Annotated in this window: 52 protein-coding genes (1 of these 52 only partly in view); 40 read left to right on the top strand and 12 right to left on the bottom strand. The window is 73.4% G+C overall.

Annotated elements, in window-relative coordinates; all coding sequences use genetic code 11:
- Nucleotides 1–213 precede the first annotated feature (213 nt).
- On the top strand, nt 214–789 hold the full coding sequence (locus ACIQUR_RS20630; RefSeq protein ID WP_403666037.1) for a hypothetical protein: 576 nt from the start codon (nt 214–216) through the stop codon (nt 787–789).
- Between the two features lie 4 nt (nt 790–793).
- Here the strand turns inward: ACIQUR_RS20630 and ACIQUR_RS20625 are convergent, their stop codons facing one another.
- Nucleotides 794–1,114: a ferredoxin gene (locus ACIQUR_RS20625; protein ID WP_399947787.1), complete on the bottom strand. Its 321-nt coding sequence runs from the start codon at nt 1,112–1,114 to the stop codon at nt 794–796.
- 253 nt (nt 1,115–1,367) lie between these two features.
- Here ACIQUR_RS20625 and arc point away from each other — a divergent pair, with 253 nt between their 5' ends.
- From arc to prcA, 6 genes are all read left to right on the top strand, one after another.
- Entirely contained in the window at nt 1,368–3,134 is a 1,767-nt protein-coding gene (gene arc / locus ACIQUR_RS20620) for a proteasome ATPase (RefSeq protein WP_403666034.1), read from the top strand.
- A 256-nt stretch (nt 3,135–3,390) separates the two neighbouring features.
- Nucleotides 3,391–4,902 carry a depupylase/deamidase Dop gene (gene dop / locus ACIQUR_RS20615; RefSeq protein WP_403666032.1) on the top strand — a complete coding sequence of 504 codons (1,512 nt, stop codon included), beginning with the start codon at nt 3,391–3,393 and terminating at the stop codon, nt 4,900–4,902.
- 157 nt (nt 4,903–5,059) lie between these two features.
- The gene (locus ACIQUR_RS20610) at nt 5,060–5,272 is read left to right on the top strand and encodes a ubiquitin-like protein Pup (RefSeq protein WP_226727284.1); all 213 of its coding nucleotides are present in this window, start codon (nt 5,060–5,062) and stop codon (nt 5,270–5,272) included.
- Nucleotides 5,262–5,585 (top strand): endonuclease domain-containing protein, encoded by a 324-nt coding sequence (locus ACIQUR_RS20605; protein WP_403666030.1) that lies wholly within the window; start codon nt 5,262–5,264, stop codon nt 5,583–5,585. Before ACIQUR_RS20610 ends, ACIQUR_RS20605 begins: the two co-directional genes overlap by 11 nt.
- On the top strand, nt 5,537–6,376 hold the full coding sequence (gene prcB, locus ACIQUR_RS20600) for a proteasome subunit beta (RefSeq protein WP_403666028.1): 840 nt from the start codon (nt 5,537–5,539) through the stop codon (nt 6,374–6,376). The genes ACIQUR_RS20605 and prcB overlap by 49 nt, the downstream gene beginning before the upstream one ends.
- A gap of 47 nt (nt 6,377–6,423) precedes the next feature.
- Nucleotides 6,424–7,185, top strand: coding sequence for a proteasome subunit alpha (gene prcA, locus ACIQUR_RS20595; protein ID WP_403666026.1), 762 nt, complete (start codon nt 6,424–6,426; stop codon nt 7,183–7,185).
- Nucleotides 7,186–7,311: 126 nt separating this feature from the next.
- On the opposite strand, the gene ACIQUR_RS20590 is transcribed toward prcA, so the two are convergent.
- On the bottom strand, nt 7,312–8,316 hold the full coding sequence (locus ACIQUR_RS20590) for a LacI family DNA-binding transcriptional regulator (RefSeq protein ID WP_403666024.1): 1,005 nt from the start codon (nt 8,314–8,316) through the stop codon (nt 7,312–7,314).
- Nucleotides 8,317–8,442: 126 nt separating this feature from the next.
- Here ACIQUR_RS20590 and ACIQUR_RS20585 point away from each other — a divergent pair, with 126 nt between their 5' ends.
- The 12 genes from ACIQUR_RS20585 to ACIQUR_RS20530 all read left to right on the top strand — a co-directional run bounded on the left by ACIQUR_RS20585 (nt 8,443) and on the right by ACIQUR_RS20530 (nt 20,672).
- A complete protein-coding gene (locus ACIQUR_RS20585; protein ID WP_403666022.1) occupies nt 8,443–9,705 on the top strand; it encodes an MFS transporter in 1,263 nt (420 codons plus the stop codon).
- Nucleotides 9,706–9,774: 69 nt separating this feature from the next.
- Complete coding sequence (gene pafA, locus ACIQUR_RS20580; protein WP_399947771.1) at nt 9,775–11,136, top strand: Pup--protein ligase; 1,362 nt, start codon at nt 9,775–9,777, stop codon at nt 11,134–11,136.
- A gap of 113 nt (nt 11,137–11,249) precedes the next feature.
- Nucleotides 11,250–12,200 (top strand): FKBP-type peptidyl-prolyl cis-trans isomerase, encoded by a 951-nt coding sequence (locus ACIQUR_RS20575; RefSeq protein WP_403666020.1) that lies wholly within the window; start codon nt 11,250–11,252, stop codon nt 12,198–12,200.
- 63 nt (nt 12,201–12,263) lie between these two features.
- Nucleotides 12,264–12,635: an FKBP-type peptidyl-prolyl cis-trans isomerase gene (locus ACIQUR_RS20570; protein WP_399947767.1), complete on the top strand. Its 372-nt coding sequence runs from the start codon at nt 12,264–12,266 to the stop codon at nt 12,633–12,635.
- 122 nt (nt 12,636–12,757) lie between these two features.
- Nucleotides 12,758–13,714 (top strand): helix-turn-helix transcriptional regulator, encoded by a 957-nt coding sequence (locus ACIQUR_RS20565; protein WP_399947765.1) that lies wholly within the window; start codon nt 12,758–12,760, stop codon nt 13,712–13,714.
- Nucleotides 13,715–13,730: 16 nt separating this feature from the next.
- Nucleotides 13,731–14,696: a helix-turn-helix transcriptional regulator gene (locus ACIQUR_RS20560; RefSeq protein WP_403666018.1), complete on the top strand. Its 966-nt coding sequence runs from the start codon at nt 13,731–13,733 to the stop codon at nt 14,694–14,696.
- Between the two features lie 229 nt (nt 14,697–14,925).
- Nucleotides 14,926–15,183: a hypothetical protein gene (locus tag ACIQUR_RS20555; protein WP_403666016.1), complete on the top strand. Its 258-nt coding sequence runs from the start codon at nt 14,926–14,928 to the stop codon at nt 15,181–15,183.
- Nucleotides 15,184–15,223: 40 nt separating this feature from the next.
- Nucleotides 15,224–15,421 (top strand): hypothetical protein, encoded by a 198-nt coding sequence (locus ACIQUR_RS20550; protein WP_399947759.1) that lies wholly within the window; start codon nt 15,224–15,226, stop codon nt 15,419–15,421.
- A 170-nt stretch (nt 15,422–15,591) separates the two neighbouring features.
- Complete coding sequence (gene tatA / locus ACIQUR_RS20545; RefSeq protein WP_403666014.1) at nt 15,592–15,876, top strand: Sec-independent protein translocase subunit TatA; 285 nt, start codon at nt 15,592–15,594, stop codon at nt 15,874–15,876.
- Nucleotides 15,877–15,926: 50 nt separating this feature from the next.
- Nucleotides 15,927–16,883 (top strand): twin-arginine translocase subunit TatC, encoded by a 957-nt coding sequence (gene tatC / locus ACIQUR_RS20540; protein WP_403666012.1) that lies wholly within the window; start codon nt 15,927–15,929, stop codon nt 16,881–16,883.
- Nucleotides 16,884–17,067: 184 nt separating this feature from the next.
- Nucleotides 17,068–19,896, top strand: a complete 2,829-nt coding sequence (locus ACIQUR_RS20535; RefSeq protein ID WP_403666010.1) for a DEAD/DEAH box helicase — start codon at nt 17,068–17,070, stop codon at nt 19,894–19,896.
- An 89-nt stretch (nt 19,897–19,985) separates the two neighbouring features.
- Nucleotides 19,986–20,672 carry a TetR/AcrR family transcriptional regulator gene (locus ACIQUR_RS20530; protein WP_403666008.1) on the top strand — a complete coding sequence of 229 codons (687 nt, stop codon included), beginning with the start codon at nt 19,986–19,988 and terminating at the stop codon, nt 20,670–20,672.
- Here the strand turns inward: ACIQUR_RS20530 and ACIQUR_RS20525 are convergent.
- The 4 genes from ACIQUR_RS20525 to ACIQUR_RS20510 all read right to left on the bottom strand — a co-directional run bounded on the left by ACIQUR_RS20525 (nt 20,615) and on the right by ACIQUR_RS20510 (nt 25,099).
- A complete protein-coding gene (locus tag ACIQUR_RS20525) occupies nt 20,615–21,574 on the bottom strand; it encodes an RluA family pseudouridine synthase (RefSeq protein ID WP_403666006.1) in 960 nt (319 codons plus the stop codon). The genes ACIQUR_RS20530 and ACIQUR_RS20525 overlap by 58 nt on opposite strands.
- A gap of 66 nt (nt 21,575–21,640) precedes the next feature.
- A complete protein-coding gene (locus tag ACIQUR_RS20520) occupies nt 21,641–23,167 on the bottom strand; it encodes a serine hydrolase (RefSeq protein ID WP_403666004.1) in 1,527 nt (508 codons plus the stop codon).
- Between the two features lie 112 nt (nt 23,168–23,279).
- Complete coding sequence (locus ACIQUR_RS20515; RefSeq protein ID WP_403666002.1) at nt 23,280–24,086, bottom strand: siderophore-interacting protein; 807 nt, start codon at nt 24,084–24,086, stop codon at nt 23,280–23,282.
- Between the two features lie 92 nt (nt 24,087–24,178).
- A complete protein-coding gene (locus ACIQUR_RS20510; RefSeq protein WP_403666000.1) occupies nt 24,179–25,099 on the bottom strand; it encodes a 5'-3' exonuclease H3TH domain-containing protein in 921 nt (306 codons plus the stop codon).
- A 165-nt stretch (nt 25,100–25,264) separates the two neighbouring features.
- On the opposite strand from ACIQUR_RS20510, the gene ACIQUR_RS20505 reads away from it, so the two are divergent.
- Nucleotides 25,265–25,852, top strand: a complete 588-nt coding sequence (locus ACIQUR_RS20505; protein ID WP_399947858.1) for a helix-turn-helix domain-containing protein — start codon at nt 25,265–25,267, stop codon at nt 25,850–25,852.
- A 70-nt stretch (nt 25,853–25,922) separates the two neighbouring features.
- Entirely contained in the window at nt 25,923–26,639 is a 717-nt protein-coding gene (locus ACIQUR_RS20500; RefSeq protein ID WP_403665998.1) for a helical backbone metal receptor, read from the top strand.
- Here ACIQUR_RS20500 and ACIQUR_RS20495 read toward each other — a convergent pair.
- Complete coding sequence (locus ACIQUR_RS20495) at nt 26,608–27,738, bottom strand: TDT family transporter (protein WP_403665996.1); 1,131 nt, start codon at nt 27,736–27,738, stop codon at nt 26,608–26,610. The genes ACIQUR_RS20500 and ACIQUR_RS20495 overlap by 32 nt on opposite strands.
- A 122-nt stretch (nt 27,739–27,860) precedes the next feature.
- Here ACIQUR_RS20495 and ACIQUR_RS20490 point away from each other — a divergent pair, with 122 nt between their 5' ends.
- Complete coding sequence (locus tag ACIQUR_RS20490) at nt 27,861–28,778, top strand: LysR family transcriptional regulator (protein ID WP_403665994.1); 918 nt, start codon at nt 27,861–27,863, stop codon at nt 28,776–28,778.
- Nucleotides 28,779–30,112: 1,334 nt separating this feature from the next.
- Here ACIQUR_RS20490 and ACIQUR_RS20485 read toward each other — a convergent pair.
- The 3 genes from ACIQUR_RS20485 to ACIQUR_RS20475 form a co-directional block, all read right to left on the bottom strand.
- Nucleotides 30,113–30,817: a gamma-glutamyl-gamma-aminobutyrate hydrolase family protein gene (locus tag ACIQUR_RS20485; RefSeq protein WP_403665992.1), complete on the bottom strand. Its 705-nt coding sequence runs from the start codon at nt 30,815–30,817 to the stop codon at nt 30,113–30,115.
- 45 nt (nt 30,818–30,862) lie between these two features.
- The gene (gene eat / locus ACIQUR_RS20480) at nt 30,863–32,347 is read right to left on the bottom strand and encodes an ethanolamine permease (RefSeq protein ID WP_403665990.1); all 1,485 of its coding nucleotides are present in this window, start codon (nt 32,345–32,347) and stop codon (nt 30,863–30,865) included.
- A 262-nt stretch (nt 32,348–32,609) separates the two neighbouring features.
- A complete protein-coding gene (locus ACIQUR_RS20475) occupies nt 32,610–33,347 on the bottom strand; it encodes a FadR/GntR family transcriptional regulator (protein WP_403665988.1) in 738 nt (245 codons plus the stop codon).
- 77 nt (nt 33,348–33,424) lie between these two features.
- Between ACIQUR_RS20475 and ACIQUR_RS20470 the strand changes: the two genes are divergently transcribed.
- The 5 genes from ACIQUR_RS20470 (at nt 33,425) to ACIQUR_RS20450 (ending at nt 40,185) form a co-directional block, all read left to right on the top strand.
- Nucleotides 33,425–34,789: a glutamine synthetase family protein gene (locus ACIQUR_RS20470; protein WP_403665986.1), complete on the top strand. Its 1,365-nt coding sequence runs from the start codon at nt 33,425–33,427 to the stop codon at nt 34,787–34,789.
- Between the two features lie 8 nt (nt 34,790–34,797).
- On the top strand, nt 34,798–36,165 hold the full coding sequence (locus ACIQUR_RS20465; RefSeq protein ID WP_403665984.1) for an aldehyde dehydrogenase family protein: 1,368 nt from the start codon (nt 34,798–34,800) through the stop codon (nt 36,163–36,165).
- Nucleotides 36,166–36,170: 5 nt separating this feature from the next.
- Nucleotides 36,171–36,965 carry a 3-oxoacyl-ACP reductase gene (locus ACIQUR_RS20460; protein WP_403665982.1) on the top strand — a complete coding sequence of 265 codons (795 nt, stop codon included), beginning with the start codon at nt 36,171–36,173 and terminating at the stop codon, nt 36,963–36,965.
- A 119-nt stretch (nt 36,966–37,084) separates the two neighbouring features.
- Nucleotides 37,085–38,395 (top strand): haloacid dehalogenase-like hydrolase, encoded by a 1,311-nt coding sequence (locus tag ACIQUR_RS20455; protein ID WP_403665980.1) that lies wholly within the window; start codon nt 37,085–37,087, stop codon nt 38,393–38,395.
- A gap of 266 nt (nt 38,396–38,661) precedes the next feature.
- On the top strand, nt 38,662–40,185 hold the full coding sequence (locus tag ACIQUR_RS20450; RefSeq protein ID WP_403665978.1) for a glycosyltransferase family 39 protein: 1,524 nt from the start codon (nt 38,662–38,664) through the stop codon (nt 40,183–40,185).
- A 59-nt stretch (nt 40,186–40,244) separates the two neighbouring features.
- Here the strand turns inward: ACIQUR_RS20450 and ACIQUR_RS20445 are convergent, their stop codons facing one another.
- Nucleotides 40,245–41,447, bottom strand: coding sequence for an amino acid deaminase/aldolase (locus tag ACIQUR_RS20445; protein ID WP_403666271.1), 1,203 nt, complete (start codon nt 41,445–41,447; stop codon nt 40,245–40,247).
- A 123-nt stretch (nt 41,448–41,570) separates the two neighbouring features.
- Between ACIQUR_RS20445 and ACIQUR_RS20440 the strand changes: the two genes are divergently transcribed.
- From ACIQUR_RS20440 to ACIQUR_RS20430, 3 genes are all read left to right on the top strand, one after another.
- Nucleotides 41,571–42,416: a hypothetical protein gene (locus ACIQUR_RS20440; protein ID WP_403665976.1), complete on the top strand. Its 846-nt coding sequence runs from the start codon at nt 41,571–41,573 to the stop codon at nt 42,414–42,416.
- A 458-nt stretch (nt 42,417–42,874) separates the two neighbouring features.
- Nucleotides 42,875–44,035 carry a type VII secretion-associated serine protease mycosin gene (mycP, locus tag ACIQUR_RS20435; protein WP_403665974.1) on the top strand — a complete coding sequence of 387 codons (1,161 nt, stop codon included), beginning with the start codon at nt 42,875–42,877 and terminating at the stop codon, nt 44,033–44,035.
- Nucleotides 44,036–44,057: 22 nt separating this feature from the next.
- Nucleotides 44,058–44,801 (top strand): SseB family protein, encoded by a 744-nt coding sequence (locus tag ACIQUR_RS20430; protein WP_403665972.1) that lies wholly within the window; start codon nt 44,058–44,060, stop codon nt 44,799–44,801.
- A gap of 123 nt (nt 44,802–44,924) precedes the next feature.
- Here ACIQUR_RS20430 and ACIQUR_RS20425 read toward each other — a convergent pair whose 3' ends face one another.
- A complete protein-coding gene (locus tag ACIQUR_RS20425) occupies nt 44,925–45,311 on the bottom strand; it encodes a DUF1844 domain-containing protein (protein WP_403665970.1) in 387 nt (128 codons plus the stop codon).
- 425 nt (nt 45,312–45,736) lie between these two features.
- Between ACIQUR_RS20425 and infC the strand changes: the two genes are divergently transcribed.
- The 10 genes from infC to ACIQUR_RS20375 form a co-directional block, all read left to right on the top strand.
- Entirely contained in the window at nt 45,737–46,399 is a 663-nt protein-coding gene (gene infC / locus ACIQUR_RS20420; RefSeq protein WP_403665968.1) for a translation initiation factor IF-3, read from the top strand.
- A 103-nt stretch (nt 46,400–46,502) separates the two neighbouring features.
- Complete coding sequence (gene rpmI, locus ACIQUR_RS20415; protein ID WP_030192941.1) at nt 46,503–46,697, top strand: 50S ribosomal protein L35; 195 nt, start codon at nt 46,503–46,505, stop codon at nt 46,695–46,697.
- A gap of 105 nt (nt 46,698–46,802) precedes the next feature.
- Entirely contained in the window at nt 46,803–47,189 is a 387-nt protein-coding gene (gene rplT / locus ACIQUR_RS20410) for a 50S ribosomal protein L20 (protein ID WP_043227974.1), read from the top strand.
- Nucleotides 47,190–47,357: 168 nt separating this feature from the next.
- Nucleotides 47,358–48,215: a TrmH family RNA methyltransferase gene (locus ACIQUR_RS20405; protein ID WP_403665967.1), complete on the top strand. Its 858-nt coding sequence runs from the start codon at nt 47,358–47,360 to the stop codon at nt 48,213–48,215.
- A 55-nt stretch (nt 48,216–48,270) separates the two neighbouring features.
- On the top strand, nt 48,271–49,455 hold the full coding sequence (locus tag ACIQUR_RS20400; RefSeq protein WP_403665965.1) for an ATP-binding protein: 1,185 nt from the start codon (nt 48,271–48,273) through the stop codon (nt 49,453–49,455).
- Between the two features lie 149 nt (nt 49,456–49,604).
- Nucleotides 49,605–50,732 carry a phenylalanine--tRNA ligase subunit alpha gene (gene pheS / locus ACIQUR_RS20395; protein ID WP_403665963.1) on the top strand — a complete coding sequence of 376 codons (1,128 nt, stop codon included), beginning with the start codon at nt 49,605–49,607 and terminating at the stop codon, nt 50,730–50,732.
- A complete protein-coding gene (pheT, locus tag ACIQUR_RS20390) occupies nt 50,732–53,260 on the top strand; it encodes a phenylalanine--tRNA ligase subunit beta (RefSeq protein ID WP_403665961.1) in 2,529 nt (842 codons plus the stop codon). Before pheS ends, pheT begins: the two co-directional genes overlap by 1 nt.
- 266 nt (nt 53,261–53,526) lie before the next feature.
- Complete coding sequence (locus ACIQUR_RS20385) at nt 53,527–54,627, top strand: PP2C family protein-serine/threonine phosphatase (RefSeq protein WP_403665959.1); 1,101 nt, start codon at nt 53,527–53,529, stop codon at nt 54,625–54,627.
- A gap of 281 nt (nt 54,628–54,908) precedes the next feature.
- On the top strand, nt 54,909–56,243 hold the full coding sequence (locus ACIQUR_RS20380) for a transcriptional regulator (RefSeq protein ID WP_403665957.1): 1,335 nt from the start codon (nt 54,909–54,911) through the stop codon (nt 56,241–56,243).
- 85 nt (nt 56,244–56,328) lie between these two features.
- On the top strand, nt 56,329–56,530 hold the 5' portion of the coding sequence (locus ACIQUR_RS20375) for an NUDIX domain-containing protein (protein ID WP_403665955.1). It continues 329 nt past the right edge of the window; only the first 202 of its 531 coding nucleotides appear in the window; the start codon lies at nt 56,329–56,331; its stop codon lies beyond the right edge, outside the window.

Below are 56,530 nucleotides of genomic sequence, written 5' to 3'. Positions count from 1 at the left end.
GGTCCGAGGGGGTCCCCCGTACGGGGCCGCCCCCCCCCCCGCCCCCCCCAAACCCCCCCCCCCGCCGGCGCTGCCCCCCCCCCCCCGGGGGCCACCGCCCCCACGGCGCCTTTTCGTTGCCCGTGGACCCGCCCGTTCCGCCCCGGTGTGACGTGTGGCACGATGCTGGCTCCCCCTCAGCACGGCCAGCGAACCGCACAGGAGACACCCCGCGTGCAGAACCCCGTACTCCCGGAACTGGCGCACTCCCGCACCCGGCCGGTCCACTGGCTCGCCACCGCGGCCGCCATGGCCGCCGTCGTCGCCACCGCCGGACTGCTCCAGCCCGACCGCGCCGCCGGCACCCCGAAGGCCGCACTGGGGCCCGCGGCGGCCGCGCCGGACCCCGCGGGCACCGACTTCCCCCTCGACTGCCACGGCGCCCCCGAGAGGGTCACCGCCCGCGCCCAGGGGGACCTCGACGGCGACGGCCGCCCCGAGACCGTGGCCGCCGTACGCTGCGACGCCGGCTCCGGCACGCCGCCGCACGGCATCTACGTCCTGACCCGCGACACCACCCCGGCGGCCCGCCCCCGGGTCGTCGCCACACTCCTCGCACCCGCCCGGCGGCGCAGCGTGACCGCGCTCGCGGTCACCGCGGGCACCGTGCGCGCCGAGCTGCTCGGCTACTCCTCCCCGGAGGTTCCCCGCTGCTGCCCCGACGTACACCGCCGGACCGAATGGCGCTGGGCGGGAGGCAAGTTCCTGGAGGAGGAGCGCACGGTACCGGCCACGCCGGACGGTGTGTGATCCGTCACTCCGCGTCGGGGCCGTAGACCTCGACGCCGTCCGAAACCCGGCGCACGTGGATGCAGTCGCCGGGGCACTCCTTGGCGGAGTCCACCACGTCCCGGAGCAGCGGCAGCGGCACCGGCGTGGTCGCCCCGGCCTCCTGCAGCAGCTCGTCGTCGGCGCTCTTCACGTACGCCAGGCCGTCGATGTCCAGCTCGAAGACCTCGGGCGCGTACTGCGCGCAGATCCCGTCCCCGGTGCACAGGTCCTGATCGATCCAGACCTCCAGGGGCTCCTGGCTCTCGCCGGCCGCCCCCGTGGGCACCTCGTGCTGCACGGTCATATCTCCCGCTCTTCCCTGCGCGCTCTGATCCAACCTGACGCAAGTCGCGCCAGCCCTGACGGGTGTTGAACAGTTCGACCTTACAACCGGCCGCTTTCAGATGTTGATGGGTGGGTATTTCCTTGGCGTGAGGGAGTACGCAAGGGTGAAGATCGGACACACCCCTACCGTCTTTGTGATCTAGGGGTTTCAATCACCACCAGCCCAGGTAGGGTCAGGAAGCGTCCAGCTCCCCTTGGAGGAGGTGAGGACCGTGGCAGCCCACGACGACGACATCAACCGCGGCATCCGGCCGGGGCGGGGGTCCGACGACCCCGCCGGCCAGGTCGCCTATCTCGAGCAGGAAATCGCCGTCCTGCGCCGCAAGCTCGCCGACTCTCCGCGACACACGAGGATTCTCGAAGAGCGGATCGTCGAGCTGCAGACGAATCTGGCGGGCGTTTCCGCTCAGAATGAGCGGCTCGCCAATACGCTCCGTGAGGCCCGCGACCAGATCGTCGCGCTCAAGGAGGAAGTCGACCGGCTCGCACAGCCGCCGGCCGGTTTCGGTGTCTTCCTGCAGGCCAATGAGGACGGCACCGTCGACATCTTCACCGGAGGCCGGAAACTCCGCGTGAACGTCAGCCCCAGTGTCGAGCCCGAAGACCTCAGGCGCGGCCAGGAGGTCATGCTCAACGAAGCGCTCAACGTGGTCGAGGCCATGGAATTCGAGCGGGCCGGGGACATCGTCACCCTCAAGGAAGTCCTCGAGGACGGCGAGCGCGCCCTGGTGGTCGGGCACACCGACGAGGAGCGGGTGGTCAGGCTCGCCGAGCCGCTGCTCGACGCCGTCCTCCGCCCCGGGGACGCCCTCCTGCTCGAAGCCCGCTCCGGCTACGTCTACGAGGTCGTGCCCAAGAGCGAGGTCGAGGAACTCGTCCTCGAAGAGGTCCCGGACATCGACTACGACAAGATCGGCGGTCTGGGCAACCAGATCGAGCTGATCCGCGACGCCGTCGAGCTCCCCTACCTCTACCCCGACCTCTTCAAGGAGCACGAACTGCGGCCGCCCAAGGGCGTCCTGCTGTACGGGCCCCCCGGCTGCGGCAAGACGCTCATCGCCAAGGCCGTCGCCAACTCCCTTGCCAAGAAGGTCGCCGAGGTCTCCGGCCAGCCCGCCGGGAAGTCCTACTTCCTGAACATCAAGGGCCCCGAACTCCTCAACAAGTACGTCGGCGAGACCGAGCGGCACATCCGCCTGGTCTTCCAGCGGGCCCGCGAGAAGGCCAGCGAAGGCACCCCCGTCATCGTCTTCTTCGACGAGATGGAATCGCTCTTCCGCACCCGCGGATCCGGCGTCAGCTCGGACGTGGAGAACACCATCGTCCCCCAGCTGCTCGCCGAGATCGACGGCGTCGAAGGCCTGGAGAACGTCATCGTCATCGGCGCCTCCAACCGCGAGGACATGATCGACCCGGCCATCCTGCGCCCCGGCCGGCTCGACGTGAAGATCAAGATCGAGCGTCCGGACGCCGAAGCGGCCAAGGACATCTTCGCCAAGTACCTCAAGGCCTCCCTGCCCCTGCACGCGGACGACCTGTCCGAGCACCAGGGATCGCCCCAGGTCGCGGTCGCCAGCATGATCCAGACCGTCGTCGAGCAGATGTACGCCGAGTCCGAGGAGAACCGCTTCCTCGAAGTCACGTACGCGAACGGCGACAAGGAAGTCCTGTACTTCAAGGACTTCAACTCCGGAGCCATGATCCAGAACATCGTGGACCGGGCGAAGAAGATGGCGATCAAGAACTTCCTCGACCACAACCAGAAGGGCCTCCGGGTCTCCCACCTCCTCCAGGCGTGCGTGGACGAGTTCAAGGAGAACGAGGACCTGCCCAACACCACCAACCCGGACGACTGGGCCCGCATCTCCGGAAAGAAGGGCGAGCGGATCGTCTTCATCCGCACCCTCGTCACCGGAAAGCAGGGCGCGGACACCGGACGCTCCATCGACACGGTGGCGAACACCGGTCAGTACCTCTGAAAATCAGGGCGGCTGCGGGTGCCCTCCACGGGGGCACCCGCAGCCGACTGCATTCCCGCCCGGGAAGCCCCCACAGCGACCCGAAACGGACCACCGGCAATGACTGAAATGATCTCCCCACCAGCGCGGAGCCGCTCTAGGCTCTTCCGTACCGCCGGGCGCGCAGTGCGGGGACGGGCACCGCACACGCACCGGAGCACCAGCGGTACTTGAGCGCCGCTCCCGGAGGGGAGCGCCGCCGGGCAAGGAGGGCCGCATGACCGTACGGCGAGTAATGGGGATCGAGACGGAGTACGGGATCTCCGTCCCCGGCCACCCGAACGCCAATGCCATGCTCACCTCGTCCCAGATCGTCAACGCCTACGCGGCGGCGATGCACCGGGCGCGACGCGCCCGCTGGGACTTCGAGGAGGAGAACCCGCTGCGGGACGCCCGCGGCTTCGACCTCGCCCGCGAGGCCGCCGACAGCAGCCAGCTCACCGACGAGGACATCGGCCTCGCCAACGTCATCCTCACCAACGGAGCACGGCTCTACGTCGACCACGCCCACCCCGAGTACAGCTCGCCGGAGATCACCAACCCCCGCGACGCCGTCCTCTGGGACAAGGCCGGCGAACGCATCATGGCCGAGGCCGCCGAACGCGCCGCCCAGCTCCCCGGCGCCCAGCCGATCCACCTCTACAAGAACAACACCGACAACAAGGGCGCCTCCTACGGCACGCACGAGAACTACCTGATGAAGCGGGAGACCCCCTTCTCGGACATCGTGCGCCACCTCACGCCCTTCTTCGTCAGCCGCCAGGTCGTCACCGGCGCCGGACGCGTCGGCATCGGCCAGGACGGCCGCGAGCACGGCTTCCAGATCAGCCAGCGCGCGGACTACTTCGAGGTCGAGGTGGGCCTGGAGACCACCCTCAAGCGCCCCATCATCAACACCCGCGACGAACCCCACGCCGACGCCGAGAAGTACCGGCGCCTCCACGTGATCATCGGGGACGCCAACCTCTCCGAGATCTCCACCTACCTCAAGCTCGGCACCACCGCACTGGTGCTGTCGATGATCGAGGACAACTTCATCGCCGTGGACCTCGCCGTGGACCAGCCGGTGCGCACCCTGCACCAGGTCTCCCACGACCCCGGGCTGACCCACCTGATCACGCTCCGCAGCGGCCGCACGCTGACCGCCGTACAGCTCCAGATGGAGTACTTCGAGCTCGCACGGAAGTACGTCGAAGAGCGTTTCGGCTCCGACGCGGACGAGCAGACCAAGGATGTCCTCTCGCGGTGGGAGGACGTGCTGGGCAGGCTGGAGAGCGATCCCATGAGCCTGGCCGGCGAGCTCGACTGGATCGCCAAGCGGGAGATCCTGGAGGGCTACCGCCGCCGGGACGGCCTCGACTGGGACGCGGCCCGGCTGCACCTGGTGGACCTCCAGTACTCGGACGTACGCCCCGACAAGGGCCTGTACAACCGCCTGGTGGCCCGCGGGAAGATGAAGCGCCTGCTGACCGAGGACGCGGTGGAGCGCGCCGAGAGCAAGCCTCCGGAGGACACCAGGGCCTACTTCCGGGGCCGCTGCCTGGAGCAGTACGCGGACGACGTCGCGGCGGCCTCCTGGGACTCGGTGATCTTCGACCTGCCGGGCCGGGACTCGCTCCAGCGGGTGCCGACCCTGGAACCCCTGCGGGGTACCCGCAACCACGTCAAGGAACTGCTGGACCGCTGCCGGACCGCCGAGGACCTGGTCCGGGTGCTGTCCGGCGGCTGACCGCAGCCGATCGCGGCTGAAAGCCGGCGCGTCCGGGAATCATGGAAGAGACTCCCGGACCTTCGAAAAGTACGGGACCGAAAGTCGGACCCTCCTTGTAGGGTCTGAGCAGGGTCTGATCTTGAGATCTCGAACCGAGTAGCGGGGTGAGGTAGACATGGCGACCAAGGACACCGGCGGCGGGCAGCAGAAGGCCACGCGCTCCACCGAAGAGGTTGAGGAGCAGACCGCGGAAGCGAGCTCCGACCTCAAGGAGCGCCAGGAGAAGCTCTCGGACGACGTCGACTCCGTCCTCGACGAGATCGACGACGTGCTCGAGGAGAACGCCGAGGACTTCGTGCGGAGCTTCGTGCAAAAGGGTGGCGAGTAGCGGCCGCCTGAGCCGCGAAGCCTTCGAATCCGAGATCGGGGTGGGCGGAGTCGTCCGCGAGCGCGTGGCCGGCCCCAGGGCACCACGAGGCCACCGTGCCGGACGGTCCGTCCGCCCCGATGCAATCCCGGAACATGTTGATCGCGATCATCGGACGGGTAAGGTCCGAGGCGTAACTCTGCTTCAGCTGCAATGCCGCATTGGCCAGTTCAAGGATCGGCCGGACGTCATCGGGCGTGCAGCCGCATACGTGGAAGGAAACCTGTGGAAGCCAACATTCACAGCACAGGGCGTCTGCCGGCAGCCTTCCTGACGCCGGGGTCCTCGTCCTTCATGGACTTCCTGGGGAGTCACTCGCCGGACCTGCTGCCGGGCAACCGGCGGCTGCCGGACGGCGTCGTCGAGGCCCCGCACGGCACCACCATCGTGGCCGCGACGTTCCCGGGGGGCGTCGTCCTCGCCGGTGACCGCCGCGCCACCATGGGCAACATGATCGCCCAGCGCGACATCGAGAAGGTCTTCCCGGCCGACGAGTACTCCGCGGTGGGCATCGCGGGCACGGCCGGCCTGGCCGTCGAGATGGTCAAGCTGTTCCAGCTGGAGCTGGAGCACTTCGAGAAGGTCGAGGGCGCCACCCTCTCCCTGGAGGGCAAGGCCAACCGCCTCTCCACGATGATCCGCAGCAACCTCGGCATGGCCATGCAGGGCCTGGCCGTGGTGCCGCTGTTCGCCGGCTGGGACGAGGGCCGGGAGAAGGGCCGGATCTTCTCGTACGACGTGACCGGTGGCCGCTCCGAGGAGCACGGCTACGCCGCCACCGGCTCCGGCTCGATCTTCGCCCGCGGTTCCATGAAGAAGCTGTACCGCGAGGACCTGACGGAGGAGCAGGCCACGACGCTGGTCGTGCAGGCCCTCTACGACGCCGCCGACGACGACTCGGCGACGGGTGGGCCGGACCTGTACCGGAACATCTACCCGATCGTCACCGTCATCACTGACGAGGGCTTCCGACGCCTCACCGACCAGGAGTCCTCGGAGATCGCCCGCCGGGTGACCGACCGCCGCCTCCAGGAGCCCGACGGGCCGCGCGCCGCGCTGCTCTGACCGTTCGTCACTGATTTCGTCACTGAGAAGGAAGGGACGGATAGCCGGTGTCGACGCCGTTCTATGTGTCACCCCAGCAGGCCATGGCCGACCGGGCGGAGTACGCCCGCAAGGGCATCGCCCGCGGCCGCAGCCTTGTCGTGCTGCAGTACGCCGACGGCATTGTGTTCGTCGGTGAGAACCCGTCCCGCGCGCTGCACAAGTTCAGCGAGATCTACGACCGGATCGGCTTCGCGGCCGCCGGCAAGTACAACGAGTACGAGAACCTCCGCATCGGCGGCGTGCGCTACGCCGACCTCCGCGGGTACACGTACGACCGCGACGACGTGACGGCCCGCGGGCTGGCCAACGTCTACGCCCAGACGCTGGGCACGATCTTCTCGAGCGCGGCGGAGAAGCCGTACGAGGTGGAGCTGGTCGTCGCCGAGGTGGGCACCACCGCCGCGGGCGACCAGATCTACCGCCTGCCGCACGACGGCTCGATCGTGGACGAGCACGGCTCGGTCGCGGTCGGCGGCAACGCCGAGCAGATCAGCAGCTACCTCGACCAGCGTCACCGTGACGGGATGACGCTGCCGGAGGCGCTGAAGCTGGCGGTGCAGGCGCTGTCGAACCAGGCCAACGGCGCGGACCGGGAGATCCCCGCAGACCGGCTGGAGGTGGCGGTGCTGGACCGTACGCGGACCCAGCAGCGGAAGTTCAAGCGGATCCGGGGCCGGCAGCTGGCGCGGCTGCTGGAGCCTGAGGTGCCGGCCGAGGTCCAGGCGGACGCGGTGTCCAAGGACGAGGACCCGGAGGACGCCGAGTAGCCGCGGTGGCCCGTGTGGTGTGAGTGCGGGGGAGCCCCGGTCGCGATGGGCGGCCGGGGCTCCGTCGTGTCCGGGGACGGGCCGGGCCGGGTCGTGGGGCCCGCGGGACCGGGTGCGTGCGGCGGGTCAGCGGGCCGGGGGCGGGGCCGTGGAGCCGCGTACCACCAGGTCGACGGGGAGTTCGGGGGTCTCCCAGGGGCGGCCGTCGAGGACGGCGAGGAGGGCGCGCATGCCCTCCTGGCCGACCTGTTCGGCGGGGAGCCGGACGGTGGTGAGTTCGGGTTCCACGGCGGTGGCGAGGGAGAGGTCGTCGTAGCCGGTGACGGAGAGGTCGTCGGGGACGCGGAGGCCGAGGCGGCGGGCGGCCTTGCAGGCGCCGGCGGCGAGGATGTCGTCGTCGCAGACGACGGCGGTGGGCCGGCCGGGGCCCGCGCCGGTGAGGGCGGTCTCGACGGCGGCGCGGGCGGCGTCGACGGAGAGCGGGGCGCGGGCGGTGTGCAGGCGGGTGCCGGGGGTGTCGCGGAGGGTGTCGGCGAGGGCGCGGGCGCGGACCCGGAAGGTCCAGGTGTCGATGGCCGAGGCGAGGTGGAGGAGGTGGCGGTGGCCGAGGCCGAGGAGGTGTCCGGCGGCCTGGCGGACGCCGTCGGCGATGGCGAGGTTGACGTGGGCGGCGGCGCCGTCGGCGGGGTCGCTGTCGAGCATGACGAGGGGGAGGTCGGCGCCCTTGATCGCTTCGAGGGCGCCGGCGGCCATGGAGGAGGCGATGACGCCGTCCAGGGCGGCGCGGGCGGAGGCGAAGGGGTCGCGGGCGGGGCCGGTGCCGTCGGGCGAGGGGTAGAGGACGACGCCGAAGCCGTGTTCGGCGGCGACGGCCGCGGCGCCGGTGTAGACGCGGGCGAAGAACTCGTTGGTGAGGGCGGGGACGACGAGGAGCGCGGTGCGGGTGGTGCCGAGGCGGAGGCTGCGGGCGGCGAGGTTGGGGCGGTAGCCGAGCTCCTCGGCGGCGGCGCGGACGAGGTCGGCGGTGCGGCGGGAGACGCGTCCGGTCCACTTGTCGCCGAGGACGAGGGAGACGGTGGCCTGGGAGACGCCGGCGTGGGCGGCCACGTCCCGGCTGGTGGGCCTCGTCACGTCGTGCCTCCGTCGTGCCTGGTGGTGGGGTGCGCGAGGTGGACCCGCGGCTGCCGTCATGGTACGTATAACGGGAGACGTTATACGTAAAACCCCGGGGGTGTTCCCGGCGGAAGGGACGCACACATGGCCGCGGGATACGCGGAACTCCTCAGGACGCGGCACGCGGCACGGCTGCTGGCGGGGACGCTGGTCGGCCGGCTGCCCACCGCCACGGCGAACATCGCGATCGTGCTGTTCATCCGCGCCGAGGGCGGCAGCTACACGCTGGCCGGCGCCCTGGCGGCCGCGTACGGCCTGGCCACGGCCGCCGGCCAGCCGCTGCTGGGCCGGGCCGTGGACGTGTACGGGCAGCCGCGCATCCAGCTGCCGGCCGCCCTGGTCTCCGCGTTCGCGATGGGGGTGCTGGCGCTCTCGGGGACCAGCTCGCTGGTGCTGGCGTACGTGGCGGCCATCGTGGCCGGGCTCTTCACGCCGCCGCTGGAGGGCGGTCTGCGGGCGCTGTGGCCCAGCGTGCTGGGCGGCCGCGAGGACAAGGTGCACGCCGCGTACGCGATGGACGCGGTGGCCCAGGAGATCATGTACACGGTCGGTCCGCTGCTGGTGACGCTGCTGGTCGCGGTCTGGTCCCCGGCGGCCGCGCTGATGGTGATCAACGTGCTGGGCGTGCTGGGCGCGCTGGCCGTGGTGACGTCAGAACCGGCCCGCACGTGGCGCTCGGAGCCGCGCGAGGCGCACTGGCTGGGGGCCCTGCGGTCGCGCGGGCTGCTGGCCCTGCTGGCGGCGTTCTTCTTCGTGGGCTCGGCGCTGGGTTCGATCAGCGTGGCGGGTGTCGCGTACGCCGACGACCACGGCGGCCAGGCGGTGTACGGCTGGCTGATGGCCGCGCTGGGGCTCGGTGCCCTGGTCGGCGGGGTGGCGTACGGGGCGCGGCAGTGGGCCGGCTCCGCGGAGCGCCGGCTGACCGTGCTGGTGGGGCTGCTGGCGCTGGGGTACGTGCCGCTGCTGCTGACGCCGGGGCCGGTGCCGATGGCGGCGCTCTCGGCGCTGGCGGGCGTGTTCCTGGCGCCGTCGCTGGCCTGTGCCTTCGTCGTGGTGGACCGGCACGCGCCGGCGGGCACGGTGACGGAGGCCTTCTCGTGGCTGGTGACCTTCTTCGGGGTGGGCGCGGCGATCGGCACGGCCGCGGCCGGCCCGGTGGTGGAACTGGCGGGCACGGCGGCGAGCTTCGGCGTGGCGGTGGCCGGAGGCGCGGCGGCGTTCCTGGTCCTGATGGGCACTCAGCGGGTGCTGGGCGGTCCGGGGCGGGCACGGCGGGTCGCGGGCTCGCCGGCGGGCCCGGCTGCGCAGGAGCCGGTGGGCCCGGAGGCGGGCGTTTCCGCGGGCTGATCCGAAAATGATCGGAACGCCGCCGCCGAACCCGGTTTGCGAGCACGGCTGAAGGCGTAATGTTCAGACATGGACCGCCGCATTTTCGGGCTGGAGAACGAGTACGGCGTCACGTGCACGTTCAGGGGACAGCGCCGACTGTCTCCTGACGAAGTGGCGCGCTACCTCTTCCGCCGTGTCGTGTCATGGGGCCGCAGCAGCAATGTCTTCCTGCGGAACGGCGCCCGCCTGTATCTCGATGTGGGTTCGCATCCGGAATACGCAACTCCCGAATGCGACAACGTGACCGAACTGGTCACCCACGACAAGGCGGGCGAGCGCATTCTCGAAGGCCTGCTCGTCGACGCAGAGCGCCGCCTGCACGAGGAGGGAATCGCGGGCGACGTTTACCTGTTCAAGAACAACACGGACTCGGCGGGGAACTCGTACGGCTGCCACGAGAACTATCTGGTGGCGCGGCACGGGGAATTCTCGCGGCTCGCGGACATTCTCATCCCGTTCCTCGTGACCCGGCAGCTCATCTGCGGCGCGGGCAAGGTGCTGCAGACCCCGCGCGGCGCCGTGTACTGCGTGAGCCAGCGGGCCGAGCACATCTGGGAGGGCGTCAGCTCCGCGACCACGCGGTCCCGGCCCATCATCAACACCCGCGACGAGCCGCACGCGGACGCCGAGCGGTACCGCCGGCTCCACGTCATCGTGGGCGACTCGAACATGTCCGAGACCACGATGCTGCTGAAGGTCGGCGCGACGGACCTGGTGCTGCGGATGATCGAGGCGGGCACGGTGATGCGCGACCTCACGCTGGAGAACCCGATCCGGGCGATCCGCGAGGTCAGCCACGACATCACCGGTCAGCGCAAGGTCCGGCTGGCGAGCGGCCGGGAGGCCTCGGCGCTGGAGATCCAGCGCGAGTACTTCGACAAGGCGGTCGACTTCGTCGAGCGCCGCGGGATCCGTACGGGCACGGTCGAGCAGGTGCTGGAGCTGTGGGGCCGTACCCTCGACGCGATCGAGGCCGAGGAGCTCGACCGGATCGAGACCGAGATCGACTGGGTCATGAAGTACAAGCTCATCGAGCGGTACCGCGCCAAGCACAACATGACCATGTCCAACCCGCGGGTGGCGCAGATAGACCTCGCGTACCACGACATCCACCGCCGCCGGGGCCTGTACTACCTGCTGGAGCGCAAGGGCCAGGCCGCCCGGATCTGCAACGACATCAAGATCTTCGAGGGCAAGTCGGTGCCGCCGCAGACCACGCGTGCGCGGCTGCGCGGCGACTTCATCCGCCGGGCCCAGGAGCAGCGCCGGGACTTCACGGTCGACTGGGTGCACCTGAAGCTCAACGACCAGGCGCAGCGCACCGTGCTGTGCAAGGACCCGTTCCGGTCGGTGGACGACCGGGTGGAGAAGCTGATCGCCGGGATGTAGGCCGGCCGGGCGGCCGGGTCGCGGCGCCGGGGCCCCGTAGCTTCCTCGTACGGGGCCCTTGCTACGCCTTAGAGTGGCGGCGACCGATGTGCCGTTAGAGATCTGAGGAACACGTGCGCCGACTTGCCGGCCTGCTGGTCGTCCCCCTCCTGCTGCTGTCGACAGCGGCGTGCGGTGACGACAAGGGCTCCGACTCCGCCACCGTAGAGAGCACGAACGGGGTGCCCGCGATCACCGCCGGTGCCAAGTTCGGGGAGAAGCCCACCCTCGCCAAGGGCGTGGGCACTCCGCCGAAGGACCTGAAGGTCGTGGTCATCAGCGAGGGCAAGGGCCCGAAGCTGAAGAAGGGCGACGAGGCCAAGGTCAACTACCTGGGCCAGGAGTGGGACGAGGACAAGCCCTTCGACAACAGCTTCGACCGCGGTGAGCCGTTCGCGCTGGCGATCGGCGCGGGCAGCGTCATCAAGGGCTGGGACCAGGGTCTCGAGGGCCAGAAGGTCGGCAGCCGCGTCGAGCTGGTGATCCCGCCGGACATGGGTTACGGCGCCTCGGGCCAGGGCGACATCAAGCCCAACGCCACGCTGGTGTTCGTGGTGGACGTCCTGGAGGCCAAGACGCCCAAGCCGGTCCCGCCGTCCGCCAAGGGCACGGTCGTCCCGCAGGACGACAAGACGCTGCCGCAGGTCGGCACGAACACCGACGGCAAGGCGCCGTCGCTGGACATCCCGAAGAACGACCCGCCGAAGAAGCTGGTCTCGAACTACGTGATCGAGGGTTCCGGCGCGGCCGTGAAGCCCACCGACACGGTGGTCGTGAAGTACGTCGGCAAGCTGTGGAAGGACGGGAAGGTCTTCGACAGCACCTACGCCCAGAACACCACGCAGACCTTCCCGCTGGGCCAGCTGACGCTGAAGGGCCTGAAGGACGGCATCGCGGGCAAGAAGGAGGGCAGCCGCATCCTGCTGGTCATCCCGCCGGACCAGGGCCTGGGTGACAAGGAGCAGGGCGGCATTCCGGCGAATTCCACGCTGGTCTTCGCGCTGGACATCCTGCAGATCAAGTAGCGGGGCCGCCGGGATGGCAGACTGTCCCGGTTGACCGGTTCGCAAGTTTGAGGAGCAAGTGCTGTGAGCATCGAGAAGCCCGAGATCGACTTCCCGGAGGGCCCCGAGCCCACCGACCTCGTCATCGAGGACATCTGGGTCGGCGAGGGCGCCGAGGCCAAGGCCAAGGACGTCGTCAAGGTCCACTACGTGGGCGTGGCCTTCTCCACCGGTGAGCAGTTCGACGCGTCCTGGGACCGCGGCCAGCCGCTGCAGTTCCAGCTCGGTGTCGGCCAGGTCATCGCCGGCTGGGACCAGGGCGTCCAGGGCATGAAGGTCGGCGGCCGTCGCAAGCTGACCATTCCGGCGCACCTGGCGTACGGCGACCGCGGCGCCGGTGGCGTGATCAAGCCGGGCGAGACGCTGATCTTCGTCTGCGACCTGGTCGCCGTCTGATCGGTTCGTTCGCGACCGTTGTGGGACCCCTGCCTTACGGCGGGGGTCCCTCGCTTTTGTCCCAGGCCGAAGGGGCGGTACGGTCAACGGTCACAAGCACGATGAGAGGGGCGAGGGGCGTCGTGGCGATTGCCAAGGCCGAGCGGCTGATGAATCTGGCGTTGTGCCTGCTCGGCACCCGCCGACCGCTCAGCAAGCGGGAGCTGCGCGGCTCCATCGAGGCCTACATGGAGGCGGGCAACGACGACTCCTTCAACCGGATGTTCGAGCGGGACAAGGACGACCTGCGCGAGCTGGGCCTGGTGATCGAGACGGTCGAGGCCCTGGACGGGGAGATCGGCTACCTGGCCCGCCGCGACAGCAACCGGCTGCCGCCGGTGTCGCTGGACGCCGAGGAGGCGGCGGCGCTCGGGCTCGCGGCCAAGGTGTGGCAGCAGGCCCGGCTGGCGGGTGCCGCGTCCGGGGCGCTGCAGAAGCTGCGCGCCGCGGGGATGCCGGAGGCGGAGGACCCGTACGAGGGCCAGCACAGCGCCATCGAGCCGCGGATCCCGGTCCACGAGGCGGCGTTCGAGCCGCTGATGCTGGCCTGCCGCGACCGGCGGCCGGTCACCTTCGACTACCGCAAGTCCAACGCGGTGCGCCCGGAGCAGCGGCAGGTGGAGCCCTGGGCGCTGGAGTGCTGGCGCGGCCAGTGGTACCTGGCCGGCTTCGACCGGGAGCGCGGCGCGGAGCGGGTGTTCCGGCTGTCGCGCATCACCGGCAAGGTGAAGTCGCGGGCCGGGAAGTACACGGCCGAGGTGCCCGACGTGGTGACCGTGCGCGAGACCGTCGCGGGCTGGGCCGGGGAGACCGCCGACCGTTCGGCGCGGATCCGGCTGCGGCAGGGCGCCGGCTACCCGCTGCGGGCGAGGGCCACGGCGGTGCGGGACGCCGGCGGGGGCTGGGACGAGCTGGAGATCCCGTACGGGCACGGACTGGACGCCTGGCTGGTCGAGTTCGGGCCGGACGTGATCGTGCTGGAGCCCGCGGACCTGCGGGCGGACGTGGTGGACCGGCTGCGCGCCGTCGCCAAGGGCTGAGGGGGACTCGTACGACATGGCCGCCAACGCCATCGACCAGACGCGCCGGATGCTGTCGCTGGTGACGTACCTGCGGGAGCGCCCGGGGGCGCGGATCGCGGACGTCGCCCGGGCCTTCGGGATCAGCGAGGACGAGCTGATCTCGGACCTCGACGTGCTGCCCATGTGCGGGACCAGCTTCCGCGGCGGGGACCTGCTGGACATCGACACCGACGGCGAGCGGATCTGGTGGCGCAATCCCGATGCCTCGGGCGAGTCCACCGCCGAGCCGCTCCGGCTCGCCGCCGACGAGGCCACCGCCCTGCTGGTGGCCGCGCGGGCGGTGGCGACCCTGCCCGGGCTGCGCGAGAGCGACCGGGACGCCCTGCTGCGGGCCACCGCGAAGCTGGAGGGGGCCGCCGGTGAGGCGGCCGGGGCGAGCGCCCGGCTGAACGTGACCTTCGAGTCCGAGGGCGGGGTCTTCGCCGACGTGGACCGGGCGATCTCCGAGCGGCGCCGGCTGTGGCTGCGCTACTACTCGCCGGCCCGGGACGAGCTGACCGAGCGGGAGGTCGACCCGATCCGGCTGTTCGCCGTGGGCCACACGTACCTGGAGGGCTGGTGCCACCTCTCCGAGGCCCGGCGCACCTTCCGGCTCGACCGGGTGGCGGAGATCCGGCTCCTCGACGAGCGGGCCGAGCCGCCGGCCATCGAGCCGCGGGACCTGTCCGAGGGGCTGGTGCAGCCCTCGGCCGAGGACCCCGAGGTGGTCGTCGAGGTCGGTCCCGGCGGGCGCTGGGTGGCCGAGTACTACCCGCACGACAGCGCCCGCGAGCTGCCCGACGGCGGCCTGCGGATCACCCTGCGCACCCCGGACCCGGCCTCCCTGCGCCGGCTCGCGCTGCGGCTCGGCGCCGACGGGCGGATCGTCGCCCCGGCGGAGCTGGCCGACAGCGCCCGGCGGGCGGCGGCCGAGGCTCTCGCCGCGTACGACGCGCACTGACCCGGCACCGCGGGCCGGCCCCCGCGGGCCGGCCCGGCGAGAGGCCGGCCGGGACCGGGGCCGGAGGCGCACCCGGTACGGCGGCCCGGCGCGCGGTGGCCGGCCGGCGCGCCGACCGGCGGGCGGCACGCGGGACCGCACGGACGCGGTGCGACACCGCACGACGCCGGACACGACGCCGGACACGACACCGAACACGACCGAGAAGGACACGGAGGGGGAACCGCGGATGACGCCGGGAATGCCGGGGGTGGCCGCGCTGTCCGCGGCGGTCGAGCAGGTGCTGTTCAAGGCCGCCTGCCCGGACTGCCGGGCCCGCTTCGAACTCCACGCCGGGGCCCTGCGGCTGGCCATCGGCGGCAGCAAGCGGAGCACCTTCTACTCCTTCACCTGCCCCGAGTGCGGGGTGGCCGTCCGCAAGCCGGCCGGCGAGCGGATCGTCGAGCTCCTCACGGGCGGCGGGGTCAGCACGCTGCGCAGCGTGTAGCCCGGCCGGGACGGGCCGCCGGGCCGGTTAGGCTCAGCGCATGCTCTGGCCGATGCTCGCAATTGCCCTCGGGTTCCTCGGACTCGCCGTCCTGGGCGTCCTCGCCGTCCGCGTGTACGTGGAGGTCCGGCGGCTGGCCCGGCAGGTGGACGACGCGAGCCGCCGCATCGCCGGCGCCGCGGGCGACCTGGAGAGCGCGACGGCCGATCTGGCCAGGGCGGGCGGCACCCTCTCCTGACCTGCGGATCCGGCGGTTCACGGAACGCGCCCCGCAATCGGGAAGACGCCGGGGGATTGCAAGGCGTTCACCGGTGCGGGTTACGATCCTTCACAGTGCGCCGCTCCCGGACGCCCGTCCGGACCGGCGGCCGCACCACTCCAGCCGCCCCGGTGAGAAGGAAGCCACACATGATCGGCAATCTGAAGCCCCTCGAGATCGTTCTGATCATCGCTGTCATCCTGCTGCTGTTCGGCGCCAAGAAGCTCCCGGAGATGGCCCGCTCCCTCGGCAAGTCGGCCCGCATCCTCAAGAGCGAGGCCAAGGCCATGAAGAAGGACGACGAGGCGCCCGCCGAGCCGGCCGCCGACCCGTCCGCCGCGCAGCCGGCCGCCCCGCGCACCATCCAGGCCGCGCCCGGTGACGTCACCAGCTCCCGCCCGGTCAGCGAGCCGAACCGCACCGCCCAGAGCTGACACCGCAGCTCCACCCAGCTGTTGGCCGCGCACGAGACGAGGGACGTGGGTTGCTCAAGTCTGCCCGCAAGCAGGAGAAGCAGGAGAAGGACGCCGAGGGGCGGATGCCCCTCGCGGAGCACCTCCGCGAGCTGAGGAACCGCCTGCTCAAGTCGGTCCTGGTGATCCTCGTGATCACGGTGGTCGCCGCGGTCTTCTACAAGGACCTGATCGACTTCATGCTCCGGCCGATGCTGGAGTCGGTCGGCTGCACCGACGGCGTGGTCACCCAGCGCAACGGGCGACCGTGCGCCGACATGACCGTCAACGGTCTGATCGCACCGTTCTCGATCGCCCTGAAGGTGTCCCTCGCGGCCGGTGTCGTGCTGTCCGCGCCGGTCTGGCTGTACCAGCTGTGGGCCTTCATCGCCCCCGGCCTGCACGGCCACGAGAAGCGGTACGCGATCAGCTTCGTGCTGGTCGGCGCCCCGCTCTTCCTCGGCGGCGCGGTCCTGGCGTACAACATCCTCCCGCAGACCGCGGAGATCCTGCTCGAGTTCACGCCCGAGCACGCGCGGAACCTGCTGCCGGTGGACGACTACCTCGACCTGGTCACGCGCATGGTCGTGGTCTTCGGCCTGGCCTTCGAACTGCCGCTGCTGCTGATCCTGCTCAACTTCACCGGGGTGCTCACCGCCAGGCGGCTGGCGGGATGGTGGCGCGCCATGGTGATCGGCATCACGGTCTTCTCGGCCTTCGCCACCCCGACCGGCGACCCGCTGACCATGCTCTCGCTGGCCGCACCCATCGTCGCCCTGTACTTCGTCGCGCTGGGCGTCTGCCTGCTCAACGACCGGCGGCGGCGGCGCAACAACCCCGACGCCGGCCTGGACGACGACGAGGCCTCGCACCTGGACCTCACCCCGGAGACGATCGGGGAGGTCGAGTCGGTCGGGGCGCCGGCCGCCCTGCCCGAGCAGTCGGACGGCGGCCGGAGCCGGATCAACGGGTACGACGACGCGACCTGAGCCGGGACCCCGGCGGCACCGCCCGAACGAGCGGTGACCGACGGGTGAGGGCCCGCCACGGTACGGGTACGCAGAGGGCACGGACGGTTTTCCACGAACCGTCCGTGCCCTTCGTCATGGTTCGTCACCCCTTCAATAAAGATCGCGCCGCGTGTCAGAGGTGCCGGGTAGGCTCGGAGACAAGATGACAGAGGACCTCTCACCCGCCGAGCGGTACGCCGCTTCCCGGATCCGCGCCGCAGAGGAGGCCACTGCCCTGGCCCCCTTCCGCGAGCTCTACGACTTCGGGCTCGACCCCTTCCAGATCGAGGCCTGCCAGGCCCTGGAGGCCGGAAAGGGCGTGCTCGTCGCCGCCCCCACCGGCTCTGGCAAGACCATCGTCGGCGAGTTCGCCGTGCACCTGGCCCTCACCCAGGGCCGCAAGTGCTTCTACACCACCCCGATCAAGGCCCTGTCGAACCAGAAGTACGCCGACCTGGTCAAGCGCTACGGCGCGGAGAAGGTCGGCCTGCTCACCGGCGACAACAGCGTCAACAGCGAAGCACCCATCGTGGTCATGACCACCGAGGTGCTGCGCAACATGCTGTACGCGGGCTCCCAGTCGCTGCTCGGCCTCGGATACGTGGTCATGGACGAGGTGCACTACCTCTCCGACCGCTTCCGCGGCGCCGTCTGGGAGGAAGTGATCATCCACCTCCCCGAGTCGGTGACCCTGGTCTCGCTCTCCGCCACCGTCTCCAACGCCGAGGAGTTCGGCGACTGGCTCGACACGGTGCGCGGCGACACCGCCGTGATCGTCTCCGAGGAGCGGCCGGTCCCGCTCTGGCAGCACGTGATGGCCGGACGCCGGATCTACGACCTCTTCGAGGAGGAGAGCGACCACGGCGGCCGCGGCTCCGCCCGCCGCGAGGTCAACCCCGACCTGCTGCGCATGGCGCGGATGGAGAACAGCAGGACGTACAACCCGCGCGACCGGCGCCGCGGCAAGATGGTCCGCGAGGCCGACCGCGAGCGGGAGCGCCGCTCCCGCAGCCGCATCTGGACCCCCGGCCGCCCCGAGGTCATCGAGCGCCTCGACAGCGAGGGCCTGCTGCCCGCCATCACCTTCATCTTCAGCCGGGCCGGCTGCGAGGCCGCCGTACAGCAGTGCCTGTACGCGGGCCTGCGGCTGAACGACGACGCGGCGCGCCTGCAGGTGCGCGAGCTCGTCGAGGAGCGCACCGCCTCCATCCCCGCCGAGGACCTGCACGTGCTCGGCTACTACGAGTGGCTGGAGGGCCTGGAGCGGGGCATCGCCGCCCACCACGCGGGCATGCTGCCCACCTTCAAGGAGGTCGTGGAGGAGCTGTTCGTCCGCGGCCTGGTGAAGGCCGTGTTCGCCACCGAGACCCTGGCCCTGGGCATCAACATGCCCGCCCGCACGGTCATCCTGGAGAAGCTCGTCAAGTGGAACGGCGAGCAGCACGCCGACATCACCCCGGGCGAGTACACCCAGCTCACCGGCCGCGCCGGCCGGCGCGGCATCGACGTCGAGGGCCACGCGGTGGTGCTCTGGCAGCGCGGCATGGACCCGGGCGCCCTGGCGGGCCTCGCGGGCACCCGCACGTACCCGCTGCGGTCCAGCTTCAAGCCCTCGTACAACATGGCCGTCAACCTCGTGCAGCAGTTCGGGCGGCACCGGTCCCGGGAGCTGCTGGAGACCTCCTTCGCGCAGTTCCAGGCCGACCGATCGGTCGTCGGGATCTCCCGGCAGGTGCAGCGCAACGAAGAGGGCCTGGCCGGCTACCGCGAGGGCATGACCTGCCACCTCGGTGACTTCGCCGAGTACGCGCGGCTGCGCCGCGACCTCAAGGACCGCGAGACCGAACTGGCCAAGCAGGGGGCCGCCCAGCGGCGCGCCCAGGCCGCCGCCTCCCTGGAGAAGCTCAAGCCGGGCGACGTCATCCACGTGCCCACCGGCAAGTTCGCCGGGCTCGCGCTGGTGCTGGACCCGGGCGTGCCGGGCGGGCGGTCCAACGGCCACCGCGGCTTCGAGTACCAGGAGGGCCCGCGCCCGCTGGTGCTGACCGCCGAGCGGCAGGTCAAGCGGCTCGCGTCCATCGACTTCCCGGTGCCGGTCGAGGCGCTGGAGCGGATGCGGATCCCGAAGTCCTTCAACCCCCGCTCCCCGCAGTCCCGCCGGGACCTCGCGTCGGCCCTGCGCACCAAGGCCGGGCACATCGTGCCGGACCGCCACAAGCGGGGGCGCGCGGCCGCGGCGGACGACCGCGAGATCGCCCGGCTGCGCGCCGAGCTGCGGGCGCACCCCTGCCACGGCTGCGACGAGCGCGAGGACCACGCCCGCTGGGCGGAGCGGTACCACCGCCTCCAGCGCGACACCCGGCAGCTGGAGCGGCGGATCGAGGGGCGGACGAACACCATCGCCCGCACCTTCGACCGGATCCACGCCCTGCTCACCGAGCTGGACTACCTGCGCGAGGACGAGGTCACCGAGCACGGCAGGCGGCTGGCCCGGCTCTACGGCGAGCTCGACCTGCTCGCCTCCGAGTGCCTGCGCGCCGGTGTCTGGGAGGGCCTGGACCCGGCCGAACTGGCCGCCTGCGTCTCGGCGCTGGTCTTCGAGGCGCGGCAGTCGGACGACGCCGTCGCCCCGAAGGTGCCGGGCGGGGCCGCGAAGGCGGCGCTGGGCGAGATGGTGCGGATCTGGGGGCGGCTCGACGCCCTGGAGGAGGAGCACCGGATCAATCAGGCCGAAGGCGTGGGCCAGCGGGAGCCCGACCTGGGCTTCGCGTGGGCCGCGTACCAGTGGGCTTCGGACAAGAGCCTGGACGAAGTGCTGCGCGAGGCGGAGATGCCGGCCGGCGATTTCGTGCGCTGGTGCAAGCAGGTCATCGACGTCCTGGGCCAGATCGCGGCCGCGGCGCCCGCCGAGGGCTCCACGGTGGCCAGGAACGCCCGCAAGGCCGTCGACGCGCTGCTGCGGGGTGTGGTGGCCTACAGCTCGGTGGGCTGAGCCCCTTCGGCTGTTCCTCCGAATCGGAGAATGGCCTGATGGTGCTCTTGTCATGATCCGTCTTCCGTGCGTTGTGCGACGATCGGGCCATGAACTCAACTGGTCGTCGCGTCGGGCGTCCGCGCGCCGACCAGCGCGCGGACAGCGGGGTGCCGCCCCGGGAGGAACTCCTCGGGGCGGCGGCCGAACTGTTCACCCGCCGCGGGTACGCGGCCACCACCACCCGGGCCGTCGCCCAGTTGGCCGGAATGCGGCAGGCCACGATGTACCACTACTTCGGCGGCAAGGAGGAACTCCTCGTCGAGCTGCTGGAGTCGACGGTCAGTCCCTCCCTCGCGGTGGCCCGGCGGATGGTGGCCGACACCACGCGCCCGGCCGCCGAGCGGCTGTGGCAGCTGTGCCGCTCGGACGTGCTGCTGCTCTGCGGCGGACGGCACAACCTGGGCGCCCTCTACCTGCTGCCCGAGGTGCGGGGCGAGAGCTTCGCCGGGTTCCGCCGGATCCGCGGCGAACTCAAGGACGCCTACCGCGAGTTGCTGCGGCTGACCCCGGTGGGGGCGGAACTCGCCGGTGACGAGGACGAGCTGACGCTGCGCAACGACCTCGTCTTCGGGCTGATCGAGGGAGTGATCCTGATCCGCGGCTCCGATCCCGGGCGCTCCGCCGTGGAGTTCGCCGAGGCCACGGCCGACGCGGCGCTGCGGATAGCGGGCCTGACTCAGGGCGTCTCCTGCGGGTTCCCGCCGGCCCAGCCCTCGGGGTCGTCCCAGGCCTGAAGGGTCCGGCCGGACTCGAAGCGGTGCGCCGCACCCGTCACCGGATCGGTGAACTCCAGTACCCGGGCCAGCAGTTGGAGCGGGCGCCGGTAGTCGTCCGGGGCCGGGTCGGTGACCTCCGGGTAGACCGGGTCGCCCAGGATCGGCAGGCCCAGGGAGTTCATGTGCACCCGCAGCTGGTGGGTGCGGCCGGTGGCCGGGGTCAGCCGGTAGCGGCCGAGCGCGCCGCGGTGCTCCAGGAGTTCGACGCGGCTCTCCGCATTGGGCTCACCGGGCAGTTCCGCGGCGGCGATCACGCCGCGGGTCTTCTCGATGCGGCTGCGGACGGTGCGCGGGAGGGCGAGCGAAGGCTCGTACGGGGCCAGGGCCTCGTACTCCTTCCCGACCCGGCGGCCGGCGAACAGCTGCTGGTAGGCGCCCCGGTCCTCGCGGCGGACGCTGAACATCACCAGGCCGGCGGTGAGCCGGTCCAGCCGGTGCGCGGGGCTCAGCTCCGGCAGTCCGAGCCGGTGCCGGAGCAGCGCGAGGGCGGTCTGCGTGACGTGGCTGCCGCGCGGGGTGGTGGCGAGGAAGTGCGGCTTGTCCGCCACCAGCAGGTGCGGGTCGCGGTGGACGACGCGCAGCGGGAACGGCACGGGCGCCTCGGGCGGCAGCTCCCGGTGGAACCACACGTGGTCGCCCGGCCGGTACGGCGCGTCCGCGGTGAGGGGGCCCTCGGTGCCGTACACCCGGCCGTCGCGCAGCAGCCGGTCGATGGCGGCCTCGCCCGCGCCGCCGCGGTAGTGCGCCCGGAGGTAGCTGCCCAGGTCGGGCCATTCGCCCTCGGGGAGCCGCAGGCGGACCGGGTCGATGCCGAGGCGCTGGGGGAGGGGCGAGGGGGGCGGGTGCGCGGTGCGTCTCATCGTGGGGCCCAGCGTACGCGGCACCGGCCGGGCCGCCCGGTTCCGGGCGGCCGCCGGCCCCCGCCGTCACTGCTGCCGCTGGAAGGTGCCCAGGCCGTTCTCGTCCAGGTACTCCACGCGCATCGCGCCGTCGGTGAAGAACACCCCGGTGCGGCCGACCGCGTTCTCGCCGGCGGTCTGGAAGCTGAACGTGTTCCCGTCGTAGTGGGTGAGCGGGTAGTTCTGCGGCTCCGGGCCCAGGTGCAGGACCAGTCCGCCGTCCTGGCCGGTGGTGACGGTGGCCCGGCCGTAGAACGGGTTGGTGTACGTGCCGGTGTACGCGCTGTCCGCCTGGGCCGGCTTCGCGGTGGCCGGCGGCTTGGTGTAGTCCGTGTCCGAACCGCCCTGGTTGAGCTGCTCCTCGTAGGACTTGGCCACGATGGGCAGCCAGTCCCGGGTGGGCTTGCCGTGCTCGGCGACGTCGAAGAAGTTGAGCGCGATGGTGTCGGGGAGGCCCGAGGGGGCGCCGTTGGTGAGCACCACGATGCCGAGGTTGTCGGAGGGAACCATGGTGACGTTGGTGTTGGCGCCGAGCGCGAAGGCGCCGGAATGGCTCAGGCGCAGCCGGCCGTTCTCGTCGTAGCGCACGTTCCAGCCCAGGCCGTAGAAGCCGGGCTGCGCGTTCGGCTCGGCGGGGGGATGGCTGATGCTGTGCGGGACGTGGGTCTCGGCCAGCCCCTCGCCGTTGATGACCTGCTTGCCGTCGATCTTCCCGCCGCCCATCTGGAGGCGCAGCCAGCGGGCCATGTCCTTGGCGTTGGAGCTGACGCCGCCCGCGGCGGTCTGTGCGTCGGCGTCTCGGACGTACAGCGGCTTCCAGGTCCCGTCGGCGGTCTTGACGTGGGTCAGGGCGCGGTCGGCCGTCTTCTCGTAGTCGCTGAAGCGGGAGCTCGTGTGCGTCATCCCGGCCGGCTTGTACAGCAGGTCGTCGGAGAGCTTGTCCCAGGGCACGCCCTCGGCCTTGGCGACGGCCTCGGCCGCCGCGGTGAAGCCGAAGTTGGTGTACGCGTAGCTGGTCCGGAACGGGGTGAGCGGCTCGAAGCGCAGGTGGGACAGGATGTACGCCTGGTCGTAGCCCAGGTCCTCCAGGAGGTCCCCGGAGTGGTCGGGCAGGCCCGAGCGGTGCGAGAGCAGGTCGGCCGCCGTGACGTGCGAGCTCACCCAGGGGTCCTTGAGGGTGACGCCCTTCAGCGGATCGTCGAAGCCGTCGGCGCCGATCGCCTGTGCCACGACGGTGGTGGCCACCGGTTTGGAGACCGAGGCGAGTTGGAAGACGGTGTCCGGGCTGACCTTCTTGTCCGGGGAGTCGGTGTCGCGGACGCCGAAGCCCTTCTGGTAGACGACCTTGTCGTCGTGGACCACGGCCACGGCGACACCGGGCACGCCGGTGCGCTTCATGCCGTCCTGTACCTGTGCGTCAAGCTGGTCGAGGGCCGCCTGCACGTCGAAGTCGCCCTGGCTCGGGCTCGGCGACGGTGCGGCGGCGACGGCTCCGGCCACCAGGGCGAGCCCGGCGGCGACTGACAGCCCCCTGCGCTTGCTGTTGCGTCGCATACGTCCATTGAACGACGGTCCCACGGCGCCCGCCTGGGGAGGAGCCGGGGAACGGGAACGCCGGCGGGGCCGCGCTCGCGGCCCCGCCGGCGTCGTGGGTGCACGGGCCGGGTCAGCCCTCCTGCTCGGCCTCCACCTGGGCGTTCCAGGCGCGCTTGGTCTCGCGCCAGGCCTCGTCGGTGTGGCCCAGCCGCCAGTAGCCCGAGATGGACAGCCGCTCGCGCGGGACGCCGCGCTCCAGGCGCAGGTGGCGGCGGAGCGTCTTGACGAAGCCCGCCTCGCCGTGGACGAAGGCGTGCACGGAGCCCAGCGGGAACTCCAGGGAGGTGACGGCCTCCAGCAGGGCCTCGCCGACCGGGCGGCCGGCCCGGTGCAGCCAGACCGGCTGCACGCCGTCGGGCGTGGTGACCTTCAGCTCGTCCGCCTTGCCCTCGACCTCGACGAAGGCGCGTACGACCGCGCCGGCCGGCATCCGCTCCATGGCGGCGGCGATCGCCGGCAGGGCGCTCTCGTCGCCGACCAGCAGGTGCCAGTCCGCCACCGGGTCCGGGGCGTAGCCGCCGCCGGGGCCGAGGAAGTGGACGCGCTCGCCGGGCTGCGCGCGCAGGGCCCACGGGCCGGCGAGGCCCGTGTCGCCGTGCACGACGAAGTCGATCGTCAGCTCGCGGTGGACCGGGTCCCAGTTCCGCACGGTGTACGCGCGCTGGCGCGGCCACTGCTCGCGGGGGAACGTGGCGCGGATCCGCTCCATGTCCCAGGGCTCGGCGTAGGTGACTCCGTCGGCGGGGAACAGCAGCTTGACGTAGTGGTCGGTGAACTCGCCCGCGGCGAACCCGGACAGCTCCGGGCCGCCCAGCACCAGCCGCACCATGTGCGGGCTGAGCCGCTCGGTGTGTACGACCGTGGCCGTGCCAACCATGCGAGTACGAGCCTCCTTGAGGGCGACTCCTTCTGCCACGGTGGTACCCCGTTTCCCCAGACGTGTCACTTAGGTTTGCCTAACCTAGCACCTCAGGCGCGAAGTGTGGAGGCAAGCCTGTCCACGGCTCCACCGAGACCCCAGTTCCGGGCCAGGTCGGCCAGGGCCTCGGGGTGCGCGGGAGTCTTCGGCAGCGTTGCGTCGAACGGGGGAATCGGCACGTCGGACGCCACCCGGACGACCTTGGGGGCCACCGCCACGTACGCCCGCGCCTCGTCCAGCCGCTTGCGCTGCGACGGGGTCAGCTTCGACGCCGGGTCGTCGACGGCCGCCATGATCCCGTCCAGGTCGCCGAAGGCGTCCAGCAGCTTGGCCGCCGTCTTCTCCCCGATCCCGGGCACGCCCGGCAGGCCGTCGCTCGGGTCGCCGCGCAGCAGCGCCAGGTCCACGTACCCGGGGCCGTCCACCCCGTACTTCTCGCGCAGCACCGCCTCGTCCGTGATCTGGAGGGTGCCGACGCCCTTGAGCGGGTAGAGCACGCGGGCCTGCCGGGCGTCGCTCACCAGCTGGTAGAGGTCGCGGTCGCCGGTGACGATGTCCACCGGGCCCGCGGCCCGGCCGGCGAGGGTGCCGATCACGTCGTCCGCCTCGTACCCCGCGACGCCGATCCGCGCGATGCCGAAGGCGTCGAGCGCCGCCTCGATCACCGGGACCTGCGGGGAGAGCGTGTCCGGGATCTCCTCCTCGTCGGGACCGGCCGGGGTCTCGACCGCGACGCGGTGCGCCTTGTACGAGGGGATCAGCTCCACGCGCCAGTGCGGCCGCCAGTCGGCGTCCATGCACGCGACCAGCTCGTCGGGCCGGTGGTCCTGGACCAGCCTGGCGATGAAGTCGAGCAGCCCGCGGACGGCGTTGACCGGAGTGCCGTCCGGGGCCCGCACGGAGTCCGGCACACCGAAGTACGCGCGGAAGTACAGGGAAGCGGTGTCGAGGAGCATCAGACGTCGGGTCATTCTGACGATGATGCCGCACCCCACCGACGGTGACGGTGGGGGCACAGGCGTTCACCGGGGGCGTAGAGCGGCTGGGCCGTGAGCGCGAAACGGGGGGCGGAAGCTGCGTAAGGTGCTTACAGCACATCCATGTGCGACCGGACCAAGGGGAGGGCAGCCCCGGCCATGGACGACAAGGACAAGGAAAGGGACGGCAAGGACCCGCTTCGGGTGGGCGCCGCGGTGCGCAAGCGGCGCAGGGCGCTGAAGCTCACCCTCGCCGCCGTGTCGGCGCGCAGCGGGCTGTCGGTGCCGTTCCTGAGCCAGATAGAGAACGAGCGGGCCCGGCCGAGCATGCGCTCCCTGGAACGCGTCGCCGACGCCCTGGAGACCACCGCCGTCGAACTCCTCGCGGCCTCCGACAGCGCCCGCACCGTGGACCTCGTACGCGCCGGGGACGACACCGGGCTGGCCCCGGCCGCGGGGGTGCGCCCGCTGGTGCGCGGCCACCACCAGCTGCACGCGCTGGAGTTCACCGGCGAGCAGGACGCCGGGCGCGAGTACCAGCACCGCAACGACGAGCTGATGTACGTGGTCGAGGGGTCCTGCCAGGTCGAGGCCGAGGGCCGGGCGTACCGGCTGGAGGCGGGCGACTCGCTGTTCCTGTCCGGCGGGGTGCGCCACCGCTGGCGGGCCACGGGCGAGGGCACCCGGCTGCTGGTGGTCGCCGTCGGCGACCACGTGGACGCGGTCACCGAACCGCCGGGGCGCTGATGCGGCCGTACGGCGGGGCCCGGGGCGGGGGCGGGCTGATGCGGGTCGCGCGCGGGGCGGGGGCCGGCTGATGCGGGTCGTCTCGCTGGTGCCCTCCCTCACCGAGGCGGTCGCCGCCACGGAGCCGGGGCTGCTGGCCGGCGCCACCGACTGGTGCAGCCATCCCGCGGACCTGGACGTCGTCCGGATCGGCGGCACCAAGAACCCCGACGTGGAGGCGGTCGTCGCGCTGCGCCCGGACCTGGTGGTCGCCAACGAGGAGGAGAACCGCCTGCCCGACCTCGACGCGCTGCGCGCGGCCGGGCTCCGGGTGCTCGTGACCGAGGTGCGGGACCTGCCCGGCGCCTTCCGGGAGCTGGAGCGGGTGCTCGTCACGGGGTGCGGGCTGGCCCGGCCGGCCTGGCTGGACGCGGCCGAGGAGGCCTGGGCCGCGGTGGAGCCGGTGGGCGACCTGCGGGCCGTGGTCCCGGTGTGGCGCCGGCCGTGGATGGTGCTGGGCCGGGACACCTTCGCCGGCGACCTGCTGGCCCGGCTGGGGGTGCGCAACCTGTACGCCGGCCACGCCGAGCGGTACCCGAGGGTGCCGCTCGCGGAGCTGGACGCCGCGGGCGCCGACCTGGTGGTGCTGCCCGACGAGCCGTACGCCTTCCACGCGGGCGACGGCCCCGAGGCGTTCCCCGCGACGGCGGCCGCCCTGGTGAGCGGCCGCCATCTGACCTGGTACGGGCCTTCGCTGGGCGAGGCCCCCGCGGTGCTCAGCGGGGCGCTGCGAGCAGCTTTCCGCTGACCAGGCCCCGTACGGTGTGGGCCGCCGCGGCCAGCCAGGCGGCGACCAGGGCCGCGTACAGCGCCAGGGCCAGCCACTGGAGGGCGACCAGACCGGTGTGGCGGGCCAGGCCCTCGAAGCCGGTGACGCAGGTGCCGACGGGGAAGGTGAAGGCCCACCAGGTCATCGCGAAGCCCATGCCCTGCCGGGCGGCGCGGACCACCAGGGCGACGGCGAGGGCGGTCCACAGCAGGGCGAAGCCCATCACCGGGACGCCGTAGACCACCGCGAAGGCGCCGAGGCCGGCGGCGTAGGGGGCGCCGATGGAGGTGGCGGCCTGGTCGGCGAGCTGGTTGACGGCGCTGGTGGACTGGCCGAGCGGGCCGAGCACCAGGAACAGGGTGGGGGTCAGGGCCAGGGGCAGGGGCCCGCCGACGATCAGCCGGCCGAAGATCAGGGGCAGCATCAGCAGGGTGGCCAGCAGGCTGATCCCGAACATCGCGTAGCAGGCCAGCAGCATCGCCTCGCGGGGCTGGCCGGCGGGCAGGTGCGGGATGAGCAGGGGGCCGAGGGCGGCGGAGACCATGGGGGCGACGAGGGGCAGCAGCCAGACGGGGCTGGCGGAACCGGCCTCGACCTTGTGCCGCACGACCATCAGGTAGGGCACGGCCACGGCGGCCAGCAGGCCGGTCACGGTGCCGGCGGTGAAGAGGACGGCGTCGGCGGCCACGGCCGCGCCCTCCCCGATCAGGTCCTTGCCGACCGTCAGGGTGCCGCCGCCCACGGCGAGCAGGGCCATGGCGAGGCAGCCGTAGAAGGGGGCGACGGCGGGGTCGAGGAGGTGGGCGCGGGCCTGGTCGCGGTGGTGCAGCCAGTGGCCGGTGCGGGCGGTGAGGACGGTGGCCAGGGCCACCGCCGACAGGACCCACATGACCTCGGCGAAGACGCGCAGGCCCGGGAAGTGGTACGGGAGGCCCGCGCCGGCGTTGGCGATGATCGCCGTGCCCATGACGGAGGCGTACCAGTTGGGGCCGAGGTGGCGCAGGGCGGGCAGCCGGCGGCCGGTGCCGGTGCTGCGGCGGGGGTGGGTGAGGGGTCGGGGGTGCGCGAGGGTGGCCATGACCTCAGCCTCGCGCGGGGCCGGGCGGCTTCGTAGGGGTGATCTTCCTATGGGGTCATAAACTGGATTTATGAGTGCTGGGTGCGGTGGGGTGCGCGGTGGGGTGCGGGCGGGTGGGTGTCGTGGACGCTGAGCAGGGGTCCCCGCTGGCGCACCGGGTGCCGGACCTGGGGTCGCTGGAACTGCTGCTGGCCGTGGCCCGGCTGGGCAGTCTGGGCGCGGCCGCGCGGGAGCTGGGCATCACGCAGCCCGCCGCGAGCAGCCGGATCCGGGCCATGGAGACGCGGCTGGGCGTGGCACTGGTGGACCGTTCGCCGCGCGGCTCCCGGCTCACCGCCCAGGGGGCGCTGGTCACGGACTGGGCGCAGCGGGTGGTGGAGGCGGCCGGGGCCTTCGACGCGGGGGTGCAGGCGCTGCGGGGCCGGCGGGACTCCCGGCTGCGGGTGGCGGCGAGCCTGACCATCGCGGAGTACCTGATGCCCGGCTGGCTGATCGCGCTGCGCGCGGAGCGGCCGGACACCGCGGTGTCCCTGCGGGCCGGCAACTCGGTGGCGGTGGCGGAGGCGGTGCTGGCCCGGGAGGCCGACCTGGGGTTCGTGGAGGGCCTGACCGTGCCGGACGGGCTGGACAGCGCCGCGGTGGCCCGGGACCGGCTGGTGGTCGCGGTGGCGCCGGGGCACCCGTGGGCGCGGCGGCGGTCGGGGGTGACGGGGCGGGAGCTGGCGGCCACCCCGCTGATCCTGCGGGAGCGGGGGTCGGGGACGCGGCAGGTGCTGGACGCGGCGCTGGCGGCGTACGGGGGGCTGGCCGAGCCCCTGCTGGAACTGGCGTCCACCACCGCGGTGAAGGCGGCGGCGGTGAGCGGGGCGGGGCCGTGCGTGCTGTCCGAGCTGGCGGTGGGGGAGGAGTTGGGGGCGCGGCGGCTGGTCTCGGTGCCGGTGGGCGGGGCCGCGCTGGAACGGGTGCTGCGGGCGGTGTGGCCCTCGGGTGCGAGGCCGGCCGGGCCGGCGCGGGACCTCCTCTCCCTGACGCGCGGCTGACGGCGAGGGGCGCCGCCCCTTGCCCTGGGGGGCTTCCCTCCCGTACCGGTCGCGCCCCGTACCGCTCCGTACCGGTCGCGCCCCGCGCGGTTCCCGCCCCGTACCGGCCCTGCCCTGCCCCGTGCCGGGTGCTGGTGCGCCGGCTTCGTCCGGTGCCGGGTGCCGGGTGCCGGTGCCGGCTCCGCCCGGTGCCGGGTGCCGTACGGGCTGCGGTGCGGCGCCGTTGGGGTGCGGGTGCGTTGCCCTGCGGGGCTGGTCCCCTACCCGCCCTTCCACCATTCCCCGGGCTCCGCCCGGACCCGTTCCCGGGCTGTGCCCGGACCCCTTCCGGGGCTGCGCCCGGACCCGTTCCCGGGCTGTGCCCGGACCCCTTCCGGGGCTGCGCCCGGACCCGTTCCCGGGCTGTGCCCGGACCCCTTCCGGGGCTGTGCCCGGACCCGTTCCCGGGCTGTGCCCGGACCCCTTCCGGGGCTGCGCCCGGACCCGTTCCCGGGCTGTGCCCGGATCCGTTCCCGGGCTGCGCCCGGACCCGTTCCGGGGCTGCGCCCGAACCCCGTTCCCGGGCTCCGCCCGAACCCCGTTCCCGGGCTGCGCCCGGACCCGTGCCCCGCGCTGCGTCCCGACTCTTCCCCGAGCTCGGCGCGAACTCGTTCTGGGGGCTGTGTCCAGCGTCTTCCGGGCTGTGCCTGGATCCGTTCCCCGGCTGTGCCCTGGAGCCTTCGGGGCTCGCCCAGGACTCGCTTCGCGGGCTGCGCCCCTCGCGGTCGGTGTGCCCCCGGACCCGTTGCCCGTGGTGGGCCCGGAGCCTTCGTGGCTGCCCCCGGGCGCTCCCCATTTGCTGCTGGGGCCCGCTCCTCGAACGCCGGAGGGATGGGATGGGCCTGTGGTGTGGGATGTGGCGGCGGGGGCTCGGTTCGCGCAGTGAATTCCAGCCCCGCCGGCGTTTGAGGCGTGGGGGTCCCCAGCGGTGGCTGGGGGAGGGGGCGGGGCGGAGCACGGGGGGGCCTCGGCCCGTCCGGTGCTGAGGGCTGGACGGGGTCCGGGGCGGAGCTCCGGTTTCGGGAAGGGGCGGGGTGGGGGAACGGCTCCGCGCAGCGGCGGGGTGGCGGCCCTGGGGCTGGGGACTACCCCAGGGACACCACCCCGCCACGGGAACCCCAGTCCCGCCCGGGTTCGTGTGGGGTCCGGGCGGGGTCCGGGTCCGGGTGGGGCCGGGGTCCGGGGCCCGCGTGGACGAGGGCGGGGTCCGGGTCCGGTCCGGGGCTGGGCGGGGGGAGGGTCCGGGTGCCGCGCGGGCGACGGCATGGCTCCGCCGGCCCGGCGTGTGGCCGGGGTCAGGCGACTCGGGTGGGGGTGAGGGCCGTGGCCGCCAGGAGCGCCCGCATGACGCGTACGTCGCGGCCCCGTTCCGGGTGCCACTGCACGCCCAGGACCCACTGCGGGCCCGGGAGTTCGACGGCCTCCACCGTGCCGTCCAGGGCCCGGGCCGAGACGACCAGGTCCCGGCCCAGGCGGTCCACCGCCTGGTGGTGGTACGTCGGCACGTCCGTCGGTTCCGGCGCGATCTCCCCGTACCGCGTCCCCGCCACCGGCAGCACCCGGTGCTCGGACATCACGCCCGGCGCCTTCACGTGCCCCTCGATGTGCTGGACCAGGGTGCCGCCCAGGGCGACGTTCAGGGCCTGCATGCCCCGGCAGATGCCCAGCAGCGGGATCCGGCCTTCGGCCAGGGCCGCCCGGATCAGGGCCAGTTCCCACGCGTCGCGCTCCGGCGCCGGGGGGCCCGTACGCGCGTCGCGCACCGCCCCGTACCGGGCCGGGTCCACGTCCGGGCCGCCCGCGATGACCAGGCCGTCCAGCCGGGGCAGCAGCTCCTCCGCCGTCTCGGGGTCGTCGGGCGGCAGCAGGACCGCGGTGCCGCCGCTCGCCTGCACGTACTGGTGGTATCCCGAGGGCGCCAGCGCCGCGGGGACGTCCCAGGGGCCGTAACGGGCGGACTTCTCCAGGTAGGTGGTGATGCCGATGAGCGGCTTGGGCACGGTGGGGCCTTCCGTAGAACCAGCGGGGCGTACGGGCGTACGTGGTCAGTCGCGGTCGAGCTCGGCCTCGGCCGCCGCGAGCGCCGCGAACTCCTCCTCCGGCGCGGAGGCCACCAGCCGGTGCCGACTGTAGAACGCGAAGTAGGCGAGGGCGACGGCGTACACGGCGAGCGCGATGAACGCGGCGTCCTTGTCCACCAGGAAGGTGGCGACCAGGGCCGACAGGGCGAGGACGAAGGCGGCGGTGGAGGTCGCCACCCCGCCCGGGGTGCGGTAGGGGCGCGCCAGGCCGGGCTCGCGGCGGCGCAGCACGATGTGGGAGAGGGCCATCAGCGCGTAGCTGATCGTGGCGCCGAAGACGGCGATGTTCAGCATCCGGGGGCCGTCGCCGGTTCCGGCGGCGAGCGCGAAGCCGAGGGCGCCGGGGAGCAGCAGGCCCAGGTACGGGGCCTTGCGCTTGCTGGTGAGGGAGAGGAACCGCGGCAGGTAACCGGCCCGGGAGAGGGCGAAGAGCTGCCGCGAGCCCGCGTAGATGAGGGAGAAGAAGGAGGCGATCAGGCCCGCCAGGCCCGCGTAGTTGACGAAGGTCTTCAGCCAGGACAGGCCGGGCGTCCCCTCCAGCGCGACCACCAGCGGGTTGCCGGCGTCCTTGATCGCGTCGGCGCCGCGCGCGCCGGTCGAGGCGAGGAAGGTGATCAGGGCGAGCAGCGCGAGGATGCCCATGGAGATGGCGAGCGCGCGGGGCATGGAGCGGACCGGGTCCTTGGCCTCCTCCGCGGCGAGCGGCACGCCCTCGACGCCGAGGAAGAACCACATGCCGAAGGGGAACGCCGCCCAGATGCCCAGCAGTCCGAAGGGCAGCCAGGAGCTCGCGCCGAGCGCGGAGGTGTCGACGGCGATGTCGTCGAGGCGTCCGGCGTCGAACTCGGTGAACGCGCCGACCGCGAAGACCAGCAGCGCGGCCACGGCGATCGCGGTGACCACCAGGCTGAAGCGGAGGGCCTCGCCGACGCCCCAGAGGTGGATGCCGATGAAGACGACGAAGCAGGCCAGGTAGACCGGCCAGCCCGAGGTCAGGCCGAAGAGGTTGAGGGACTCGACGTAGTCGCCGATGAAGATGGCGATGGCCGCCGGGGCCAGGATGTACTCGATGAGGATCGCGGTGCCGGTGAGGAAGCCGCCCCAGGTGCCGAGCGCCCGGCGGGCGAAGCCGTAGCCGCCGCCCGCCGTGGGGAGGATGGCGGACAGCTCCGCGAGGGAGAAGACCAGGCAGGCGTACATGGCGCCCATGAGGAGGGTCGCCAGGGCGAGTCCGCCGAAGCCGCCGTGCGCCAGGCCGGTGTTCCAGCCGGAGAAGTCGCCGGAGACGACGTACGCGACGCCGAGGCCGGTCAGCAGCAGCCAGCCGGCGCTGCCGCGGCGCAGGGTGCGCCGTTCCAGGTAGGCGGCGTCGCCGTCCGGGGCGGTGCCCTCGGGGGAGGCGGTGGGAGGGGGGACGGCGGCGGTGCGCGCCTCGGTGTCGTCGGCCATGTGCGCTCCTGCATCGAGGGGGGACGGGGGCGGCAAGCAATGGTTCGAGGCGATACCTTTGCCCTAGAGGGGTGGTGAGCGCAAGCCCCTGGAGTAAAAGGGGTGTTACGAGCGGCCGGCGGCCGCGCCCTGCACCGCCGCCCCTTCCGCCCCCGCCGCCTCTGCGGCCCCTCACGCCCCGCCGCCCCCGGGGGCCCTCGCCGCGTCGCCCCTCCCGCCGCGCCGCCCTTCCGCCGCGTCGCCCCTGCCGCCCGCCGCCGCCCTATGCCAGGAACCCGCGCAGCAGGGCCGCCGTGCCGCAGCAGTGCTCGCGCATCAGCTCCCGGGCGGCCTCGGCGTCCCGCTCCAGGATCGCGTCGACCAGGGCCGCGTGCTGGCGCTGGGAGTGCTCCAGGTTCCGCACCAGCAGCGGGATGCAGTCCAGCAGGTCGTTGACCGTGGCCCGGACCGCCGCGTACTGGGCGGTGAGCGTCGCCGAGCCGGAGAGCTCCGCCAGCGTCAGGTGCAGCAGGGTGTCCAGCCGGCGGTACTCGCTCAGGGGCGCGTCCTGGGTGGCGGCGAGGGCCTCCCGCAGCCGCCTGGCGCCCTCCGGTGTGAGGCCCTGGGCCGCGCACAGCCCGGCCGCCCCGGTCTCCAGCACCTCGCGGAAGCGCAGGACGTCCTCGATGTCGACGCCCGCGACCCGGCGGCGCAGCTCCTCCTCGGCGCCGCCGGCCGGGGTGTCGGGCCGCGGGAGCACGAACGTACCCCCGTACCGGCCGCGTCTGCTCTCCACCAGACCCTGGTCCTGGAGCACCTTCAGCACCTCGCGCAGGGTGACCCGGCTGATCCCCATCCGGTCGGCCAACTCGCGCTCCGGGGGGAGGCGTTCGCCGCCGGCGACCAGGCCGAGGCGGACGATCCGCAGGATCTGCTGGAGCGCCTCCTCGAAGCCGTTCCCGGCCCGCACCTGACGCAGCACCGGGCCGAGCAGGTCGTCGTTACCGCTTTCCGGTGTCATCTGGAAATCGCCCCTTCCCAAGCAATGGTCTTCCCGCATACCTTAGGCGCTCTCGGCTCACCGAAGGAGAGAATCCCGTGGTAGACCGCACACCGCCGCTGACGACGGAGGAGCTCCGCGCCCTCGTCGCGAGCGGCGAGATCGACACGGTCGTCCTGGCCTTCCCCGACATGCAGGGACGGCTCCAGGGCAAGCGGTTCGCCGCACCGTTCTTCCTCGACGAGGTCCTCGCGCACGGCACCGAGGGCTGCAACTACCTGCTGGCCGTCGACACCGACATGAACACGGTCGACGGCTACGAGATGTCGTCCTGGGACCGTGGCTACGGCGACTTCGCCATGCACCCCGACCTCGCCACCCTCCGCCGCCTGCCCTGGAACGCCGGCACCGCCCTGGTCATGGCCGACCTGGCCTGGGAGGACGGCTCGCCCGTCGTGGCCGCCCCGCGCCAGATCCTGCGCCGCCAGCTGGACCGGCTCGCCGAACTCGGCCTCACCGCCCAGGTCGGCACCGAGCTGGAGTTCATCGTCTTCAAGGACAGCTACGAGCAGGCCTGGGACGCGAACTACCGCGACCTGACGCCCGCCAACCAGTACAACATCGACTACTCGGTCCTCGGCACCGGCCGCATCGAACCCCTGCTGCGCCGCATCCGCAACGAGATGGCGGGCGCCGGGCTGGTCGTGGAGTCGGCCAAGGGCGAGTGCAACCTCGGCCAGCACGAGATCGCCTTCCGCTACGACGAGGCCCTGGTCACCTGCGACCAGCACTCCGTCTACAAGACGGGTGCCAAGGAGATCGCCGCCCAGGAGGGCATGTCGCTCACCTTCATGGCCAAGTTCAACGAGCGCGAGGGCAACTCCTGCCACATCCACCTCTCGCTCGCCGACGCCGACGGCCGCAACGCCATGGCCGGGGAGGGCCCCGGCGGGACGTCGGAGCTGATGCGGCACTTCCTCGCCGGACAGCTGGCCGCGCTGCGGGAGTTCTCCCTGCTGTACGCGCCCAACATCAACTCGTACAAGCGCTTCCGGCCCGGCTCCTTCGCGCCGACCGCCGTCGCCTGGGGCCGGGACAACCGCACCTGCGCCCTGCGGGTGGTCGGCCACGGCCGCTCCACGCGCTTCGAGAACCGGGTGCCGGGCGGCGACGTCAACCCGTACCTGGCCGTCGCGGCCATGGTCGCCGCCGGTCTGTACGGCGTGGAGAACCGGCTCGAACTGCCGGAGCCCTGCCCGGGCAACGCGTACACCGCCGACTTCGAGCACGTGCCCGGCACCCTGCGGGAGGCGGCCGAGCTCTGGGAGAACAGCGCCGTCGCCAAGGCGGCCTTCGGGCCCGAGGTCGTGGCCCACTACCGCAACATGGCGCGCGTCGAGCTCGACGCCTTCGACTCCGCGGTCACCGACTGGGAACTGCGCCGCTCCTTCGAACGTCTGTGAGGCACCCCTTGTCCGAGACCGTGCACGAGGTCCTGAACCCGGCGACCGAGGAGGTCGTCGCCACCGTCCCGGCCGCCACGGCCGCCGACGTCGACGCGGCCGTCGTACGGGCCGCCGCCGCCCAGCGCGGCTGGGCCGCCGCGGCACCGGCCGACCGGGCCCGGCTGCTGCGCCGGTTCGCCTCCGTGGTCGACGACCACCGCGAGGAACTCGCCCTGCTGGAGGTCCGCGAGGCCGGCCACACCCTCGGCAACGCCCGCTGGGAGGCGGGCAACGTGCGCGACCTGCTCGACTTCGCCGCCGGGGGAGTGGAGCGGCTCTCCGGCCGGCAGATCCCGGTGCCGGGCGGGCTGGACGTGACCATCCTCGAACCCCTCGGTGTGGTCGGCGTGATCGCCCCCTGGAACTTCCCGATGCCGATCGCCGCCTGGGGCGCCGCGCCCGCGCTCGCCGCGGGCAACGCCGTGGTGCTCAAGCCGGCCGAGACCACCCCGCTCACCGCGCTGCGGCTGGCGGAGCTGGCGCTGGAGGCCGGACTGCCCGAGCACCTGTTCCAGGTGCTGCCGGGGGCCGGCCCGGTCGCCGGGAACGCGCTCGTCGAGCACCCCGGGGTCGCGAAGATCGTCTTCACCGGCTCGACCCGGGTCGGCAAGCAGATCATGGCCGCCTGCGCGGACCGGGTGAAGCGGGTCACCCTCGAACTCGGCGGCAAGAGCCCCAACATCGTCTTCGCGGACGCCGACGTCGAGGCGGCCGCCGCCGCGGCGCCGATGTCCTTCCTCGACAACACCGGGCAGGACTGCTGCGCCCGCACCCGGATCCTGGTCCAGCGCTCCGCCTACGACCGGTTCATGGAGCTGCTGGAGCCGGCCGTCAAGGAGGTCGTGGTCGGGGACCCGATGGACGAGCGGACGCAGATGGGGCCGCTGATCTCGCGGGCGCAGCTGGACCGCGTACGTTCCTACGTCACGGACGACCTCGCCATGGTCCGCGGCAGCGCCCCCGAGGGACCGGGCTTCTGGTTCCCGCCCACCGTCGTCACCGGGGTCGACCCCACCGCCCCCGTCGCCACCGAAGAGGTCTTCGGCCCGGTCGCCGTCGTGCTGCCCTTCGAGGACGAGGACGACGCGGTACGGCTGGCCAACGCCACCGAGTACGGCCTCTCCGGCTCCATCTGGACCCGGGACGTGGGCCGCGCGCTGCGCCTGTCCCGCGCCGTCGCCGCCGGCAACCTCTCCGTCAACTCCCACAGCAGCGTCCGCTACTGGACCCCGTTCGGCGGCTACAAGCAGTCCGGCCTGGGCCGCGAGCTGGGCCCCGACGCCCTCACCGCCTTCACCGAAACCAAGAACGTCTTCATCAGCACGGAGGCCTGAACCCCATGAGCACCGAAGCAACGTCCGAGGCCGTCTGCCGCCGCCTGGTCGGCCGTACCGCGGTCATCACCGGCGCCGGCAGCGGCATCGGACTGGCCACCGCGCGCCGCCTGGCCTCCGAGGGTGCCAACGTCGTCTGCGGCGACATCGACGAGACCGCCGGCAAGGCCGCGGCCGAGGCCGTGGGCGGCACCTTCGTGAAGGTGAACGTCACCGACCCGGAGGAGGTCGAGAACCTCTTCAAGGTCGCCTTCGACACCTACGGATCCGTCGACATCGCCTTCAACAACGCGGGCATCTCGCCGCCCGACGACGACTCCATCCTCACCACCGGCCTGGAGGCCTGGAAGCGCGTCCAGGACGTCAACCTCACGTCCGTGTACCTGTGCTGCAAGGCCGCCCTCCCCTACATGCAGCGCCAGGGCCGGGGCTCCATCATCAACACCGCTTCCTTCGTGGCCATCATGGGCGCGGCCACCTCCCAGATCTCGTACACCGCCTCCAAGGGCGGCGTGCTGGCGATGTCCCGCGAGCTGGGCGTCCAGTTCGCCCGCGAGGGCATCCGCGTCAACGCCCTGTGCCCGGGCCCCGTCAACACCCCGCTGCTCCAGGAGCTGTTCGCCAAGGACCCGGAGCGCGCCGCGCGCCGCCTGGTGCACATCCCGGTCGGGCGGTTCGCCGAGGCCGACGAGATCGCCGCCGCCGTGGCCTTCCTGGCCAGCGACGACTCCTCCTTCATCAACGCCACCGATTTCCTCGTCGACGGCGGCATCTCCGGCGCGTACGTCACGCCGCTGTAGGACCGCCGGAGCACCGTCTCCCCTTCTCTCCCCCCCACACCGGCAGCCGGGCGTCGCACGACGCCCGGCTGTCCTGCTCCACCGTCCGCGACGACCCTCGTATGACAGGAGTGACCCACGTGATCAGAGTGACCGGAGCCGGCGGCCGTCGCCTCCCCGCCGCGGCGGCCGCCGTCGCGCTCGCCGCGGGCGGCCTCGCCGCCGCCACCCCCGCCCAGGCCGGCCCGTCCGCCCCGCGGGACGCGGCGCACTGCCCCCGGCTGACCGTCACCGACGGCTGGTACGGGCAGAACCGGGCCCGCCTCCAGGAACTCATCGACACCCACGGCACCTGCGCCCCCCACCGGCCGGGCCGGACCCGGCCGGTGGCCGTCTTCGACTGGGACAACACCGTCGTCAAGAACGACGTCGGCGACGCGACCTTCTTCTGGCTGCTGCGCAACGGCAAGGTGCGCCAGCCCGCCGGGCGGGACTGGACCACCACCAGCCGCCACCTCACCCCGGCCGCCGCCAGCGCCCTCGCGGCCGCCTGCGACGCCCTCGCCGAGCCGGGCCGGCCGCTGCCCACCGGCACCCCGGCCGGCACCCGCTGCGCCGACGAGCTGAACGCGGTCTACGGCACCGGCGCCACCACCGCGGCCGAGCCCGCCTTCGCCGGCTGGAACCGGCGGACCACCGAGCCCGGGTACGCCTGGCTGGCCCAGCTCACGCAGGGCTGGACCCCTGCGCAGATACGTTCCTTCGCCGCGGCGGCCCGCACCGAGAACCTGGCCGCGCCCATCGGCGCCAAGCAGCAGGTGGGCAGCACCACCGCCACCGGCTGGGTCCGCTACTACGACCAGCAGAAGGACCTGATCGGCACCCTCCGTCGGGCCGGCTTCGACGTCTGGATCAGCTCGGCCTCCCCGCAGCCCGTGGTCGAGGCCTGGGCCGGGGGAGCGGGCATCGCGCCGGACCGGGTGATCGGCATCCGCAACGTCACGCGTCACGGTGTCCTCACACCGCGCCTCCAGGGCTGCGGGGGCGTCGCCGACGGGGCCGACACGATGATCACGTACATCGACGGCAAGCGGTGCTGGATCAACAAGGTCGTCTACGGCGTGCGCGGCGCCGCCGCCGAAAAGGTGCTGCCGGCGGCGCGGCGCCAGGTCTTCGCCGCGGGCGACTCCGACACCGACGTGACGTTCCTCCGCGACGCCACGGCCCTCCGGCTGGTCGTCAACCGGAACAAGAACGAACTGATGTGCCGCGCCTACGACAACAGCGACGGCAGGTGGCTGGTCAACCCGATGTTCATCGAGCCGAAGAAGCAGAAGACCGCCCCCTACCCCTGCGCCACCACCGGCTACACCGGCGCCGACGGCACCCCGGGCCCGGTCCTGCGCGGGGACGGCAGCGTCGTCCCGGACCAGCAGGACACCGTGTTCTAGGGCCGCCGCCGGGCGCTGGGTGCTGGGTGCCGGGCGCCGTACGGGGCGGTCCCGTCCGCCGGACGGTGCCCGGCCGTCCCGGGACCGCCGTGCGCGCCGCCCGGCCGTCCCGGGCCGCCGGGCCGCCGGGCGGCGCACGCCGGGGCGGGTACCGCCGGCCCACGTCCGATCAGGCGACCGGCCGACCAGCCTGCGGCGGGGGCCCCTCCGCGCGTCGGTATAAGGGAGCAGTTCGGTGTCCGACGCCCACGGCACGGGAGCCCCCTTTGACGATCGCCGCCTCCATTCCCTCCGCGCGCGACGAGGCCACGAGCGACCGGAAGGCAGATCCGGGGAGAACCGGCCCGGGACTGTGGCTGTGGCCCTCGCTCGTCGCGCTCGCCCTGACCACGTACGGGCTCGCCGAGCCGCTGCTGGGCCGGGACGAGCTCGTGACCTGGGACGTCGTCAACCGGACCACCGGCCAGATCCTCGCGACCGCGCGGAACGTCGACGCCGTACACACGGCCTACTACCTGTTGATGCACTTCTGGGTGTCACTGTCCGGCGATTCCGTGACCGCCCTGCGCGTCCCGTCCGTCCTCGCGGCCGCCGGGACCGCCGCCGTCGTGGCCCTCATCGGAAACCGGATGTTCGGCCGGCGCGCCGGCATCACCGGCGGAATGCTGTTCGCGCTGCTGCCCGCGGCCAGCCGGTACGGCCAGGAGGCCCGCAGTTACGCGCTGGTCGTCTTCCTGGTGGCCCTCGCCACCCTCCTGCTGCTGCGGGCGCTGGAGGAGCCCCGGAAGCCGCTGCGCTGGGTCGGGTACGCGCTCACCATGGCCGGCGTCGGCCTGCTCCACCTGATCGCCCTCTGCGCGGTGCTCGGGCACGCCTGCGCCGTCGCCGCGGTCCGGCGGCGGGACCGTTCCCTCCCGTGGACGTACGCCGCGGTGCTCGTGGCGGTCGGCGCGTGTACCGCTCCGCTCGCCGTGCTGGGCCGGTCCCACGCGCACCGCCAGCTGTACTGGGTGCCGGCGCCGGACCTCTGGGCGCTGTTCGCCCTGCAACGGGACGTCTTCGCCTCGGTGTTCTGCGCCGGTGCGGTCACGGCGCTCGCGCTGGTGGCGGCCCTCTCCGTCCCCGCGGGGCGCGAGCGGACGGCGTCCGTCGTGCCGTGCGCGGTGCTGGCCGTGCTGCCCCCGGTCGTGGTCTGGCTCGGGTCGCACGGCGAGGTGTCCTACGTCCGCCACCAGTACGTCCTGTTCACCCTGCCGTTCTGGGCCGTGCTCGCCGGAGCGGGACTCGCCGCGGTGGCCCGGTCCAGGAAGGCGGTCGCGGCCGTCCTGGCCGTCCTCGCGGTCCTCACGTGGGTCGACCAGCGGCAGATGCGGGGGCGGTTCGAGCACGACGTCCCGGTGCCGCTGGACTACGCGGCGGCGGCACGGCTCATCACGCGGCAGTACCAGCCGGGCGACGCCGTCGTGTACGACCGGGACAACACCTGGCAGCTCGACGGGGGAGTCACCTACTACCTCCCGCCCGACGTGCGGATGCGCGACGTCTTCCGCGCCCGGCGGCCGGTCGAGATCAACGATCTCTACGTGGTGCCCTGCACGCCCTCCGTCAGCTGCCTCGGCCCGGAGGAGCGCGTCTGGCTGGTGACGCAGGGCGTGGGCGACCCCGACCCGCTGAACGCCCTGTCGCCCGACCAGGCGAGCGCCCTGCGCCTCCGCTACGCGGCGGACCGCGGCGAGAGCGTCACCGGCATCACCGTCACCCTGCTGGTCCGCCGGGGCACCGGCGCCTGACCGGCCGGAGGCCCGTACGCCGGGGCCGGTTCAGCGGGGCGCGTCCGCCGGAGGCCCGTCTACAGGAAGGTCTTCCCCTCGCCCCGGTACGTCGGCACCGTGGCCGTCACCCGGTCGCCCTCGACCAGCTGCAGCGCGTCGAACCGCTCGCACAGCTCACCCGCCTTGGCGTGCCGGAACCACACCCGGTCCCCGATCAGCAGGTCGTCCGCCGGCGCCCCCAGCAGCGGGGTCTGCACCTCGCCCGCCCCCTCCTGGGGGTCGTAGCGCAGGCCCTCCGGCAGGTACGGCACCGGCAGCCGGTCCGCGCCGGCGGCGCCCGAGGCCGGGTAGCCGCCGCCGAGCACCGTCACCACGCCCACCCCGGGCCGCCGCACCACCGGCTGCGCGAACAGGGCGGCCGGGCGGCCGGAGAACGAGGTGTAGTTGTCGAACAGCCGCGGCACGTACAGCCCGGAACCGGCCGCGATCTCCGTCACCGCGTCCTCGGCCGCCGTGGTCTGCACGCTGCCGGTGCCGCCCCCGTTGACGAACTCCAGGCCGGGCGCCACCTCCCGGACCGCCCGCACCGTCTCGGCCCGCCGCGCCGCCAGCTCCCGGCGCGCCGCGGCCTGCATCAGCCGGATCGCGCGGGAGCGCAGCGGCCGGCCCGGCACCGCGTCCCCGACACCGGCGACGTGCCCCTCGTACGCCATCAGGCCGACCAGCCGGAAGCCGGGGCGGCGGGCGATCTGCCGGGCCAGACCGGCCAGCTGGGCCGGCTCGCGCAGCGGCGAGCGGCGCGCGCCGACGCGTACGCGCCCCCCGAACAGGTGAAGCGCGGTGTCGAGCTCCAGGCACACCCGGATCTCCTCGCGCCCGCCCGCCCGGGCCGCGTCGACGAGGTCCAGCTGCGCCGGGTCGTCGACCATCACCGTGACCGCCGCGGCCAGCTTCGGGTCGCCCGCCAGCTCCGCGAAGCCGGCCCGGTCCGCCGACGGGTAGGCCAGCAGCACGTCCTCGAACCCCGAGCGGGCCAGCCAGAGCGACTCCGCCAGCGTGTACGACATGATCCCGGCGAACCCCTCGCGGGCCAGCACCCGCTCCAGCAGCGCCCTGCAGCGCACCGACTTCGACGCCACCCGCACCGGCTTGCCGCCGGCCCGGCGCACCAGGTCGTCCGCGTTGGCGTCGAAGGCCGCCAGATCGACGATCGCCAGCGGCGCGTCCAGGTGCGCGGTGGCCCGGTCGTAGCGGGCCCGGTCAGCGGCGGGTGAGGTCACCGGAGTCGTCATGGGCGCAGCTTGCCAGACCGGATTACCCGGGGGTAGGGGAATGATCGAGCCCGTAGAGTACGGCCAGTGCGCGCGGGCGGCGCGCCGTCGAGCGGGGGTGTGCGAAGCCGTATGGCCGTCGAACCGGACCTGGCGGACCTGCCGGAGCGGCCGGGCGTGCCGGGGATCCCGGGCGGGCGGGGTGTACCGGGCGCGACCGGTGTGCCGGGCACGACCGGTGGGCCGGGCAGGGCGGACGGGGCTCCGTCCGGCGGGCGGCCCCGGGGGGGCGTGGCCGCGGCGGTGTGCAGCGTGCTCGGGGTCGGGCTGATCGGCGGGGCCGTCGCGGGCACCTGGCTGCTCGGCCGGGCCGAGGCCGTGCCGCCGGTGGACGCCGCGTACCGCAAGGCCGCCGTCCTGTGGCGGTCGGCGACCGTCGACACCCTCTTCCCGCCCGTGCTCGTGGGCGACGGCGCCGGGCCGGGCGGCGCGGACCGGCGCTGGACGCGGATCGCGGTGGACCCGGGAACCGGGTGCGGGACCTGGACCCGGGTGCTGGCCCCCGCGGGCTGCGACCGGGAGCTGCGGGCCACCTACACCGACGCCACGCGCAGCTCCGTGATCGGCGTCGGCCTGGTCTTCACGCCCGCCGACGCGGCGACGATGGGCGCGCTGCGGAACCGGCTCGGCACCCGGCCGCCGCTGCCGCCGGCGTACGGGCTCGACGACCGGCAGCGCGCGGGCTGGACGGTGTCCGTGCTGACCGACGCGCCGGTGGTGGTCTACGCGGTGTCCGGCTTCGCCGACGGCCGCCCGGTCCCGACCCCGGCCCCGGCCGCCGCGGCGATGTCCCCGGACGACACCGGCGCCGTCGCCCAGGCGGGCCTCGGCCACGAGGCGAAGGCGGTCGCGGACCGTCTGGAGCGCGCCCTCCGCCGGGACGCCGCGCGGCCGGCGGGCACGGGGGGTGCGCGGTGACCCGCGGCACCCCCGCGCCCTCCGCCGGGCCCGGCGCCGCCGATGTGGCTCCGGCCCGGAGTACGGCTGCGAGTGCGGGCCCGGCTGCGGGTGGCGTTGCCCTGCGGGGCTGGTCCCCTACCCGCCCTTCCACCGTTCCCCGGGGCTCCGCCCCGGACCCCGGCTCCTCGGCGCCGGCCCCGCGGCGCGTGCCGCCGACCGTTCCGGGTTCCGCCGGGGGTGGGTTGGGCTCCGCCCGGGGTGTCGGGGCCTTGGCCTTGACGTCGCGGCGCGTGGTGCCGGTCCCTCGGCCGTCGGACCGAGTTCCCGGTGTTTCCGGGCGCGCGTCGGCCGGTCGGGCCGGCGGTCCCGGGCCGTTGGGGGTCCCCGGAGGCGGACCCCACCGCCTCGGCACCGCCGCCGGCCCCGGGCGCTCCGCGTCGGAGGGCCGGCGCGGGCGCGGTGACCGGCGGTGGGGGATGGCGCGGAGGGGCGGGGCCGTCCTCGCGTTCGGCCTCGCGGTCGTTCTCGGGGCCGGGAGCGGGGCCGCCCACGCCGATGGGATCCGGGACCGGGAGTGGGGGCTGAGCGCGCTGCACGCCAAGCGGGCCTGGGAGACCACCCGCGGCCAGGGCGTCACCGTCGCCGTGCTCGACACCGGGGTCGACGGCACCCACCCCGACCTGCGCGGCGCGGTGCTGCCCGGCACCGACCTCATCGGCTTCGGCGCGCAGCGCGGCCAGCGCTCCTGGGCCCGCCACGGCACCGCCATGGCCGGCATCATCGCGGGCCGCGGCCACGGCACCGGCCGCCGGCAGGGCGTACTCGGCATCGCGCCCGACGCCACCATCCTGCCCGTACGCGTGATCCTGGAGGAGGGCGACCCGGGCCGGGAGAAGGCCCGCGCCGACAAGGGCGGCGCGCTCGCCCAGGGCATCCGCTGGGCCGCCGACCACGGCGCCGACGTCATCAACCTCTCCCTCGGCGACGACAGCGAGTCCGCCCACCACGAGGCCGCCGAGGACGAGGCCGTCCAGTACGCCCTCGCCAAGGGCGTCGTGGTCGTCGCCTCCGCGGGCAACGGCGGCGAGCAGGGCGACCGGGCCTCCTACCCCGCCGCCTACCCCGGCGTGATCGCCGTCACGGCCGTCGACCGCGACGGGACCAAGGCCCCCTTCTCCACCCGCCGCTGGTACGCCACCGTCAGCGCCCCCGGCGTCGACATCGTGATCGCCGACCCCGACCGCAGCTACTACGAGGGCTGGGGCACCAGCGCGGCCGCCGCCTGGGTCTCCGGCACCGTCGCCCTGGTCCGCGCCGCCCACCCGGAACTCAGCCCCGCACAGATCAAGCGGCTGCTCGCGGACACCGCCCGCAACGCCCCCGCCGGCGGCCGCGACGACGCCCGCGGCCACGGCCTGGTCGACCCCGCCGCCGCGCTCGCCGCCGCGGAGGACCTCACCCCCGAGCCCGCGGTCCCGGTGCCGTCCCGGTTCCCCGCCGCCCACTTCGGGCCGGGACCCGACCCGGCCCGCCCACGGGAGCAGCGCGGCAGGCTCGTCGCCCCCGCCGCCGCGGCCGCCGGGGCGGCCCTGCTCGCCGCCGGCCTCGTCCTCGGGCGGCGGCGGCGCGCCCGCTAGCACCGGATAGGGTCGGGGGATTGTGGCGCACGAAAAGAACATCCCGGACCCCGGCTTCTCCGACGACGACGGCTCCGCCGACCCCCGGCTGAGCGCGGCCCTGGCCGCCTGGGCCGAGGACAGAACGGCCGAGCCCCTCCTGCTGGAGGCCCTCAAGGACGCCCGCCTGCTGGTGCCCGTCGTCGCCGTGCTCGGCGAGGTGGAGACCGACCCCGAGACCGGGCTGCGCCGCGAGAAGACCAGCGACATGGCCGTGCCCACCCTCACCGCGGGCGACCGCAGGGCCCTGCCCGCCTTCACCTCCCTCGCCTCGCTGGCCCTGTGGGACCCGAAGGCGCGCCCGGTCGCGGTGCCCCTGCACCAGGCCCTGCGCGCGGCCGCCCACGAGAAGGCCGACACCGTGGTCATCGACCTCGCCGGCCCCGTGCCCTACCAGCTCACCGGCTCCGCCCTGCTGGCCCTGGCCGAGGGCCGCACCACCGCCGACCCGCTCCGGGACCCGGCCGTCACCGGCGCGGTCCGCGCGGTGGTGGCCGCCGAGCCCGCGGTGGTACGCGCCCACCTGCTGCCCGGCGGGCCCGCGGCGGACGGCGTCCTCGCCGTGGTCCTGGACGCCCCCGCGGACGCGGTCCCGCAGGCGGCCCGCCGGGTGGCGGAGGCGCTGGCGGCCGACGAGACCCTGCGGGCCCGGCTGGTGCGGGGCCTGGACCTCGCGCTGCTGCCGGCCGACGCCGCCGCGCCGGGCGAGCCGCTCTTCGTACGCTGAGCCCTCTGCGGACGCCGGGACCTCTGCGTACGCGGGGACCTCTGCGCACGCCGGGACGCGGAACGCGCGAGAGGGGCCCGGGGAGAACCCCGGGCCCCTCTCGGTGCCGTACGGCGGGAGCGGTCAGGCGTAGACCGGGCCCGTGAACTTCTCGCCCGGGCCCTGGCCCGGCTCGTCCTGCACGACCGAGGCCTCGCGGAAGGCCAGCTGCAGCGACTTCAGGCCGTCGCGCAGCGGAGCCGCGTGGAAGGAGCTGATCTCGGTGGCGCTCGCGGTCACCAGCCCGGCCAGGGCGGTGATCAGCTTGCGGGCCTCGTCGAGGTCCTTGTGCTCGGAGTCCGGCTTGTCCAGGCCCAGGTTGACCGCGGCCGCGCTCAGCAGGTGCACCGCCACCGTCGTGATCACCTCGACCGCGGGCACGTCCGCGATGTCACGGGTCAGGGTGTCGTAGTCGGGAGCCTCGGGGGACCCGGAGGCCTCGGGGGCGGGGGAGGGCGTCGCGTCAGTCATGCCTCACACGATAAGCCGGACGGACGGAGGCGGACGACGCCCACCCGGCGGGGCCGCGGAACCCAGGGCCCCGACGACTTCCGGCCGCCGTCCCCGACCGGTTCCGGCCACCCGGTTCGCACCCGGGCCGTCCTCCTGCTAACCTTGTGTGACGACCGGCCGGATACGTGTGTAACCGGCCCACAAGTGGAGGCTCCGCACTCCCACCTGACCGTCCTCCGGGACGGCGGGTCACCGGTCAGGTGGCATCCATCGTTCCGTACGGACGATGGAAAGCCGCCCGAGTCTGCGCCCCGTGTGGTTCATACGGCGGTGCTCCGGTTGTATGAGGAGCTCCCGCCTGTGTCCGTACCGGGGCATTTTTCATGTCCCGGCGCGGTTCAGGTCGTACAGAACAGACGTCCGCGGCTGCCCCCCAGGCAGTCGTGTGGTGCTACCGAGGAGGATCCATCAGCGCCGAGCCCCGCATCAACGACCGGATTCGCGTTCCCGAGGTGCGACTTGTCGGTCCCAGCGGCGAGCAGGTCGGAATCGTTCCGCTTGCCAAGGCCCTGGAGCTTGCGCAGGAGTACGACCTCGACCTGGTCGAGGTCGCGGCGAACGCCCGTCCGCCCGTGTGCAAGCTCATGGACTACGGGAAGTTCAAGTACGAGTCGGCCATGAAGGCCCGTGAGGCGCGCAAGAACCAGGCGCACACGGTCATCAAGGAGATGAAGCTCCGGCCGAAGATCGACCCGCACGACTACGACACCAAGAAGGGTCACGTCGTCCGGTTCCTCAAGCAGGGCGACAAGGTCAAGATCACGATCATGTTCCGTGGTCGCGAGCAGTCCCGGCCGGAGCTCGGCTACCGACTGCTGCAGCGCCTGGCTGAGGACGTCCAGGACCTCGGTTTCGTCGAGTCGAACCCGAAGCAGGACGGCCGAAACATGATCATGGTCCTCGGTCCGCACAAGAAGAAGACCGAGGCGATGGCCGAAGCCCGCGAGGCGCAGGCCGCCCGCAAGGCCGAGCGCCAGGGTCAGCCCGCCGCGGAGTCCGCCGAGGTTCCGGCCGAGGCCTCCGCCGAGGAGACCGCCGAGGCCTGATTCCGGAGCAGCCTGCCCCGGATCAACCGACACAACATGACGCTCCCGCTCGCCGGTCCGCGAGGACCGGTGGGGGCGCCACCGACGAGGAGATAACGGCGCTATGCCGAAGAACAAGACGCACAGCGGTTCCAAGAAGCGCTTCAAGATCACCGGCTCCGGCAAGGTGCTCCGCGAGCGCGCCGGCAAGCGCCACCTGCTCGAGCACAAGTCGTCCAAGCTGACGCGTCGCCTCACCGGCAACGCCGAGATGGCCCCGGGCGACGCCGCGAAGATCAAGAAGCTTCTCGGCAAGTGACGTCAGCCGCTCCCCCTGCCGGGAGCGGAGACGTCTGGACCGGGACCCAATCGAATTTCCGGGCCGTGTGAGGACAACCACGGCCCCGCTACAAGGAGTTAACAAGTGGCACGCGTCAAGCGGGCGGTAAACGCCCACAAGAAGCGCCGGGCGATCCTCGAGGCGGCCTCCGGCTACCGCGGTCAGCGTTCGCGCCTGTACCGCAAGGCCAAGGAGCAGGTCACCCACTCGCTGGTCTACAACTACAACGACCGGAAGAAGCGCAAGGGCGACTTCCGTCAGCTGTGGATCCAGCGCATCAACGCCGCTGCCCGTCAGAACGGCATGACCTACAACCGCCTCATCCAGGGTCTGAAGGCCGCCAACATCGAGGTGGACCGCAAGATCCTCGCGGAGCTGGCCGTCAACGACTCCAACGCGTTCGCCGCGCTGGTCGAGGTCGCGCAGAAGGCCCTCCCGGCCGACGTGAACGCGCCGAAGGCCGCCGCGTAAGGCCTCGCCGGCCGCATTCCCGGCCGGCAGTCACGGACCCGCAGGCGACATGCCTGCGGGTCCGTGTGCGTTCACACGTACCGTCGTCCGGCCGCCCGGCGGGACCGGACCGCATCCCGGCCCCGGCCGCCCGCCGCCGGCGCCCCCGACCAGAGAGACCGCCGCGTCATGAGCACCCCCGCCGAGCCGATCTCCCCGCGATCCCCCCGCGTGGCCGCCGCCAGACGGCTCGCCCGGCGCAACTTCCGCACCAAGGAGCGCCGCTTCATCGCCGAGGGCCCCCAGGCCGTGCGCGAGGCCGTCGCCCACCGCGGCGAGCACGGCCCCACCCTGATCGAGCTGTTCTCGACGGCCGAGGCCGCCGAGCGGTACGCCGACATCATCGACGCGGCCCGCGCCGCCGGCGCCCGCGTCCACCACGCCTCCGACGAGGTGCTCGCCGAGGTCTCCCAGACCGTCACCCCCCAGGGCCTGGTCGGCGTCTGCCACTTCCTCGACTCGCCCTTCGAGGAGATCATCAAGAGCCGGCCCCGGCTCGTCGCCGTGCTCGCCCACGTCCGCGACCCCGGGAACGCCGGCACCGTGCTGCGCTGCGCCGACGCCGCGGGCGCCGACGCCGTGATCCTCACCGACGCCTCCGTCGACCTCTACAACCCCAAGTCCGTACGGGCCTCCGTCGGCTCCCTCTTCCACCTGCCGGTCGCCGTCGGCGTCCCGGTGGAGCAGGCCGTGGCCGGCCTCCGCGAGGCGGGCGTACGGATCCTGGCCGCCGACGGCGCCGGCCGGGAGGACCTGGACGCCGAGCTCGACGCCGGCACCATGGGCGGCCCCTCCGCCTGGGTCTTCGGCAACGAGGCCTGGGGCCTGCCGGAGGAGACCCGGGCCCTGGCCGACGCGGTCGTGCGGGTCCCCATCCACGGCAAGGCCGAGAGCCTGAACCTCGCCACGGCCGCCGCCGTGTGCCTGTACGCGTCCGCGCGTGCACAGCGGGCTCCCGGAGGGTGCCGCTCCGTGACCCCCAGCTAGTAATGTGACGCCCCGGGGGCCCACTGCGCTCCTCGGAGATGTGGGGTACGGGGACATGACCGTCGGGACGAACAGCTCACCGAGGGCCGCAGGGGCGGACGGAACTCCGCCCCTGCCCGCCGCGCAGCCCGGGGACCTGCCGCCCGGCGCGCCGGGCGTCCCCGCGCAGCCCGGCCCCGCCGCCGGGGCGCGGCCCGCCGTCGACCCGGACGACCTGCCCGACGGGCTGGTCATCGCCGACGCCGCCGGCCGCGTCGTCTGCTTCAACCGGGCCGCCGCCCGCCTCACCGCCACCGACCCCGCACGGGCCCTCGGCAGCCGCATCGAGCAGGCCCTCCCGCTGGAGGACCTCGACGGCCGCCACTGGTGGACGCTCACCGACCCGTACGGCGGCCTCGCCACCCGCCGCGGCCAGCCCGAGCGGAACCTGCTCCTGCCCGGCGGCCGGGAGGTCCTGGTCTCCGCCCGGTACGTCCGCACCCGCCCCACCGGGCCCCTCAGCAGCCTCGTGGTGAGCCTGCGCGGCACCGAGGCCCGCCGCCGCACCGAGCGCAGCCACGCCGAGCTGATCGCCACCGTCGCCCACGAGCTGCGCTCCCCGCTGACCTCGGTCAAGGGCTTCACGGCGACGCTCCTGGCCAAGTGGGAGCGGTTCACCGACGACCAGAAGCGGCTGATGCTGGAGACCGTCGACGCCGACGCGAACCGGGTCACCCGGCTGATCGCCGAGCTGCTCGACATCTCCCGGATCGACTCCGGCCGCCTGGAGGTGCGCCGCCAGCCCGTCGACATCGCGACCGCCGTCGGCCGGCACGTCCAGGCCCTCACCGCGAACGGCCAGGCCCCCGAACGCTTCCTGGTCCGCATCGGCCGGCCGCTGCCCGACCTGTGGGCCGACCCCGACAAGATCGACCAGGTGCTCGGCAACCTCCTCGAAAATGCGGTGCGGCACGGCGAGGGAACCGTCACCATCGACGTGGCACCCGCGCACACCAAGAACGAGAAGGGAACGGCGGTCACGGTGACGGATGAGGGCCCCGGCATCCCCGAGGAGTCCATGGGCCGCGTGTTCACCCGCTTCTGGCGGGGCAGCAAGCGCGGCGGGACCGGGCTGGGCCTGTACATCGTCAAGGGGATCGTCGAGGCCCACGGCGGCACGATCACGGTCGGCCGCGGACCCGGCGGCGGCGCCGAGTTCCGATTTACCCTGCCCGTGGGCGCGCCTGCCTACCTCTCGTGACCATCCCGAGAGTCTCGCCAGGCGGCCCACGGGCTCCTTCACGCCCGCCCGCCCCGTAGACTCGTCCTTTGGCACCTTTGCGTCCCTTTGACGAACTCAACCGGTCGGAGCGGGGACCACCAGCCAGCCCATCGGAAGTACGGGAAGAGATGTCGGCACCGAACAAGTCGTACGACCCTGTCGAGGTCGAGGCACTGAAACCGGAAGAGATCGAGCGCATGCGGGACGAGGCGCTCGCCGCCTTCGCGGCCGCCGGCGACCTCGACGCACTGGCGCAGGCGAAGACCGCCCACACCGGCGGCACCTCGCCGCTCGCCCTCGCCAACCGCGAGATCGGCGCCCTGCCGCCCCAGGCCAAGGCCGAGGCGGGCAAGCGCGTGGGCCAGGCCCGCGGCGCCGTGAACAAGGCGTTCGCGGAGCGCCTCGCGCAGCTGGAGGCCGAGCGCGACGAGCGCGTGCTGGTCGAGGAGGCGGTGGACGTCACGCTGCCGTACGACCGCACCCCCGCCGGCGCACGCCACCCCCTGACGACGCTGATGGACCGCATCGCGGACGTCTTCGTCGCCATGGGCTACGAGGTGGCCGAGGGCCCCGAGGTCGAGGCGGAGTGGTTCAACTTCGACGCCCTCAACTTCACGCCCGACCACCCGGCGCGGCAGATGCAGGACACCTTCTTCGTCCAGGGCCCCGAGGGCGTCGAGGGCGACGAGTCCGGTGTCGTGCTGCGCACCCACACCTCCCCGGTGCAGGCCCGCTCGCTGCTCGACCGGGAGCCGCCGGTCTACGTGGTGTGCCCGGGCCGGGTGTTCCGCACGGACGAGCTCGACGCCACCCACACCCCGGTCTTCCACCAGATCGAGCTGCTGGCCGTCGACGAGGGCCTGACCATGGCCGACCTCAAGGGCACCCTGGACCACATGGTCCAGGCGCTCTTCGGTCCGGACATGACCACCCGGCTGCGCCCGAACTTCTTCCCGTTCACCGAGCCGTCCGCCGAGATGGACATGCAGTGCTACGTGTGCCGCGGCGCCTCGGTGGGCAACCCCGACCGCCCCTGCCGCACCTGCTCCAGCGAGGGCTGGATCGAGCTCGGCGGCTGCGGCATGGTCAACCCCAAGGTGCTGACCGCCTGCGGCGTGGACCCGGAGAAGTACAGCGGATTCGCCTTCGGGTTCGGCATCGAGCGGATGCTGATGTTCCGCCACAACGTGGAAGACATGCGAGACATGGTCGAGGGTGACGTCCGGTTCACCCGGCCGTTCGGGATGGAGATCTGATGCGGGTCCCGCTTTCTTGGCTGCGGGAGTACGTCGACCTGCCTGCGGGCGAGACCGGTCGCGACGTGCAGGCCAAGCTCATCGACGCCGGTCTCGAGGTCGAGACCGTCGAGCAGCTCGGCGCCGGCCTCAAGGGCCCCCTGGTCGTCGGTCAGGTGCTCACCATCGAGGAGCTGACGGAGTTCAAGAAGCCGATCCGCTTCTGCACCGTCGACGTCGGCGGGGCCAACGGCACCGGCGAGCCCCAGGAGATCGTCTGCGGCGCCCGCAACTTCTCCGTGGGCGACAAGGTCGTCGTGGTCCTGCCCGGCGCCGTCCTGCCCGGCGACTTCGCGATCGCCTCGCGCAAGACGTACGGCAAGACCTCCCACGGCATGATCTGCTCCGGCGACGAGCTGGGCATGGGCGACGACGGCTCCGGCGGCATCATCGTGCTGCCCCCGGAGATCGAGGTCGGCACCGACGCGATCGAGCTCCTGGAGCTCGTCGACGAGGTCCTCGACATCGCCGTCACCCCGGACCGCGGCTACTGCCTGTCCCTGCGCGGCGTGGCCCGCGAGACCGCCACCGCGTACGGCCTGCCGCTGCGCGACCCGGCGCTGCTCGACGTGCCGGCCCCGAACTCGTACGGCTACCTCGTCAAGGTCGCCGACCCGACCGGCTGCGACCGCTTCACCGCGCGCACCATCACGGGTCTCGACCCCGAGGCGAAGTCGCCGATCTGGCTCAAGCGCCGCCTCCAGAAGGCCGGCATGCGCCCGATCTCGCTGGCCGTCGACGTCACGAACTACGTGATGCTGGAGCTCGGCCAGCCGCTCCACGCCTACGACCGCTCCCGCCTGGACGGCCCCATCGGCGTCCGCCGCGCCGAGCAGGGCGAGGCGTTCACCACCCTCGACGGCGTCAAGCGCACCCTCGACGCCGAGGACCTGGTGATCACCGACAACAGCGGGCCGATCGGCCTCGCCGGTGTCATGGGCGGTGCCAACACCGAGATCGCCGACTCCGTCACCGACCCGGAGACGGGCGTCGTCACCGGCACCACGGACGTCGTGATCGAGGCCGCGCACTTCGACCCGATCACGATCTCCCGCACGGCCCGCCGCCACAAGCTGTCCTCGGAGGCCTCCAAGCGCTTCGAGCGCGGCGTGGACCCGCAGGCCGCGGCGGCCGCCGCGCAGCGGACCGTCGACCTGCTGGTGCTGCTCGCGGGCGGCACCGCCGAGGCGGGCGTGACCGAGCTGACCGCCCCGGTCGCCCCGCGCACCGTCGCCATGCGCGCGGACCACCCGGACCGGGTGGCCGGCATGGACTACGGCCGCGAGACCGTCGTACGCCGCCTCCAGGAGATCGGCTGCGACGTCTACGGCCAGGACGAGCTCGTCGTCACCGTCCCGTCGTGGCGTCCCGACCTCGCCGAGCCGAACGACCTCGCCGAGGAGGTCATCCGGCTGGAGGGCTACGCCAACCTGCCGTCGACCCTCCCGCAGGTGCCCACCGGCCGCGGCCTGACCGCCCGGCAGCAGCTGCACCGCCGGGTCGGCCGCGCGCTGGCCGGCGCCGGCTACGTCGAGGCGCTGAACTACCCGTTCATCGGGGAGGGCGTCTTCGACCAGCTCCAGCTGCCCGCGCACGACGCGAGCCGGCAGGTCGTCCGGCTGGTCAACCCGCTCTCCGACGAGGAGCCGGCGCTGCGCACCACGCTGCTGCCGGGCCTCCTCCAGGCGCTGCGCCGGAACGACAGCCGCGGCAGCCACGACCTCGCGCTGTTCGAGACCGGTCTGGTCTTCCGGGCCGGCACCGAGCCGGGCGTCGCGGTGCGGCTGCCCGTCGACCGCCGTCCCACCGACGACGAGGTGGCCACGCTCAACGCGGCGCTGCCCGCGCAGCCGCGGCACGCCGCGGTCGTGCTGGCCGGTGCGCGCGAGCAGGCCGGCTGGTGGGGCAAGGGCCGTCCCGCGGAGTGGGCCGACGCCGTCGAGGCCGCCCGTTCCCTGGCCCGCGAGGCCGGCACCCCGCTGGTGGTCCGCCAGGGCCAGTACGGCCCCTGGCACCCGGGCCGCTGCGCCGAGCTGCTGGTCACCCTCGACGGGGTGGAGCAGGTCATCGGCCACGCCGGCGAGCTGCACCCGCGCGTGACCAAGGCGCTGGGCCTGCCGGCCCGCACCTGCGCCATGGAGATCGACCTCGACCGGCTGCAGAGGGCCGGCGGGGAGGCGCTCCAGGCGCCGCGCATCTCCACCTTCCCGGTGGCCACCCAGGACGTCGCGCTGATCGTCGACGCCTCGGTCCCGGCCGCGACGGTGGAGGCCGCGCTGCGCAAGGGCGCCGGTGAACTGCTGGAGTCGCTGCGGCTGTTCGACGTGTTCACGGGCGAGCAGGTGGGCGAGGGCAAGAAGTCCCTCGCGTACGCGCTGCGCTTCCGTGCCGCGGACCGCACGCTGACGGCCGAGGAGTCCACGGCCGCCCGCGACGCGGCGGTCGCCCTGGCCGCCGAGCGCACCGGGGCCGTGCTGCGCGGAGCGTAGGTCTGCCGAAGCCACGGCCGGCGAGTGAGCCGAAGGGCTGCGGCCCTGTGAGCTCGGCTCCAAGCGGCCCGTAGGCGAACCGAGCCGCGAAAGAGGGGCGCATCCGGAGACGGATGCGCCCCTCTTCTGTGGGTTGCGGGCGGGGGCCTCACTCATTCGGGTGAGTTCTGTCCCGCAGGGCCTTGAGGGATTCCGGCCGGTGGACACAATCGATCCGGCCGTGGGGCAACCGGCCCTCTACCTCAGGTTCCGGGGAGGCCGGCGGCATGATGGGAATCCGGGCCTGGCTGGCCCCGCGGGTCGCCGGCCCGGCACGCGGTGACGTCCCCCGGGTGCGCCGGGCGTGCCTCCTCGCCTGGGGTGCCGCCACGGTCCTGTGGGAACTGGCTTCGCCGGCCTCCGCCGGCCCGCTGCTGCCGCGCCTCGCCACCTGCGCCGCCTTCCTGCTGCTGGCCACCGGCGCCGCGCTGTCGATCCGGCAGGGGCTGCTGGGCGAGCTGCGCCGCACCCAGGAGATCGCCGGGGCCGCCCAGCGGGTGCTGCTGCGGCCGCTGCCGCCGCGGATGGACGGCCTGGCCCTCGCCTCCACCCAGGTGTCCGCGAGCCGGGGCGCCTCGGTGGGCGGGGACCTGTACGACGCGGTGCCGACGGCGTACGGGGTGCGGGTGGTCATCGGGGACGTCCGCGGGCACGGGCTGCCCGCGCTGGGCGCCGCCGCCGCGGTCCTGGGGAGCTTCCGCGAGGCGGCGTACGACGAGCCGACCCTGGGCGGGGTGCTCCGGCGCATGGAGCGCGCCCTGGGCCGTCACCTGCGCGACCGGTCCCGCGCCGAGCACCCGGCCGCCTGCCCGGCCGAGCCGGATGCGCCGGCCGCCGAGGAGTTCGTCACCGTACTGCTGCTGGAGATCGACGCGGACGGCTGCCTCCGGGCCCTCAACTGCGGCCACCCCTGGCCCTATCGGCTCCGCGGGCCCGCCCTGGACGGTCCGGGCCGTGCCGAACCGGTCACCGGCGCCGAGACGTTGCCGCCGCTGGGCGTGCTGCCCCTGCCCGACCGCCTGCCGCCGCAGCTGCGCACCTGGCTCGGTCCGGGCGACTCCCTCTTCCTCCACACCGACGGCGTCGCCGACGCGCGGGACCGGGACGGCCGGTACTTCCCGCTGCGCGGCGCCCTCACCTCGGCCGCCGGTACGGCGTGCACGCCCGCGGGCCTGGTCGCGGACGTGCACGCCGCGCTGCTGCGCCACACCGGCGGGCGGCTCGCCGACGACGTCGCCCTGCTGGTGGTGCGCAACGACCGCCGCCTGGTGCCCGTGCAACCGAACGGGCAGGCGGTGTGCCGGGCAGCGAGCCCGCACGGGACCTGACAGGTCCCGAGAGCGGGCCCTCATGGCGGCGGCCGCAGGTGCGCCGCCCGCCCTGCCGCGGAGTGTCGGGCAGACAGCAGGGCGGGCGGCGCTGGTACGGGCCGTCGCACTGTACGAGGGGGAGCCGACGGCCCGGGCTGCCTCTTGGCGAGGCGCTTCAGTCAACCGGTCCGGGCCCCGCCGCGGCAGGGTGCGCCGCGCATTTATGCGCGCACTCGATTCACACCCCGTGTGAACTTCCGGGCCACTAGGCTGACTCCGACGAGCCCTTGGAGGGGCCCATGCAGCCCAATGCCCTGCTCGACGCCCTCCTCGACGAGGCGGGCATCTCACACGCCGGCCTCGCGGCCCGCGTGAACCTCGCGGGCCGCTCGCGGGGACTGGCCCTGCGGTACGAACACACCGCCGTGGCCCGGTGGTTGAAGGGCCAGCGGCCGCGCGGCCGGGTGCCGGACCTGATCTGCGAGGTGCTGGCGGACCGGCTCGACCGCCCGGTCACCCTCGACGACATCGGCCTCGGACTGCCGGGCCGGCCCGGGGGCGCCACCCCGCTCAGCGGCTTCGTGGACCGGGCCACCGCGCTGTGGCGCTCGGACGACCAGGGCCGCACCCGGCAGCTCTCGCCGGTGGCGCTCACCGGCACCCCCGCGGTGATCCCGGTGTGGGAGTGGGAGAACCCGCCCGAGGACGCCGACGTCTCCCGGGCCGGGCCCACGCCCGTGGGCCCGGAGCACATCGAGATGCTGCGCGCGGCGCGGGCGCACTACGAGCTGATGTACCGCCGGGCGGGCGGGATGGCGACCCGGGCGAGGATCGTGCCCTTCCTCGGCAGCGAAACCGCGCCGCTCCTGCGGGGCAGCTATCCGGACTCCCTGGGGCGGCAGTTGCACCGGGCCACCGGCTCGCTGGTGGCGGTGGCCGGCATCTGCGCGTACGACTCCGACGCGCACGGCCTCGCGCAGCGCTACTTCCACCAGGCGCTGCGGCTGGCGAAGGCCAGCGGGGACCGGGGGCTGGGGGCGTACGTGATCGCCCTCATCGTCAACCAGTCGCTGTACCTGCGCGAGTACCGGCAGGCCGTGGCCTTCGCGGAGGCGGCGCTGCGGGCCGCCGGGTCCCGGATCAGCCCGGCGCTGGCCGCCGACCTGTACGCGATGCAGGCGAAGGCGTACGCCCACCTCGGCGACGCCCCCGGGGCGCTGGCCTGTATCCGCCGGGCGGAGGACGCCGCGGGGCGGATCCTGCGGGGCAGCGAGCCGGCCGAGACCGGGTACGTACAGCCGGGTCTGGTGAACGTCCAGGTGGCCGAGGCGCTGCTGAGCCTGGGGGACCTGCCCGCGGCGTACGAGCAGGCCGCGGCGGCCGTGGACACCCCGGCGCACGACCGCGGGCGGGTGCACCGGCTGGCGATGCTGTGCGAGGTGCAGCTCCGGCAGGGTGAGCCGGACCGGGCGGCGGAGGCGGCGCGTGAAATGGCCGAAAAGGCACGGGGGATGGAGTCCCGGCGGCTGCGCGAACGGCTGGCCGCGGTCCGGGCCCAGCTGCTGAGCAGCGGCAGCGTGCGGGCCCAGGAGACGGCGGAGCTGATCGACGGGGCGCTGCGGGTCCCGCTGTAAGGGCCGCCGGGGCCGTCGTCGGTTCCGCCGCCCGGGGCCAACTGCTGCGATGTTGCCACCCATTCGAACGGAAGGTGGCAGAACCGTGCAGTGGACGAACCTGAGTGAACAGACGGTCTACCGCAACCGGTGGTTCCAGGTGAACCTCGCCGACGTCGAACTGCCCGACGGGCGGCACCTGGACCACTTCCTGATCCGGCTGCGGCCGGTCGCGGTGGCGACGGCGGTCAACGCGGCCAACGAGGTGCTGCTGCTGTGGCGGCACCGGTTCATCACCGACAGCTGGG

Source organism: Streptomyces sp. NPDC101132 (assembly GCF_044759225.1).
Taxonomy (GTDB): domain Bacteria; phylum Actinomycetota; class Actinomycetes; order Streptomycetales; family Streptomycetaceae; genus Streptomyces.
The sequence above is the reverse complement of the archived record's forward strand: the minus strand, read 5'-3'. Positions and strand labels throughout refer to the sequence as shown.

Coding starts and splice junctions, on each gene's coding strand:
- ACIQUR_RS20625 (WP_399947787.1), bottom strand. CDS start 1,114: ATGACCGTGCAGCACGAGGTGCCCACGGGGGCGGCCGGCGAGAGCCAG.
- dop (WP_403666032.1), top strand. CDS start 3,391: ATGACCGTACGGCGAGTAATGGGGATCGAGACGGAGTACGGGATCTCC.
- ACIQUR_RS20610 (WP_226727284.1), top strand. CDS start 5,060: ATGGCGACCAAGGACACCGGCGGCGGGCAGCAGAAGGCCACGCGCTCC.
- ACIQUR_RS20585 (WP_403666022.1), top strand. CDS start 8,443: ATGGCCGCGGGATACGCGGAACTCCTCAGGACGCGGCACGCGGCACGG.
- pafA (WP_399947771.1), top strand. CDS start 9,775: ATGGACCGCCGCATTTTCGGGCTGGAGAACGAGTACGGCGTCACGTGC.
- ACIQUR_RS20560 (WP_403666018.1), top strand. CDS start 13,731: ATGGCCGCCAACGCCATCGACCAGACGCGCCGGATGCTGTCGCTGGTG.
- ACIQUR_RS20555 (WP_403666016.1), top strand. CDS start 14,926: ATGACGCCGGGAATGCCGGGGGTGGCCGCGCTGTCCGCGGCGGTCGAG.
- ACIQUR_RS20550 (WP_399947759.1), top strand. CDS start 15,224: ATGCTCTGGCCGATGCTCGCAATTGCCCTCGGGTTCCTCGGACTCGCC.
- tatA (WP_403666014.1), top strand. CDS start 15,592: ATGATCGGCAATCTGAAGCCCCTCGAGATCGTTCTGATCATCGCTGTC.
- ACIQUR_RS20535 (WP_403666010.1), top strand. CDS start 17,068: ATGACAGAGGACCTCTCACCCGCCGAGCGGTACGCCGCTTCCCGGATC.
- ACIQUR_RS20530 (WP_403666008.1), top strand. CDS start 19,986: ATGAACTCAACTGGTCGTCGCGTCGGGCGTCCGCGCGCCGACCAGCGC.
- ACIQUR_RS20525 (WP_403666006.1), bottom strand. CDS start 21,574: ATGAGACGCACCGCGCACCCGCCCCCCTCGCCCCTCCCCCAGCGCCTC.
- ACIQUR_RS20520 (WP_403666004.1), bottom strand. CDS start 23,167: ATGCGACGCAACAGCAAGCGCAGGGGGCTGTCAGTCGCCGCCGGGCTC.
- ACIQUR_RS20515 (WP_403666002.1), bottom strand. CDS start 24,086: ATGGTTGGCACGGCCACGGTCGTACACACCGAGCGGCTCAGCCCGCAC.
- ACIQUR_RS20510 (WP_403666000.1), bottom strand. CDS start 25,099: ATGACCCGACGTCTGATGCTCCTCGACACCGCTTCCCTGTACTTCCGC.
- ACIQUR_RS20505 (WP_399947858.1), top strand. CDS start 25,265: ATGGACGACAAGGACAAGGAAAGGGACGGCAAGGACCCGCTTCGGGTG.
- ACIQUR_RS20500 (WP_403665998.1), top strand. CDS start 25,923: ATGCGGGTCGTCTCGCTGGTGCCCTCCCTCACCGAGGCGGTCGCCGCC.
- ACIQUR_RS20495 (WP_403665996.1), bottom strand. CDS start 27,738: ATGGCCACCCTCGCGCACCCCCGACCCCTCACCCACCCCCGCCGCAGC.
- eat (WP_403665990.1), bottom strand. CDS start 32,347: ATGGCCGACGACACCGAGGCGCGCACCGCCGCCGTCCCCCCTCCCACC.
- ACIQUR_RS20475 (WP_403665988.1), bottom strand. CDS start 33,347: ATGACACCGGAAAGCGGTAACGACGACCTGCTCGGCCCGGTGCTGCGT.
- ACIQUR_RS20460 (WP_403665982.1), top strand. CDS start 36,171: ATGAGCACCGAAGCAACGTCCGAGGCCGTCTGCCGCCGCCTGGTCGGC.
- ACIQUR_RS20440 (WP_403665976.1), top strand. CDS start 41,571: ATGGCCGTCGAACCGGACCTGGCGGACCTGCCGGAGCGGCCGGGCGTG.
- mycP (WP_403665974.1), top strand. CDS start 42,875: ATGGCGCGGAGGGGCGGGGCCGTCCTCGCGTTCGGCCTCGCGGTCGTT.
- ACIQUR_RS20425 (WP_403665970.1), bottom strand. CDS start 45,311: ATGACTGACGCGACGCCCTCCCCCGCCCCCGAGGCCTCCGGGTCCCCC.
- rpmI (WP_030192941.1), top strand. CDS start 46,503: ATGCCGAAGAACAAGACGCACAGCGGTTCCAAGAAGCGCTTCAAGATC.
- ACIQUR_RS20405 (WP_403665967.1), top strand. CDS start 47,358: ATGAGCACCCCCGCCGAGCCGATCTCCCCGCGATCCCCCCGCGTGGCC.
- ACIQUR_RS20400 (WP_403665965.1), top strand. CDS start 48,271: ATGACCGTCGGGACGAACAGCTCACCGAGGGCCGCAGGGGCGGACGGA.
- pheS (WP_403665963.1), top strand. CDS start 49,605: ATGTCGGCACCGAACAAGTCGTACGACCCTGTCGAGGTCGAGGCACTG.
- pheT (WP_403665961.1), top strand. CDS start 50,732: ATGCGGGTCCCGCTTTCTTGGCTGCGGGAGTACGTCGACCTGCCTGCG.
- ACIQUR_RS20385 (WP_403665959.1), top strand. CDS start 53,527: ATGATGGGAATCCGGGCCTGGCTGGCCCCGCGGGTCGCCGGCCCGGCA.
- ACIQUR_RS20380 (WP_403665957.1), top strand. CDS start 54,909: ATGCAGCCCAATGCCCTGCTCGACGCCCTCCTCGACGAGGCGGGCATC.